Raw genomic sequence first — 55,573 nt, forward strand, 5'->3', positions numbered from 1 at the left:
GGCGCCGCCGCTCGGCCCCCGCTCCCGCCGCGGCCGAGCCCTGCCCGGCGACGGCGGCGGAGGAGAGGAACTCCGGGGTACGCTCCACCGCCTCGACGCGGGCGAGCAGGAAGAGCCGCACCGGAGCGAGCGACCAGCGTCTCGGGTCCCGGCCCTGCACGTCCGGCTGCCCCAGCAGCTCGCCGATCATCGCGTCGCTCCAGCCGCGCACGCGCAGCCCGGCCACGGTCACATAGGTCGTACGGTCCGTCACGCATCCCCCTGATATCGACTACGGAGAGTGATGGAATCAGTGAAGCGCACCCCACTGACAACGCCCCTCGCCGCCCGCCCCTTGTCGAGTCGCCCACCGCTGTGTCATACAGGTCCATCAGGTCCAGACCTTTCCCGGATCATCCGGCCGGACGGAGGCGTCCCGTGCAACGCCCGCTCGCCGCACGTCTGTTGACCCCGACGGCCGCCGTCAAAGCCGCCGTCGCCATCGCCTGCTTCCTCCTCGCCGCCTGCTCCGCGCCCCCCGCGAAGGACACCAGCCCCCCGACCGCCCCCACCGGCGTCACCGCCACCTCGGGCAGCGCCAGCACCGTCCACGTCATGTGGAGCGCCGCCACCGACGACCGCGCCGTCACCGGCTACGCCGTCTACCGCCAGGGCCGCGAGGTCAAGGAGCTCCCCGCCGAGACCCTCATGACCGACGTCACCGGCCTCGCCCCCGCCACCCCGCAGACCTTCACCGTCCGCGCCCGCGACGCCGCCGGGAACCTCTCCCCGGACAGCGCCGCCGTCACCGCCACCACCCTCGCCGCCACCGCCGAGGACCGCACGCCCCCCACCCGCCCCACCGCCCTGCGCGCCGCCCCCGCCGGGCCCGACGGCGCCACCCTGACCTGGCGGCCCGCCCGCGACGACACCCGCGTCACCGCCTACGACGTCTACCAGGCCGACGCCCGCGTCCACACCGTCCCCGGCACCGAGACCACCGCCCGGCTCACCGGGCTGCGCCCCGGCACCGCCTACGCGTTCACCGTCCGGGCCCGCGACGCCGCCGAGAACTCCTCCCCGGACAGCGCCCCCGCCGACCTCACCACCGCCCCCGCCCCCGGCGCCCCGCCCAACACCGCCCCCACCGCCGTCACCGCGAAGGCCACGAAGGGCGCCGTCACCCTCACCTGGACCCCGCCCGCCACCACCACGCCCGTCACCGAGCACCAGCTCTACCTGAACGGCCGATTCGCCACCACCATCGTCTGGGGCGCCCAGCCCCCGCCCGGCCCCGTCACGTACACCCTCGCCGTCCCCACCACCCCCGGCACCCGCTACACCGTCACCCTCCGCGCCCGGCTCCCCGACGGCACCTGGGGCGACTTCTCCGCGCCGCGCACGGTGGTGACCCCCTGAAGGCACGCACGCACACCGCGTCGGAACTACGCTGGGAAGCGTGGCCGAGATCGTCCTCACCAACACCGGGCTCGCCGCGTTCCTGGAGGCGAGCCCCGAGTTCCGGGGCCCTGGATCGCGCAGGGCCGCCGATGCCGTGCTGAGTCTGCTCGCGCTGCGCGGGGCGGACCGGGCCACGGGGCTGCCCGAGCCGACGCCGGGGATCGTGCGCCGGCTGCTCGTGGAGGACCTGCCCGCGTTCGTGTGCGCGGCGCCCGACGAGCTGGCCGCCTACCCGGCCGTGCTCCGGGCCCTCGCCCGCCGCTTCGACGGGTCGGGGCGCGCGGGCGTCGAGGGGGTGATCGGGGAGGCCGCCGATGACTTCGAACGGGCCATGGGCGACCCCGGGAACCTCACCTGGCCCCGCTGGTACGCCCAGCTCCTGCGGGCCGACGGCACCGACCCCGACGACCCCGCCGCCGTACGGGCCTGGCTCGCCCGGCTCGACGGGCCGCCGGTCCCCGACGGGGTGCGACGCGCCGACCTGATGGGGCGCACCGCCGTCGCCGACGTCCTGCTCGCCGAGGCGCTGACCCGGGCCTACGTACGCGACGCCGAACGCCCGCCGCCCGCGGGACCGCTGCTGACCGACCACGACGTGGCCCAGGGCATCGGCACCGTCGCCGCCGCGCTGCTCGACCGGTGGACCGCGGCCGGTCTCGCCGAGGGCCTCACCGGCGCCTACGCCCACCTCGCGCCGGGGCCCGACGCCTTCCCCCACCTCGTCCTCGCCGACACCCTGCTCGACGAACACCTCGACTACTACGGGGATCCCGCCGAGCCCCTGCCCCCGCCCGAGGAAGAGGGCGACCCGCCGGACCCGGAGGCCGACGCCGACCTGCTCGCCGCCGCCGTCGACGCGCTCGCCGAGGCGGGGCCGTACGGCGGCGAGGCCGCCCATCTGCTCTACACGCTCTACCAGCGCGGCTGCTCCGCCGAGTCCGTCGCCCGCCGCGCCGCCGAGTTCGAGGACTGGCCGGTCGACCCGGCCCTGGAGGACGCCCCCGTCCGCGTACCGCCGCCCGCCTCGCCTGCGTACACGACCCCGACGGCCGGCGAACTGGCCCGGCTGCTCGGCGCGCCCGGTATCAACGCCACCGACCGTGCCCGGCTCGACGGGCCCGCCCACGAGCTGGCCGCCGTCGTCGACCGGCTGGCCGCGACCGGGCTCGTCTTCCGCCGCGGCGACGCCTTCGGCCTCACCCCGGACGGATCTGCCGCGATCCGCTATCTGCTCGCCGTCCGCGGGGTCGCCGTGCCCGACGCCGCCGACACCCGGGCCTGGGACGCGCCCACGCTGGTGGCCGCCGCCGCGGGCTGGCCCCCGGCCGCCGCCGGGCGGGTGCTCGCGGACTGGCTGCGGGCCCTCGAAGCGGCCCCTGGCGACATCGACGAGCAGGCCTGGACGCAGCTGCTCGGCGCTCTCGGCCGGGTCAACGCGGGCACCTCCGACGCGGCCGCCACCCGGGCCCTGCTCGGCGTCCTCGACCTGTCCGCCGCCCCGGTCGGCGCGCTGCGCACGGCGCTCACCGACCCGGTCGTCGGCGCCCGCGCGGAGGCGGCCCTGAAGGCCCGGGGCGAGAGCGTGGACCCGACGGCGGTGCCGACGTCCGCCCGGGCCCTGGACCTCCTCGACCGGCTGCCCGGCAAGAAGGGGCCGCTGGAGTCACGCCGTACCGCCTTCGACACGGCGGCCGGCGGCTGGCCAGGCGGCTCGGCCGCGCTGGTCGCCGCGATGGCCGCGGCCGACCCGTACGAGACGACCCGGGTCCTCGGCCCGCTGGGCATCACCCCGCCGTGACCGGAAGGGCCCGGTATCACCCCGCCGTCAGGTACATCCCCGACGCCCCCGCGCCCGCCGTGTTGCGGCAGCTGTAGTCGCCGGTGGTACGGGCGTTGATGAGCGCCAGGCAGCGGCCGAGGGCCAGCTGCCCGTAGTAGTTGGGGTGCATGTCCTCCTGGAGTGGGCCCTGGGTCTCGTTCTGGTCGATCCAGCGGGCCCACTCGCTCGTCGTGGCCGAGGCCGGGACGGTGGAGCTGACCAGTCTGCTGGCCTTTGCGCACACCTCGCGGCCCTGGAGCATGTCGCGCAGGTCCATGAACTGCGCGCCCTTCGCCTTCGCCACCGCCTTGAGCCGGTTGGCGATCTGCGGGACGAGGGAGTCGCGGGCCCAGTCGGAGTCGGCGTTCCAGAAGGGGCAGCCGCCGGTGTTCGTGCGGGTCCAGCCGCTCTCGCCGTAACGGTTCTCCGTGGAGCGGGGGATGGGGGAGGGGTACGACTGGAGGACGATCCGGTAGTCGGCGGCGGCGTATCCGGCGCTGGTCATCACGGCCCTGATCTCGTCCACCGACTTGCCGACGGCCGCCATCGCCCCGTCGATCTTCGCGTCGACGGCGGCCTGCTGGTCGTCGTGGCAGTAGGAGTACCAGACGATGTAGTCGGTGGCGCAGGTGGTGATGACGTCGGCGAAGCCGAGGTCGTTGCCGCCGATCGACAGCGCGATCAGCTTCACGTCGCGGGTGGCGGCGACGGCCGCGAGCTGGTCGGCCTGCGGGGCCTCGCCCTTGTACGGGACTCCGCCGTTCGAGGCGCGGAAGACGTTACGGGTGGTGGCGCCCGAACAGGCCAGGTTGACCAGCTCGGTGGCGAGGCCGCCCGCGCTCTTCACCTCCGCCGAGTCCGAGCGGTGGCAGCCGTTGGCGTCCGAGGCGCCGTACACCCGGCTCGGGTCGTATCCGCTGCCGGTCCAGGCCCGGTCGGTGCCGAGGCGGCCGCCGCTGGTGGTCAGGCTGTTGCCCTGCCAGCGGCCGGCCTCGCCGGAGATGTAGCTGTCGCCCATGGAGACGACGGCGGTGGGCCCGGAGCCGGGCGCGGCCACGGCGGGGGAGGGGGCCAGCGAGGCGAGTCCGGCGGCGACGCACAGGGTGAGCAGTCCGCGCAGGGCGCGGTGGGGGGACGAAGGCATGGCTGTGCTCCTGCGGTATGCGGTGCGCAGTGAGTGGGGGACAGCCGCCGGCCGGTGGCATGGCGGAATCTCGCACGGCGCGACTTATTACCGCTAGGTAGCCGCACATCTCGGTTACGTCACGTGACTTGTGAAACGCCATGGATCGAAAGGATGAGCAAACGGGTGAACGCGCGAAAAGGGCTCCGCCCCCGCTGTCTCGTCAGCGGGGGCGGAGCCCGGGTCCTGCGTGCTGTTCGGCCGCTGTGCGGTCAGCCGACCAGCTGGTCGTACGCGGGGAGGGTCAGGAAGTCCGCGTAGTCGGCGTCCAGGGAGACATGCAGCAGGAGGTCGTGCGCCTGCTGCCACTTCCCGGCCGCGAACGCCTCGTCGCCGATCTCCGCGCGGATCGCGGCCAGTTCCTCGGCGGCGACCGCGCGGGCCAGCTCCGGGGTGGCCCGCTCGCCGTTCTCGAAGACGACCTCGGCGTTGATCCACTGCCAGATCTGCGAGCGGGAGATCTCGGCGGTCGCCGCGTCCTCCATCAGGTTGAAGATGGCGACGGCGCCCAGGCCGCGCAGCCAGGCCTCGATGTAGCGGATGCCGACCTGGACCGCGTTGCGCAGGCCCTCGTAGGTCGGGTGGGCGTCGAGGGAGGCGATGTCGATGAGCTCGGGGCCCTCGACGTGCACGTCCTCGCGCAGCCGGTCCTTCTGGTTCGGCTTCTCGCCGAGCACCGCGTCGAAGGAGGCCAGGGCGATCGGGACCAGGTCGGGGTGGGCGACCCAGGAGCCGTCGAAGCCGTCGCCGGCCTCGCGGTCCTTGTCGGCCTTGACCTTCTCGAAGGCGACCTTGTTGACCTCGGCGTCCCGGCGGGACGGGATGAAGGCCGCCATGCCGCCGATCGCGTGCGCGCCGCGCTTGTGGCAGGTGCGGACGAGGAGTTCGGTGTACGCGCGCATGAACGGGGCCGTCATCGTGACCAGGTTGCGGTCCGGCAGGACGAACTTGGCGCCGCCGTCACGGAAGTTCTTGACGATGGAGAACAGGTAGTCCCAGCGGCCCGCGTTCAACCCGGCGGCGTGGTCGCGGAGTTCGTAGAGGATCTCCTCCATCTCGTACGCGGCCGTGATCGTCTCGATGAGGACGGTGGCGCGGACGGTGCCCTGCGGGATGCCGACGTAGTCCTGGGAGAAGACGAAGATCTCGTTCCAGAGGCGGGCCTCCAGGTGCGACTCGGTCTTCGGCAGGTAGAAGTACGGGCCCTTGCCGAGGTCGATCAGGCGCTGGGCGTTGTGGAAGAAGTAGAGGCCGAAGTCGACCAGGGCGCCGGGCACCGGGCGTCCGTCGACGGTCAGGTGGCGCTCCTCCAGGTGCCAGCCGCGCGGGCGCATGACGACGGTGGCGAGCTCGTCGGCCGGCTTCAGGGCGTACGACTTGCCCGAGCGCGGGTCGGTGAAGTCGATGTTCCGGGTGTACGCGTCGACCAGGTTGACCTGGCCGAGGACCACGTTCTCCCAGGTCGGCGCCGAGGCGTCCTCGAAGTCCGCGAGCCAGACCTTCGCGCCCGAGTTGAGCGCGTTGATCGTCATCTTGCGGTCGGTCGGGCCGGTGATCTCGACCCGCCGGTCGTTCAGGGCCGCCGGGGCGGGCGCGACCTTCCAGGAGTCGTCGGCACGGACGGCCGCGGTCTCGGGAAGGAAGCCCAGCGTGGAGGTGCGGGCGATCTCGGCGCGGCGCTCGGCGCGGCGGGCGAGCAGCTCGTCGCGGCGCGGGGTGAACCGGCGGTGCAGCTCGGCCACGAAGGCGAGGGCCGCGTCGGTGAGCACCTCCTCCTGGCGCGGCAGGGGCTCGGCTTCGACGACGACCAGGGAGGACGGCGCTGGTGCGGACATGAACTGTCACTTCCTTCAGCGGACTTCACGGGCGGTGCCAGACGGCCGCCGGGCGTCGCGGTACGGCACGGAGTGCCGCAGGCGCCGAGGTACGGCCGCGAGCGCCGTCTCAAGGAGCAGGCGCTTCTGAACAGTGGATACTAGTTTCCTCATGGTGGAAGTTCAATGGTTTGTTGATGTCGAGATTCTTCGGGTCGACACAACGTGGCGCTCGGTGCCACCACCTTCACTCCAGGTGCACCAGGTCCGCCTCCGTGTCGATGTCATAGGGCTCGGCCACATCCGAACAGTCCACGAGCGTGATCGCATCCCGGTGCGCCTTCAGGTAGTCCCGCGCCCCCTGGTCCCCGACCGCGCCCGCCGCGATGCCCGCCCAGCGGCCGGCGCCGAACAGCACCGGATGGCCGCGCTTCCCGTCGTACGAGGCCGCCGCGAGGGTGTCCCGCGAGCGGTACGCGGCCCGGACCCGGGCCACCGCGGCGGCCCCGATCCCCGGCTGGTCCACCAGCGACACCAGCGCCGCGTCCACGCGCGGCCCCGCCGCCTCCAGGGAGGCCAGGCCGGTCCTCAGCGAGGAGCCCATGCCCTCGGCCCAGTCCGGGTTGTCCACCAGGACGCAGCCCGGCAGCACCGCGCGCTCCCGCACCTGATCGGCCGCCGCCCCGAGCACCACGTGCACCACCTCGCAGCCGCCCTCGCGCAGCACCCGCACCGCGTTCTCGACGAGCGGGCGGCCGCGGTGGGGGAGCAGCGCCTTGGGCCGGCCGCCGAGCCGCCGCCCGCCGCCGGCGGCCAGCAGGAGGCCCGCCACGAGAGGTACTTCCGTCTCACCAATCATGGGGACTGCATACCGCATCGCCCCCACCACGCCGCCGTCACACGGACGCCTGAATTACGTCCGCCCGCTGGCGCGCCGGGCGCACGGAGGAGTTAACTGGCCCGCGACCCGGGCGCCCGACCGTCGCGGGCGGGTCGGCACAGGGGCGTGCGCGAGGGGGAGTGCCATGTTGCGAAGCGTGGGGCAGAGGCGAGTGACCGGCGAGGGCGTGGATCCCAGGGTGGACGGGCTGAGGGCCGCCGTCTCCCGGCTCAGGCGCGAACTGGCCGCGCTGCGCACCGACTTCGCCGACCGCGGCATCGCCGAGGACGAGCTCGCCGCGCTGGACGCCATGGCGGCGGGCGGCGCCCCCGAGGTACGGCGGCTGCGCCGCTCGCTGCTGCTCGTCGCGGGCTCGGTCGGCTCCGTCAGCGCCCTCGCCGACGGCCTCGTGGCCCTGCGCCGGGCCGTGGACCTCTTCGGGCCGCCGGAGCCCCCGGCGCCGAGGAGTCCCTAGGCCGTGTCCGGAAAGTCCCGCCTGGCCCGCGACGCCTGGCACGCACGATCGCCGCGTTGCCGGAATGCCCAAGTAGCTCCGCTACGAGGGCACCCCGGCGCCTTGCGCTCGCACGCACCAGACGCCGCGGGCCCTGCCCTGCGGGCAGACGGCGCTACTTTCCGGACACGGCCTAGCGCCTGATCAGCCGCCGGGCCGTCGCCGTCGCCACCGCGGCGGTACGGGAGTCGACGCCCAGCTTGGCGAAGATGTGCACCAGATGCGACTTCACCGTCGCCTGGCTCAGGAACAGGGCCTTGCTGATCTGCTGGTTCGACAGGCCCTCGCCGACCAGCTGGAGCACCTCCAGCTCCCGCTTGGTCAGCGCCTCCGCCGGGGTCCGCATCCGGTCCATCAGCCGGTGCGCCACCGCGGGGGCCAGCGCCGACTGGCCGGCGGCGGCCGTCCGTACCGCCGCCGCGAGCTCCTCCGGCGGGGCGTCCTTCAGGAGGTAGCCGGAGGCGCCGGCCTCCACCGCCGCCAGGATGTCCGCGTCCGTGTCGTACGTGGTCAGGACCAGCACCCGGGGACCGCCCGGCACGGCCGTGATCGCGGCCGTCGCCTCCGAGCCGTGCATCCCGGCGCCGAACTGGAGGTCCATCAGGACCACGTCCACACCCCCGGCGGCGGCCAGCTCCACCGCCCGCTCGGCCGTCGCGGCCTCCGCGACCACGGCGAAGTCCGGCTCCGTGTCGAGGACGGCGCGGAGCCCGGCCCGTACCACCGGATGGTCGTCGGCGAGCAGCAGTCGGATGGTCATGCGTCGGCTCCAGCGGACGGAGGGGCGTCGGGCAGGGGGAGGGTCACGGCCACGGCGGTGCCCTGGCCGGGCGCCGACTCCACGGTGAAGGCGCCGCCCAGGGACTCGGCCCGGGAGCGCATCGCGGGCAGCCCGAAGCCGCCCTCGGAGGAGGGCCGCACCGCGCCGGGGTCGAAGCCCTTGCCGTCGTCGACGACGTCCAGGGCGACCGAGCCGCCCATGAACGACAGGGTGATCTCCGCCCGCGAGGCGGAGGCGTGCCGGACGGTGTTGGCGAGCGCCGACTGCGCGATCCGCAGCAGCGCCACCTCGTACGGGGTGGGCAGCTCGGCCGGAGTGCCGCTCACCGAGAAGCGCACCCGGGGTCCGTCCGGACCGGCCGTCCCGCACAGCCGCTCCAGGGCCCCGGCGAGCGAGCCGTGCTCCAGGTCGGGCGGGGTCAGGGCGCGCACGAAGCGCCGGGCCTCCGCGAGGTTGTCCTGCGCGGCCCGCCGGGCCTCCTCGATGTGCCCGGCGGCCGGGGAGCCCTCCGGCAGCGCCCTTTCGGCGGCCCGCAGCAGCAGCTGGATCGAGGAGAGCCCCTGCGCCAGGGTGTCGTGGATCTCCCGGGCGAGCCGCTCCCGCTCGGCGAGCGTCCCCGCGTGCCGCTCCGCCGCCGCGAGCTCGGCCCGGGTGGAGATCAGCTCCTCGATGAGCTGCCGCCGCCGCTCGCTCTCGCGGTACAGCGCCTGGTAGCCGAGCACGGTCGCCACGGCCACCGCGCCGCCGAGCAGCGGTCCGATGAACACCCCCGGGTTGAGCGGGGCGCCGTGCCGCACGTACGACAGGATCGCCGCGCCCGCCGTCAGCGCCACGGCCGGCAGCGACCAGCGCACCGGCAGCAGGTGCAGCTGGAGGAAGTACAGCGGGAAGGCCACCCACAGCCCGTCGGGCGTGGTCCACAGCAACAGCAGCCAGGCCGCGCACAGCGCCCCCAGCCACACCGCGGCGCCCCGCTGCGACTCGCGCACGGCCGGCACCAGCGAACCGGCCGCGTAGACCACACCGGTCAGCACGGCCGCCACGACCCCGGCACCCGACTCGGCGCGCAGCGCGGCGAGCACCAGCAGCCCGCCCATCAGCAGATGAAGACAGAGGCGCAGGGCGCGCAGGGCGGGGGTCAGCGAACGGGGATCCATGGTCCGTCCAGCGTATGCGCGAGCGAGGGCCGGTCCGGACAATCCGGACTCAACCGAAAGTTTGATTACGGAGCAATCCGTGGCGCGATGCCCCCGGGCACCCCCGCCGAGCAGGCTTGGCCCCATGTTCGTGGCATGGAGAGACCTGAGATTCGCCAAGGGGCGATTCACGTTGATGGGCACGGTGATCGTTCTGATCACCCTGCTGGTGGGACTGTTGTCGGGGCTGACGGCCGGCCTCGCGCGGGAGAACATCTCCGCGATCACCGGCCTGTCCGCGGACCGGCTGGCCTTCGCGGCCCCGCCCGCTGGGCAGTCGGTCTCCTTCACCAATTCGACCGTCACCGAGAGCCAGTGGCGGGACTGGGCCGGACGGCCGGGGGTCGAGAGTGCCGAGCCGCTCGGCATCCGTACGCTCAACGCCACCGCCGGTGACCGCACCGCCGCGCTCTCCGCCTTCGGTACGGAGCCGGGCGCCGGCATCGCGCCGGAGAGCGGGAAGCTGGGCCCCGGCAAGGCGGTGCTCTCGGAGTCGGCGGCCAAGGAGCTGGACGTCCGGGCGGGCGACCCGGTGCGCCTGGGCCCCGTGGAGGCCACGGTCGCCGCCGTCTCCGGCGACGCCTCGTACAGCCACACGCCCGTCGTGTGGACCTCCCTCGACGACTGGCAGAAGCTGGGCCACAGCGGCACCACGGCGGAGGAGCAGGCGACGGTGATCGCGCTCAGCGGCTCCGGCGTGGACTGGGCCGCCGGGGACGCGGCCGAGAAGACCTCCTCGAAGACGCCCGACGAGGCGCTCACCGCCATAGGGTCCTACCAGGCCGAGAACGGCTCGCTCCAGATGATGCGCGGCTTCCTGTTCGCGATCTCGGCGCTCGTCATAGGGGCCTTCTTCACCGTCTGGACCATCCAGCGCAGCGGTGACGTGGCCGTCCTGAAGGCGCTCGGCGCCTCCACCCCGTACCTCCTGAAGGACGCCCTCGGGCAGGCCGTGATCATGCTCGGCGCCGGCACCCTGATCGGCACCGGTCTCGCCTCCGGCATCGGCGCCCTGATCAGCGGCGGAGACGTGCCCTTCGTCCTCCAGCCGCTGACCGTCCTTGGCCCGGCCGCCGTGATCATCGTGCTCGGTGTGCTCGGCGCGGCGCTGTCCATCCGGCGGATCACCGCCGTCGACCCCCTGACCGCCCTCGGGAGCGCGCGGTGACCACGAACAACCTCGTCCTCGACGACGTGACCCTGACCTACCCCGACGGCGACGGACGGCTGACCGCCCTCGACGCGGTCTCCCTGGACGTCCCCGCGGGCACCCTGACGGCCGTCGTCGGCCCCTCGGGCTCCGGCAAGTCCAGCCTGCTCGCGGTCGCCGCGACCCTGGTGACCCCGGACAGCGGCCGGGTGGTGGTGGCAGGGGAGGACATCGGGCCGCTCGACCAGGCGGCCAAGGCCCGGCTGCGGCGCGAGCGGATCGGCATCGTCTTCCAGCAGCCCAACCTGCTGCCCTCCCTCAACACGCTGGAACAGCTGGAGGTGATGGCCCACCTGTCCGGGCGGAAGGACGGGGCGGTGCGCGAGCGGGCCATGACGCTCCTCGGCGCGGTCGGCCTCGCCGATCAGGCGCACAAGCGCCCGCACCAGCTCTCCGGCGGCCAGCGCCAGCGCGTGAACATCGCGCGGGCCCTGATGAACGAGCCCTCGGTCCTCCTGGTGGACGAGCCGACCAGCGCCCTGGACCACGAGCGGGGCGCGGCCGTCATGGAGCTCCTCGCCGGCCTCACCCGCGAGCGCGGCACCGCGACCGTCCTGGTCACCCACGACCGCACCCACCTGGGGCGCGCGGACCGCACGGTGACGGTGCGGGACGGGCGATTGACGGAGGACGCGTCGGTCTGACGGCCGCCCCATCCCCTCGCGCGTACGAGAAGGCGCCCGGATCCATGGACGGATCCGGGCGCCTTTTCCGTACGCGTACGGGGACGAGGGCTACGCCCCGGAGTTGCCCGCCGTGTTCGCCAGCGCCGCGGAGAGCTCCTCGGCGACCTGCTGGAGGATCGGGACGATCTTCTCGGTCGCCGCCTCCGTCACGCGGCCGGCCGGGCCGGAGATGGAGATCGCGGCGGCGGTGGGGGAGTCGGGGACGGAGACCGCCAGGCAGCGGACTCCTATCTCCTGCTCGTTGTCGTCCACCGCGTACCCCGTCTCCCGCACCGCGGCGAGCGCGTCGAGGAAGCCGTCGGGGGTGGTGATGGTCTTCTCGGTGGCGGCCGGCATGCCGGTACGGGCGAGCAGCGCGCGCACCTCGTCCGCCGGGGTGTACGCGAGCAGCGCCTTGCCGACGCCCGTGGAGTGCGGCAGCACCCGGCGCCCCACCTCGGTGAACATGCGCATCGAGTGCTTGGACGGCACCTGGGCGACGTACACGATCTCGTCGCCGTCGAGCAGCGCCATGTTCGCCGTCTCGCCGGTCTCCTCGACGAGCCGGGCCAGGTACGGCCGGGCCCAGGTGCCGAGCAGGCGGGAGGCGGACTCGCCGAGGCGGATCAGCCGGGGGCCGAGCGCGTACCGCCGGTTGGGCTGCTGGCGTACGTAGCCGCAGGCGACCAGGGTGCGCATGAGGCGGTGGATGGTGGGCAGCGGAAGCCCGCTGCTGGCGGAGAGCTCGCTCAGCCCGACCTCGCCGCCTGCGTCGGCCATCCGCTCCAGGAGGTCGAAGGCACGCTCAAGGGACTGGACGCCACCGCTCGCGGCGGGCTTGGCGGCGTCGGTGGTGCTGGCGCTGGACGTCGGCACGGCAACGGTCCTTTCGGGGCAGGCGGGCAAGGCAGCAGCCTACCGGGCGGGTGGCCGGGACACACGGCCCGGTTCCGGCGTCCGCGCCGGTCAGGGGGGTGTTTGTCCGGTGTCGGCGGTCGGCGGGGGGCCTGGTGGACGGCCCCGCATGTACGGAGCTACGTTCTACTGTACGAAATTTATATTCCACTCTGTGGAAACATCCAAGCGAGGTTCAAGAGTCGCCCATGCTGGAAGTGTGCCCTTGACGACATGTCGTCTCGCGTGAAGACTCCTTCAACAGTTCGTTGAATTTCTGCTTCGTGGAAGAAGTTCGTGGAAGAAGGGGTACGGGTGGACGTCAACCTGGTCCTGCGCTCGACGCGCGTCATCACTCCCGAGGGGACGCGCGCCGCCTCGATCGCCGTCGCCGGCGGGACGATCGCGGCCGTGCTGCCGTACGACGCCGAGGTACCGGCCGGTGCCCGGCTGGAGGACGTCGGCGACGACGTCGTCCTGCCCGGACTCGTCGACACCCACGTGCATGTGAACGACCCCGGCCGCACCGAGTGGGAGGGCTTCTGGAGCGCCACCCGGGCCGCCGCCGCCGGTGGCATCACCACCCTGATCGACATGCCGCTCAACTCCCTGCCGCCCACCACCACGGTCGAGAACCTGCGGGTCAAGCAGGAGGTCGCCCGCCCCAAGGCGCACATCGACACCGGCTTCTGGGGCGGCGCGCTGCCCGACAACGTCAAGGACCTGCGCCCCCTGCACGACGCCGGGGTCTTCGGCTTCAAGTGCTTCCTCTCGCCGTCCGGCGTCGACGAGTTCCCGCAGCTCGACCAGGACCAGCTGGCCGCCTCGCTCGCCGAGATAGCCGGCTTCGGCGGACTGATGATCGTCCACGCCGAGGACCCGCACGAGCTGGCGGCCGCCCCTCAGAAGAGCGGCGAGAAGTACGCCGACTTCCTCGCCTCCCGGCCGCGCGTCGCCGAGAACACCGCGATCGAGAACCTGATCAACCAGGCCCGTCGCCTCGGCGCCCGCGTCCACGTGCTGCACCTCTCCTCCTCCGACGCGCTGCCGCTGATCGCCGCCGCCAAGGCCGAGGGCGTACGCATCACCGTCGAGTCCTGCCCGCACTTCCTCACCCTCACGGCCGAGGAGGTCCCGGACGGCGCCACCGAGTTCAAGTGCTGCCCGCCCATCCGCGAGGAGGCCAACCAGGACCTGCTCTGGCAGGGCCTCGCCGACGGCACCATCGACTGCGTCGTCTCGGACCACTCGCCGTCCACCGCCGACCTCAAGACCCCCGACTTCGCCTCCGCCTGGGGCGGCATCTCCTCCCTCCAGCTCGGCCTGCCCGCCATCTGGACCGAGGCCCGCCGCCGCGGCCACGACCTCACCGACGTGGCCCGCTGGATGTCCGAGGCGCCGGCCCGGCTCGCGGGTCTCGGGCAGAAGGGCGCCATCGAGGCCGGCCGTGACGCCGACTTCGCGGTGGTCGACCCGGACGCCACCTTCACCGTCGACCCGGCGGAGCTCCAGCACCGCAACCGGGTCACCGCCTACGCGGGCCGCACCCTGTACGGCGTCGTCACCTCCACCTGGCTGCGCGGAGAGCGGATCGCCGACCGCGGCGTCCTCGCCGAGCCCTCCGGCCGCCTTCTCGAAAGGAACAACTGACGTGTCGTCCATACCCAGCTTCACCGGTGACGCGAGCCCCTACGGCGGCGGCGACCCGTACGCCGACTACCGCACGGCGGACTTCCCGTTCACCCAGTACGCGGACCTCGCCGACCGCCGCCTCGGCGCGGGCGTCGTCGCCGCCAACGACGAGTTCTTCGCCGAGCGCGAGAACCTGCTGAAGCCCGAGGCCGCCGAGTTCGACCCCGAGCACTTCGGCCACAAGGGCAAGATCATGGACGGCTGGGAGACCCGCCGCCGCCGTGGTGTCTCCGCCGCCGTGCCGCACCCCACCGAGGACGACCACGACTGGGCCCTCGTACGGCTCGGCGCCCCCGGCGTCATCCGCGGCCTCGTCGTCGACACCGCCCACTTCCGCGGCAACTACCCGCAGGCCGTCTCCGTCGAGGCCGCCTCGGTCGCCGGCTCGCCCTCGCCCGAGGAGCTGCTCGCCGACGACGTGAAGTGGACGACGCTCGTCCCGCGCACCGCCATCGGCGGCCACGCCGCCAACGGCTTCGCCGTCGACGTGGAGCAGCGCTTCACCCACCTGCGGGTCAACCAGCACCCCGACGGCGGCATCGCCCGCCTCCGTGTCCACGGCGAGGTCGCCCCCGACCCGAAGTGGCTCGGCGTGCTCGGCACCTTCGACCTCGCCGCCCTGGAGAACGGCGGCCAGGTCGAGGACGCCTCCGACCGCTTCTACTCCCCGGCCACCAACACCATCCAGCCCGGCCGCTCGCGCAAGATGGACGACGGCTGGGAGACCCGCCGCCGCCGCGACAAGGGCAACGACTGGATCCGCTACAGCCTCGCCGCCGAGTCCGAGATCCGCGCCGTCGAGATCGACACCGCGTACCTCAAGGGCAACAGCGCCGGCTGGGCCGCGCTCTCCGTGGCCGCCGAGGGCTCCGAGGAGTGGACCGAGATCCTGCCCAGGACCCGCCTCCAGCCCGACACCAACCACCGCTTCGTGCTCGACACGCCGGCCGTCGGCTCGCGGGTGCGGATCGACATCTTCCCCGACGGCGGCATCTCCCGCCTCCGTCTCTTCGGCTCCCTCACCGAGGCGGGCGCGGCACGGCTGACCGCCCGCCACCAGGAGCTGGGCGGCTGATGAGCCGGGCGGGGAGGACCTCCCGCCCGGACCCCTGAACTGGGCGGGTACGACACCCCGCCCGGCACACGAGGGCGCACCGGCCGACAGCACCGGTGCGCCCTCGCCCCTTCTCCCGCCCTCCGGCTTACGCCGCGTGCCCGCCGTCCACCGAGAACTCGGCGCCCGTCACGTACGCCGCGTCCGGACCGGCCAGGAACGCCACCATCGCGGCGACCTCCTCGGCGGTGCCGAAGCGGCCGAGGGCCGTCATCCCGGACTGCGCCCCGGCGTACGGGCCGTCGGCCGGGTTCATGTCCGTGTCCGTCGGGCCCGGGTGGACGATGTTCGCGGTGATGCCGCGCTCGCCCAGCTCCCGCGCCAGCGCCTTCGTCAGGCCGACGAGCGCCGCCTTGCTCGTCGCGTACAGCGTGCCGCCGGGGCCGGGGACCCGCTGGGTCATGCAGGTGCCGACGGTGACGATCCGCGCGCCCCGCTCCATCCGCGCGGCCGCCGCCTGCGAGGCCAGGAAGGCGGCGCGGACGTTCACCGCGAGCACCCGGTCCACCTCGGCCAGGGTCAGCGACTCCAGCGGGCCGAGCACCCCGACGCCGACGTTGTTGACCAGCACGTCGAGCCGCCCGAACGCGTCCGCCGCCCACTCCACCGCCCCCGCCGCATCGCCCGCGCTCCCCGCGTCGGCCCGCAGCGCCAGCGCCTTGCCGCCGGCCGCCTCGATCCGCGCGGCGACCTCGCGGGCCCGCTCCTCGGCCCGGACGTAGGTGAAGGCCACGTCCGCGCCCTCCCGGGCGAGCCGGACGGCCGTCGCCGCCCCCACGCCCCGGCTGCCACCGGTGACCAGAACCGCCTTGCCGCTCATGCCGGCCATGTCGAAACTCCCTCGCACTGTCCGTTGTCGTTGCGAGTTCAATCAAACGCGGGGCGGGGTCCCGGCGCTGGCGGGAAACGGACGGTGAGGCGAGCACCGATGAGTTCCGCCGGGCGGCACGGTCGATACCGGTGAGACACGATGGTCCGGAAGAGAAAGGGCACCTGTCATGGCCACCCTGAGCCTCACCCAGTTCCTCTCCCTCGACGGCGTCCACCAGGCCCCCGGCGGCCCGGAGGAGGACCCCAGCAGCGACTTCGACCTCGGCGGCTGGTCCGTCCCGTACGGCGACGAGGACTTCGGCCGCTTCATCGCCGAGGTCTTCGAGCGGCCCACCGCCTTCCTGCTGGGGCGGCGCACGTACGACATCTTCGCGGGCTACTGGCCCAAGCGCACCGACCCCTCCGACCCGGTCGCGCACAAGCTCAACACCCTCCCCAAGTACGTCGCCTCGCACACCCTGACCAGCGCCGACTGGCACGGCACCACCGTGCTCTCCGGCGACGTCGCCCAGGAGGTCGCCGACCTCAAGGGACGGCTCGACGGCGAGATCCAGCTGCACGGCAGCGCCGGCCTCGCGAAGACACTCATGGAGTACGACCTCATCGACACCCTCCACCTCGCCGTCTTCCCCGTCGTCCTCGGCAAGGGCCTGCGCCTCTTCGCTGACGGCGCCAGGCCCACCGCCTTCCGGCTCACCGCCGCGCGCACCACGGCCGCCGGGGTCGCCATCCAGACGTACGAGCTGGCCGGCCGTCCCGCGTACGGGAGCTACTGAGCGATTCGCCCCTGACAAGGTGTAGCCACCACGGGCCGGTTCCGCTACGGTGATCGCCTCCACGTGCGAGCCGTCGAAGTCTCCACCCCGTTCATCGAGTTGGAGCCGGCTCCATGTCCTCCGTCGCCGTACCCGTAGCCCTCGACGCGCCGCGCCGCGCCTGGCTCACCGACCTGCCCGTACTGCTCGTCGCGGTCGTCTGGGGCGCCAGCTACCTGGCGGCCAAGGGCATCACCACCACCCACACCGTCATCGCGGTGCTGGTCCTGCGCTTCGCGGTGGTGCTGCCCGTCCTCGTCGCGGCGGGGTGGCGCAGGCTGCGGGCCCTGAGCGCCGCCCAGTGGCGCGGCGCCGGGACCCTCGGTCTCATCCTCGCCGGGATCTTCCTCCTGGAGACGTACGGGGTCGTCCACACCTCCGCCACCAACGCGGGCCTGATCATCAGCCTCACGATGATCCTCACCCCGCTCGCCGAGGCCGCCGTCACCGGCACCAGGCCGCCCCGCGCCTTCCTCGCCGCCGCCGCGCTCTCCGTCGCGGGCGTGGTGCTCCTGACGCAGGGCGGCGGCTTCACCGCGCCCTCCCTCGGCGACCTGCTGATGCTGCTCGCGGCGCTCGCCCGTACCGTGCACGTCCTCGCGATGTCCCGGATCAAGGCCGTGCGCAGCGCCGACTCGCTCTCCCTCACCACCGTCCAGCTCGGCTCCGCCGTCGCCGTCTTCGGCCTCCTCGCGGCCCTGCCCGGCACCGGCGCCTCGCCCTGGTCCACGGCGCTCGGCTTCGGGCCCCGCGAGTGGGCCGGACTGCTCTTCCTCTCCGTCTTCTGCACGCTCTTCGCCTTCTTCGTACAGATGTGGGCCGTACGCCGCACCTCCCCGTCCCGGGTCAGCCTGCTGCTCGGCACCGAGCCGCTGTGGGCCGCCGCCGCGGGCATCGCCCTGGCCGGCGACCGCCCCGGCGTCCTCGGCCTCGCGGGCGCCGTCCTCGTCCTCGCCGGTACGACCTGGGGCCGCCGCGCCGCCGACGCGGACCCGCGCTAGCCGTCAGGACCTCTTCGGTACCCGGTCCGACACGATCATGATCACCAGGCCGAGGGCCGCGATCACGATGTTCGCGAACAGCTCCCGGCCCTCCAGGAACCACACGTGGTCCGTCAGGAACCGGGTCACCCCCATCAGCTTGAACCACCCGTCGGTGAGCTCGCGGAGCACCCCGCACACACCGAAGACCATGACCAGAAAACCCGTGACCTCAAGAAACCTCTTCATGCCCCGAGCTTGATCCACACGGGCTCCCGGCCGCGTCCGCCACCGGTATCCCGCCCGCCGCCCGCCGTACGACCGAAGTCGCCGCCCGTGCGACTTTGGTATCCGGCCCGCCGCTCCACCCCGCGCTCCCCGCCCCCGTCTGCGTACATTTCCGGTATGACACGCACGGCACGCCCGGAGCGGCTCACCTGGCTGCTCCCCTCCCACCTGGTCGCGGCCGCCGGGGCCGAGCGCACCGGTCCACGGGGCCGGCCGCGGCGCACCGTGCGGGACTGGATCGTCGACACCACGATCTTCCTGCTCGCCGCCTTCGTCGGGCTGCTCGCGGCCGAGACCAGCGCCACGTACAGCAGCGAGGCGGTCGCGCTCACCGACCAGATCGTCGGCGGCCTCGCCTGCTGCGCCGTCTGGCTGCGCCGCCGCTGGCCCGCCGGGCTCGCCGTCACCCTCTCCGTGGTCAGCGTCGTCGCGCCCACCGCGGGCGGCGCCGTCCTCGCGAGCCTGTTCAGCGTCGCCGTACGGCGCCCCTTCCGCGAGGTCGCCTGGATCGGCGCCCTCGCCACGGCCGCCTCCGTCGTCCAGGTCTTCGTCCGCCCCGACCCCACCGTCAACGTCGTCGTCGCCATCGGCCTCGGCGTCGTCCTGATCCTCCTCGTCACCGCCTGGGGCATGCTCGTCCGCTCCCGCCGCCAGCTCGTCGAGGCGCTGCGCGACCGGGCCGTACGCGCCGAGGCCGAGGCCGAGCTCCGCTTCGAGCAGGCCCAGCGGCTCGCCCGGGAGGCCATCGCCCGCGAGATGCACGACGTCCTCGCGCACCGGCTCACCCTGCTCAGCGTGCACGCCGGCGCCCTGGAGTTCCGGCCCGACGCCCCGCCCGAGCAGGTCGCCCGCGCCGCCGGGGTCATCCGCGACAGCGCCCACGAGGCCCTCCAGGACCTGCGCGAGATCATCGGCGTCCTGCGCGCCCCCGGAGAGGAGGCCGCCGACCGGCCGCAGCCCACCCTCGCCACCCTCGACAGCCTGGTCGACGAGGTCCGCGAGGCCGGGATGCGGGTCGTCCTCGACACCACCGTCACCGATCCCGGCTCCGTCCCCGCCGCCACCGGGCGCACGGTCTACCGCATCGCCCAGGAGGCCCTCACCAACGCCCGCAAGCACGCCCCCGGCGCCGAGGTCACCCTCACCCTGCGCGGCCGCCCCGGCGAAGGACTGACCGTCGAGGTCCGCAACCCCGCCCCCACCGGGCCTGTACCGCCGGTCCCCGGCTCGGGACAGGGCCTCATCGGACTCACCGAACGGGCCACCCTCGCCGGTGGCCGGATGGAGCACGGCGCCACCCCCGACGGCGGGTTCGCCCTGCGCGCCTGGCTACCGTGGCCCGCATGACCATCCGTCTGCTCATCGTCGACGACGACCCCCTGGTCCGCGCGGGCCTCGCCCTGATGCTCGGCGGCGCCGAGGACATCGAGATCGTCGGCGAGGGCGCCGACGGAGCCGAGGTGCCCGCCCTCGTCGAACGGCACGCCCCCGACGTCGTCCTCATGGACATCCGGATGCCGCGCGTCGACGGCCTCACCGCCACCGAGCGGCTGCGCGCCACCAGCGGCGCCCCCGAGATCGTCGTCCTCACCACCTTCCACGCCGACGAGCAGGTGCTGCGCGCGCTGCGGGCCGGCGCCGCCGGGTTCGTCCTCAAGGACACCCCGCCCGCCGAGATCGTCGCCGCCGTCCGCCGGGTGGCCGCCGGCGAGCCCGTGCTCTCGCCGGCCGTCACCCGCCAGCTGATGAGCCATGTCGCCGGGCAGCCGGACGCACCGCCCCGCCGCGCCGGCGCCGCCGAGCGCCTGGCCCTGCTCGCCGAGCGCGAGCGCGAGGTCGCCGTCGCCGTCGGCCGGGGCAGCTCCAACGCCGAGATCGCCGCCACCCTCTACATGAGCGTCCCCACCGTCAAGACCCACGTCTCGCGCATTCTGGCCAAACTCGGCCTCAACAACCGTGTCCAGATCGCCCTGCTCGTCCACGACGCCGGACTGCTCGATCTTCACGAGGGTGAGGACGGTGCATAGGCTGGGCCGATGGCCGTCATCGATCTGGGGGAGTACGGCGCGGACTTCACCGCGAACCCGTACCCGTATTACGCCAAGCTCCGCGAACAGGGGCCCGTCCACGAGGTCCTGATGCCGGACGGCATGCCCGCCTGGCTCGTCGTCGGATACGAGGAGGCCCGCGCCGCCCTCGCCGACCAGCGCCTCTCCAAGTCCTTCTCCGCCTTCGGCATGGCGCTGCCCGAGGAGGAGATCGTCGGACCGAACCTGCTCATCGTCGACCCGCCGGACCACACCCGGCTGCGCAAGCTGGTCGCCGGAGAGTTCACCGGCCGCCGGGTCGAGGCGCTGCGCCCGCGCATCCAGCAGCTCACCGACGAGCTCCTCGACGCGATGGAGCCGGACGGCCGCGCCGACCTCGTCGACTCCTTCGCCTTCCCGCTGCCCATCACCGTCATCTGCGAGCTGCTCGGCGTCCCCGCCGCCGACCGCGACTCCTTCCGCGCCTGGTCCAACGAACTGGTCGCGCCGACCGGCGACATGACCGAACGGCAGGCCGTCGAGGGCTTCGGCGGCTACCTCGACGCGCTCATCGAGGACAAGCGGGCCGCGGGCCCCGCCGACGACCTGCTCTCCGCGCTCATCACCACCCGCGCCGAGGACGGCGACCGGCTCTCCCTGCCCGAACTCCGGGCCCTCGCCTACCTGCTGCTCATCGCGGGCCACGAGACCACCGTCAACCTGATCTCCAACACGGTCCGGGCCCTGCTCTCGCACCCCGACCAACTGGCGGCCCTGCGCGCCGACTTCGACCTGATCGACGGCACGATCGAGGAGGGGCTGCGCTACGACGGCCCGGTGGAGAGCGCCACCCTCCGCTTCGCCCCCGAGGCGCTCACCCTCGGCGGCGCCGAGATCCCCGCCGGCGCCATCGTCCTGGTCGCCCTCGCCTCCGCGGCCCGCGACCCGCGCCGCTTCCCGGAGCCGGACAGCTTCGACGTCCGGCGCGACCCGCGCGGCCACCTCGCCTTCGGCCACGGCATCCACTTCTGCCTGGGCGCCCCGCTCGCCCGCCTGGAGGGCAAGATAGCGATCCGGACACTTCTCGAACGCTTCCCGAGGCTCGCACTCGACCCCGAGACGGGTCCGCTGGAGTGGGTGGGCGGCTTCCTGATCCGCGGCACCCGCCGCCTGCCGGTCGTATGGTGACGCCCGTGGACTTCGACCTGGACATGGCCCGGAAGGTGCTGGACGCCCAGCCCTTCAGCCGGTTCCTCGGCGCCCGGATCACCGCCTTCGGTGACGGCGCGGCGACCCTGGAGCTCGACATCCGCGACGAGCTGCGGCAGCAGAACGGCTTCGTGCACGGCGGAGTCCTCTCGTACGCCGCCGACAACGCGCTCACCTTCGCGGCGGGCGCCGCCCTGGGCCCGGCCGTCCTGACAGCGGGCTTCTCCATCCAGTACGTCCGCCCGGCCCGCGGCACGCTCCTGCGCGCCCGCGCCTCGGTCGTCCACGCGGGCCGCCGCCAGGCGGTCGTCCGCTGCGACCTGCTCACCGTGGACGGGGACGGTGACGAGACCCTGTGCGCCGTGGCCCAGGGGACGGTCCTGGCGACGGAGGGCTGAGGCTGCGCGGGGTTTGCCGGGGTTTCCCCGGCCGCCCGCCCGGCGGAGATCCCCTACGGGAGCTCCGCCGGCCGTACCACCCGCCGCTCCCGCAGGGACAGCGCGCACGCCTCCGCGACGCGCAGCGCGGCCAGCGCCTCGCCGCCGTCGCAGGGGTTGTCCCGCTCGCCGCGCACCAGGCGTACGAACGCGTCGAGCTCCGCCTCGTACGCCGGGCCGAAGCGGTCCAGGAAGCCGCTCCACGGCTTCGCGGGCGGGCGTGGTGCCAGCGGCTCGACCGACTCGACCGGGGTCCGCTCGTCCCAGCCCACCGCGATCTGGTCCAGCTCGCCCGCCAGCTCCATCCGCACGTCGTACCCGGCCCCGTTGCAGCGGGTCCCGGTCACCGTCACCAGCGTGCCGTCGTCCAGGGTCAGCAGCGCCGCTGCGGTGTCCACGTCCCCGGCCTCCCGGAACATCGCGGGCCCCGCGTCCGACCCGGTCGCGTACACCTCCACGACCTCGCGGCCGGTCACCCAGCGCACGATGTCGAAGTCGTGCACCAGGCAGTCCCGGAACAGCCCGCCCGACTGCGGCAGATAGGCGGCGGGCGGCGGCGCCGGGTCGGAGGTGGCCGCCCGGACGGTGTGCAGCCGGCCGAGCCGCCCGTCCGCCACGGCCTCCCGGGCCGCCCGGTACCCGGCGTCGAACCGGCGCATGAAGCCCAGCTGGAGCTCGGTGCCGGCCTCCGCCACCGCCCGCAGCGCCGCCAGCGTCCCCGGCACGTCCAGGGCGATCGGCTTCTCGCAGAAGGCCGGAAGCCCGGCCGCGGCGGCGCGCCCGATCAGCTCCGCGTGCGCGGCGGTCGCCGACGCGATCACCACGGCGTCCAGCCCCTGCCCCAGCAGGGCGTCGACCGACGGGGCCGCCTCGGCCCCCAGCGCCCCCGCCACCCGGGCCGCCCGCACCGCGTCCGCGTCGGCCAGGACCAGCGCCTCGACCTCCGGATGCCGGGCGAGCACCCCCGCGTGGAAGGCCCCGATCCGTCCCGTGCCGATCAGTCCGATACGCATGGCCCCAAGGTGGTGCGGAACGGACGCCCTGTCAAGGAAATGTCAGGACAACAGGACGCCACGCCTTCCCGGGGCCGACCCCCGGGGCTACGCTCCCGGACGTGCTCCCCCAGCCGCCGCGTCCCCCGTCCCCGCCCGGCCTGTCCCCGCCCGGCCTGTCCGTGGACCGCGCCAGCCCGGTGCCGCTCTACTTCCAGCTCGCCCAGCAGCTCCAGGCGGCCGTCGAGAGCGGCGCGCTGCCCCCGGGCACCCTGCTCGGCAACGAGATCGACCTGGCCACCCGACTGGGCCTGTCCCGGCCCACCGTCCGCCAGGCCATCCAGTCGCTCGTCGACAAGGGCCTCCTGGTGCGCCGCAGGGGCGTGGGCACCCAGGTCGTGCACAGCAGCGTCCGCCGCCCCCTGGAGCTCAGCAGCCTCTACGACGACCTGGCGGCGTCCGGGCAGCGGCCCGCCACCCGCGTCCTGGCCGACCGGCTCGAACCTGCGGGCCCCGAGGCCGCCGCCGCCCTCGGCGTCGCGGAGGGCACCGAGGTCCGCTACCTGGAGCGGCTGCGCTCCGCCCGGGGCGAACCCCTCGCGCTCCTGCGCAACCACCTCCCCGGGGATCTGCTCGACGCGGACGGCGCCCGTATGGAGAGCGCCGGTCTCTACGGGCTGCTGCGCGCCGCCGGACTCACCCTGCACAGCGCCCGCCAGACCGTCGGCGCGCGCGCCGCGACCGCCGCCGAGGCGGAGCCGCTCGGGGAGCGCCCGGGCGCCCCGTTGCTGACGATGGAGCGCACCACGACCGACGCGACGGGCCGCGTGGTGGAGTTCGGTTCCCACCTCTACCGGGCCTCGCGTTACTCCTTCGAGTTCCAGTTGCTGGCCCGGGGGTAGGCCCCCTGAAGATCTCCGCGACCCCCATGACCGATACTGCAATGCACGCAGAAGGACACAAAGGAGGGCACGGCCTCGTGACCAGGGTTCCTAACGGAGGGGTACGCGCGGCAGTCGGCGCCGTGCTCGCGGTGGCGCTGACCGCCGCGCTCGCGGGATGCAGCAGCACCGGCGGCAAGCGCGCGGAGGACGCCCGCAAGGCGGCCGCGGCCCAGGGACGGGCAGCGGTGGACACCCCCCGCTGGACCTTCGCCATGGTCACCCACTCGGGCGACGGCGACACCTTCTGGGACATCGTCCAGAACGGTGCCAAGCAGGCCGCGGTCAAGGACAACATCAACTTCCTCTACGCCCACAGCGACGAGGCGCAGCAGCAGGCCCAGCTGATCGACTCGTATGTGGCCAAGGGCGTCGACGGCCTCATCGTCACGCTCGCCAAGCCGGACGCGATGAAGACCGCCGTGGAGAAGGCCGTGAAGGCCGGCATCCCGGTGATCACGGTGAACTCGGGCGCCGAGGCCTCCAAGGCCTTCGGCGCGCTCACCCACATCGGCCAGGACGAGACCGTCGCGGGCGAGGCGGTCGGCGACGAGCTGGACAAGCGCGGCCGCAAGAAGGCGCTGTGCATCCTGCACGAGCAGGGCAACGTCGGCCACGAGCAGCGCTGCGCCGGGGCGAAGAAGACCTTCGACGGCGATCTGGTGAACCTCTACGTCGACGGCACCAACATGCCCGACGTCCAGGCCTCCATCCTCGCCAAGCTGCAGTCCGACCCGTCCATCGACGCCGTCGTCACCCTCGGCGCGCCGTTCGCCGACGCGGCCGTCCAGGCGAAGAAGAGCGCGGGCAGCAAGGCCGAGATCGACACCTTCGACCTCAACGCCAAGGTGGCCGACGCGCTCGCGGCCGGCACCCTCGGCTTCGCCGTCGACCAGCAGCCCTACCTCCAGGGCTACGAGGCCGTCGACCTGCTCTGGCTCTACCGCTACAACGCCAACGTCCTCGGCGGCGGCAAGCCGGTCCTGACCGGCCCGCAGATCATCACCAAGGACCAGGCCGCCGCGCTCAAGGGCTACACGGAGCGGGGCACCCGATGAGCGCCGCCGCCCCGCCACCGGCGCCCGCCGACGGCCTGGACCACGTCGACGAGCGGCTCCTTCGCACCTCGCCGATGAAGAAGCTGCTGGCCCGCCCCGAGCTCGGCTCGGTCGTCGGCGCCATCGCCGTCTTCGTCTTCTTCTCGCTGGCCGCCGACAGCTTCCTGAAGGCCTCCAGCCTCGGCACCGTGCTCTACGCGGCCTCCACCATCGGCATCATGGCCGTGCCGGTCGCGCTGCTGATGATCGGCGGCGAGTTCGACCTCTCCGCCGGTGTGCTGGTCACCAGCTCGGCGCTGGTCTCCTCGATGTTCAGCTACCAGATGACCGCGAACGTCTGGGTCGGCGTCGGCGTCTCGCTGCTCGTCACCCTCGCCATCGGCGCGTTCAACGGTTTCATGCTGACCCGCACCAAACTGCCCAGCTTCATCATCACGCTCGGCACCTTCCTCATGCTGACCGGTCTGAACCTGGGCTTCACCAAGCTGATCAGCGGCACGGTCTCCACCAAGTCGATCGCCGACATGGAGGGCTTCCCCTCCGCCAAGAAGGTCTTCGCCTCCACCTGGACCGTCGGCGGCGTCGAGTTCAAGGTGACCATCCTGTGGTGGCTCGCCCTGGTGGCCGTCGCCACCTGGATCCTGCTGCGCACCCGCTTCGGCAACTGGATCTTCGCGGTCGGCGGTGGCTCCGACGCGGCCCGCGCGGTCGGCGTCCCGGTCTACAAGACCAAGATCGGCCTCTACATGGGCGTGGCGTTCTGCGCCTGGATCGCCGGCCAGCATCTGCTGTTCTCCTTCGACGTCGTCCAGTCGGGCGAGGGCGTCGGCAACGAGCTGATCTACATCATCGCGGCCGTCATCGGCGGCTGTCTGATCACCGGCGGCTACGGCTCCGCCATCGGCTCGGCGGTCGGCGCGTTCATCTTCGGCATGACCGGCAAGGGCATCGTGTACGCCGAGTGGAACCCCGACTGGTTCAAGTTCTTCCTGGGCGCCATGCTGCTGCTCGCGACCCTCCTGAACGCCTGGATCCGCAAGCGCGTGGAGGCCACGAAGTGACGACTCCTGCTCCGGCTCTCGTCGAGCTCGACGACGTCAGCAAGTACTACGGCAACATCCGCGCCCTCGAAGGCGTGTCCCTGGAGGTCCGCGCGGGCGAGATCTCCTGCGTCCTCGGCGACAACGGCGCCGGCAAGTCCACCCTCATCAAGATCGTCGCCGGTCTGCACCGGCACGACGGCGGCAGCTTCCGCATCGAGGGCGAGGAGGTCCGGCTCGCCAACCCGCGCGACGCCCTGGACCGGGGCATCGCCACCGTCTACCAGGACCTCGCCGTGGTCCCGCTGATGCCGGTCTGGCGCAACTTCTTCCTCGGCTCCGAGCCGACCAAGGGCAAGGGCCCCTTCAAGCGCCTCGACGTCGCCCTGATGCGCGAGACGACCCGGACCGAGCTGCTGCGCATGGGCATCGACCTGCGGGACGTGGACCAGCCCATCGGCACCCTCTCGGGCGGCGAGCGGCAGTGCGTGGCCATCGCCCGCGCGGTCCACTTCGGCGCCAAGGTCCTCGTCCTCGACGAGCCGACCGCCGCGCTGGGCGTCAAGCAGTCCGGGGTGGTCCTGAAGTATGTGGCCGCCGCACGTGACCAGGGCCTCGGCGTGGTCCTCATCACCCACAACCCGCACCACGCCTACCTCGTCGGCGACCGTTTCGTCCTGCTGAAGCGGGGTGTCATGGCGGGCAGCCACACCAAGGACTCCATCACCCTGGACGAGTTGACCCGGCAGATGGCCGGCGGCAGCGAGCTGGAGGACCTGCGCCACGAGCTGGAGCGGCCGACGGGACCGGCGGGATCTCCGGGGCAGTCCTCCGCTTCGTAACGCGTCCCACACATCCCGCCTGGCAGAATCGAGCCGATGAGTACCTACCGTGATCTCACGCACCGCGGCTCGGCTCGCGGCACGGTCCTGCGGACCGTCGGAACCCGGGAGCGGCGCTCGCACCTGACCGCGCCCCGGGTGCCGACCGTCGGCATCGACATCGGCGGTACGAAGGTGATGGCCGGCGTCGTCGACGCGGACGGCAACATCCTGGAGAAGATCAAGACCGAGACGCCCGACAAGTCGAAGAGCGCCAAGGTCGTCGAGGACACCATCACCGAACTCGTCCTGGACCTCTCCGACCGCCACGACGTGCACGCCGTCGGCATCGGCGCGGCCGGCTGGGTGGACGCGGACCGGGCCAGGGTGCTCTTCGCCCCCCACCTCGCCTGGCGCAACGAGCCGCTGCGCGACGCCCTCCAGGACCGTCTTGCCGTCCCCGTCATGGTGGACAACGACGCCAACACCGCCGCCTGGGCCGAATGGCGCTTCGGGGCGGGCCGCGGCGAGGACCACCTGGTCATGATCACGCTCGGCACCGGCATCGGCGGCGCCATCCTGGAGGACGGCCAGGTCAAGCGGGGCAAGTACGGGGTGGCCGGCGAGTTCGGCCATATGCAGGTCGTCCCCGGCGGGCACCGCTGCCCCTGCGGCAACCGCGGCTGCTGGGAGCAGTACAGCTCGGGCAACGCCCTGGTCCGCGAGGCGCGGGAGCTCGCCGCCGCCGACTCCCCGGTCGCGTACGAGATCATCGAGCGGGTCAAGGGCAACGTCCCCGACATCACCGGCCCCCTCATCACCGAGCTGGCCCGCGAGGGCGACGCCATGTGCGTCGAGCTCCTCCAGGACATCGGCCAGTGGCTCGGCGTCGGCATCGCCAACCTGGCCGCCGCCCTCGACCCCTCCTGCTTCGTCATCGGCGGCGGCGTCTCGGCCGCCGACGACCTGCTCATCGGCCCCGCCAGGGACGCCTTCCGCCGCCACCTCACCGGCCGCGGCTACCGCCCCGAGGCCCGGATCGCCCGCGCCCAGCTCGGCCCCGAGGCCGGCATGGTCGGCGCCGCCGACCTGGCCCGCCTCGTCGCCCGCCGCTTCCGCCGGGCCAACCGCCGCCGCGTCGAGCGCTACGAGCGCTACGGGCGCTACGCCCAGGTCCTGCGCGGGGTCCCCGCGACGGACCGGGACCCCCGCAACCCCCAGGACCCGCGTTCATGACCGTGCCCCACCCGACGGCCCCCCAGGACGGAAAACTGCCCGAGGACCGGCGCCACATGCTGCGCCGCCGCTGGCTCACCGCCATCACCATCGTGCTCCTCGTCGGCATCCCGGCCGGCTACCTCGTCATCTCCGCCGGCCAGAGCCGCGACAGCGGCCGCGACAAGGAGCGCGAGTCCTCCGCCGTCGGCCTCCAGGACAACTGGCCCTCCCAGATGAAGCGCCGGGTCTTCGAGATCCCCATCCCCAAGGGCGCCTGGAACGTCAGCTACCACGAGACCAGCAACTGGAAGACCAGCCGTCTCTACGTCCAGTTCACGACCACCGCCAACGGCCTCGACACCTACCTCGACGACAGCGGCACCAGCCGCTCCGCGCTGACCCCCGGCGCGAGCGTCGGCGACCACGACGCGGGCGTCGTCGGCTGGGCCTTCACCCCCACCCGCACCTGGACCGGCACGACCGTCACCCGCGAACAGCCCCGCCCCACGAGCGACATCACCGTCGACCTGACGGACCCGGCCTTCCCCCGCGTGTACGTGGTCTCGGCGACATCGCCCTGAGGGATCGCCCGCGCGGCGGCGAACGTTCTCCCCGCCGTGGGGAAGGCTCTTCCTCGCCAGTGTTCCCCGCGCGACGAAGGTCCGGTGCCCATGGATCCGGTGACCGATTCCCTCAACGAGATCCACCGGAGGTTCGCCGCCCTGCGGGACGGGCGGGTCGCCGACTACATTCCGCAGTTGGCGCTCGCCGATCCGGACGACTTCGGCATCGCGCTGGTCAGCATGAGCGGGCACACGTACCGGGCCGGGCGGACGGACAGCGCGTTCACCATCCAGTCGGTGTCCAAGCCCTTCGTGTACGCCCTCGCGCTGAGCGACCTCGGAGCGCGTGAGACGCTGCGTCATGTCGGGGTCGAGCCCAGCGGCAACGCGTTCAACGCCATCAGCCTGGAGCCCGGGACCGGGCGGCCGGCCAATCCGATGATCAACGCCGGTGCCATCGCCACGACCGCCCTCGTACGGGCCGACGGCCCGGCCGAGCGGTTCGCCCGCGTCCTCGACTGCCTGTCGGCGTTCGCCGGCCGGCCCCTCGACGTCGACGAGGAGGTCTACGCCAGCGAGGCCGCCACCGGGGACCACAACCGCGCCCTGGCCTATCTGATGCGCTCGGCCGGATCGCTGCGGACCGACCCGGCGGAGGCGGCCGACACGTACTTCCGGCAGTGCGCCGTCCGCGTCACGGCCGTCGACCTCGCCGTCATGGCCGCGACCCTGGCCAACGGCGGCCGCAACCCGGTCACCGGCGTCCGGGTCGTCGCCGAACCGGACGCCGTCCGCACCCTGGCCGTCATGGCCACCTGCGGCATGTACGACGCGGCCGGGCAGTGGCTCCTGGACGTCGGCCTGCCCGCCAAGAGCGGCGTCTCCGGCGGTCTGATCGCGGCCAGCCCGGCCCGCTTCGGCATCGCCGTCCACAGCCCCCCGCTCGACCCCTCCGGCAACCCGGTCCGGGCCGTGGCGGCGCTCGGGGAGATGTCGGAGCGCTTCGACCTGCACATCATGCACAACTCCGGCCTCCACGCGGCGACGGTCACCGGCGCCGAACGCGTGGAACGCGACGGCCGGACCATCGGCGTGGTCACCGCCCAGGGAAGCCTGGAGTTCACCGAGACCGAAGCGCTCCTGTACGCCCTCCAGGGCCTCACCCCGCCCACGCCCGGCCGGCTGGTCCTCGACCTGACGGCGGTCTCCACGGTGCTCCCGGGCCCGGCGACGGCCCTGGTCGCGGTCCTGGCCGACCTCGTCGAGCGGGGCCACCGCGTCGCCGTCGCGGCGCAGCTGGTCTTCGAGGAGGCGGGGGAGACGCGGCCGCGGACCTGGGAGGTGTTCGACAGCCGGGAGGACGCTCTGGAGTGGGTGGCGGGCGACGGGGACTGAGGGGCGCGGCGGGTCCCGCGCCTTACGTCAACAGCATTGACGTGTGCCGAGCGCGACGGCTTTCATGACGCCCATCCGGATCACGCACGCGTCAACAGGCCGTACCCATCGGGCAGTACGTCACAAGGAACAGGCACATGACCGACACCACCGAGCTCGCCTATCTCCCCGCCACCGAGGCCCTGCGCAGGTTCCGCGACCGCACCCTGTCGCCCGTCGAGCTGATGGGCGCCGTCATCGCCCGCGCCGAGGCCGCCGAGCCGACCGTCAACGCCCTGGCCGAGCGGACCTTCGACGAGGCGATGGCCGCCGCCCGCGCCGCCGAGGCGCGCTACGCGGGCAAGGGCGAGCCGCCCCGCCCGCTGGAGGGGCTGTCCGTCGCCACCAAGGAGGAGCAGCCCATAGCCGGCCGCCTGGCCACCGACGGCTCCCTCGCCTTCAAGGACGAGATCGCGGACGAGACCCACCCGGTCGTCGAGCGGGTCCTGGCCGCCGGCGGCATCGTCCACGCCCGTACCACCACGCCGGAGTTCAGCAGCGCCGCCGTCACCCAGTCGCGGCTGTGGGGCGTCACCCGCAACCCCTGGAACCCTGCCTACTCGCCGGGCGGCTCCTCCGGCGGCGCGGGCGCGGCCCTCGCGGCGGGCGAGACCACCCTCGCGACCGGCTCCGACATCGGCGGCTCCATCCGCATCCCCGCCTCCTCCACCGGCACCGTCGGCTACAAGCCCCCGTACGGGCGGGTCCCGGCCATGGCGCCGTTCAACCTCGACACCTACTGCCACGACGGCCCGATGGCCCGCACCGTCGCCGACTGCGCGCTGCTCCAGAACGTCATCGCGGGACCGCACCCGCTCGACGCGGTATCGCTGCGGCCGAAGCTGGTGCTGCCGGATCGCTTCGAGGGTGTCGCGGGGCTGCGGGTCGCGCTCTCCGTCGGCCTCGGCGACTGGCCGGTCGACCCCGAGGTCGAGGCCAACACCCGGGCCGTCGCCGAGGCGTTGCGCGCGGCCGGAGCGGTCGTCGAGGAGGTCGAGGTCCCGGTGACCCGGGCCCAGGTCCGCAAGGCCGCGATGATCCACTTCGGCTCGGTCTTCGGACCGTACGTGGCCTCCGTCGCCGCCGAACACGCCGACCTGCTCACCCCGTACGCGCTCGCCTTCGCCGAGGACACCGCCCGGTACGTCGCCGAGCCCGGCAGCTTCCTGGCGGGCCTGGTCGTCGAGAGCGAGGTGCAGGCCGCGCTGGGCACCCTGCTCGACCGCTACGACGTCCTGCTCTGCCCGACCCTCGCCATCCCGGCCTTCGACGCCGACGACGACTACACCGCGACCAAGGTCGTGGTCGGCGGCGTCACGCTCGACCACTACCTGGACGCGGCGCTGACCACGGTCTTCAACATCGCGAGCCGCTGCCCGGTGCTGAGCGTGCCGTCCGGCTTCGCCTCCAACGGGGTGCCGACCGGGGTCCAGGTCGTCGGACGCACCTACGACGACGTGACGGTGTTCCGTACCGCCGCCGCGATCGAGGCCGTCCGCCCGTGGAGCGGCATCCCGACGCTCTGAACCACCCTGGCCCCGCCCGGCGCGTGCGCTAGGTTCCGTCCATGACCGCACCCGCACCCGCCGACTGGCCGCCGCCCGCCCCGATACGCACCGCCCGGCTCGCGCTCCGCACGTCCGAGGCGCGGGACCGGGCGGCGTTCGTCGAGCTGTTCTCCTCGCCGGAGGTCGGCGCCCACACCGGCGGCACCCGCCCGCGCGAGGAGCTCGAACGCATGATGCCCGAGGTGCCCGGGCGGCACCCCGGCTGCTTCGTCGTCGAGCTCGACGGCGCGATGATCGGCCTGGTCACCCTCGGCCCGCCCACCGGCGACCACCCGGCCCCCGGCACCACCGAACTCGGCTACCTCTTCCTGCCCCACGCCTGGGGCCGGGGTTACGCGGCCGAGGCCTGCGCGGCGGCCCTCGACTGGTGCGCCGTCGCCCGCCCCGCCGAAACCGTCCAGCTCACCACGCAGGTGGCCAACACCCGCGCCCTGCGCCTCGCCCGGAAGCTGGGCTTCACCGAGGCGGAGCGCTTCGAGGCGTACGGCGCGGAGCAGTGGCTCGGTGTACGACGGGGGCCCGGCGGCGCTCCTATGGAGAAACCGTGACGGATCCGACCCGGCGACGTGGGCGCCGCGCAGGGATGAGAGGGTCGGGCGGGTGAGTGAGACACCTGAGACACCTGCGACGTCGCCGACGGCCCCGACCACGCCGACCCCCTCCGCGCCCACCCTCCAGTACCGCTCCGACGGTCCGGAGGACGCCCCCGTCCTCGTCCTGGGCCCCTCCCTCGGCACCACCTTCCACATGTGGGACCGCCAGATACCCGACCTCACCCGCGAATGGCGGGTCGTCCGCTTCGACCTGCCCGGGCACGGCGGCGCGCCCGTGCAGCCGGCCGGGTCGGTGGCCGAACTCGGGGACCGGGTGCTCGCCACCCTCGACGAGCTGGGCATCCAGCGCTTCGGGTACGCGGGCTGCGCGCTCGGCGGTGCCATCGGGCTCGACCTGGCGCTGCGGGCGCCGCACCGGGTGGCCTCGCTCGCCCTGGTCGCCACCTCGCCCCGCTTCGGCACCGCCGACGAGTTCCGCCAGCGCGGCGTGATCGTACGGACCAACGGTCTGGAGCCGATCGCCCGCACCGCGCCCGAGCAGTGGTTCACCCCGGCCTTCGCCGCCGCGCAGCCCGCCATCGTCGACTGGGCCGTGCAGATGGTCCGCACCACCGACCCCGGCTGTTACATCGCCGCCTGCGAGGCCCTCGCCGTCTTCGACGTCCGCGAGGCGCTGGGGCGGATCGGTGTCCCCGCCCTGGTGCTGGTCGGCGCCGACGACCAGGTCACCGGCCCGGCCGAGGCCCGTACGCTCGTCGCCGGGATCGCCGACGCGCCGCTCGCCGTCGTCCCCGGCGCCTCCCACCTCGCGCCCGTCGAACAGCCCGCCGCCGTCACGGAACTGCTCGTCGGTCACTTCGCCGGCCTCGCCCAGGACACCGGCGCCCTCGCCGCCCCGCCGCCGCGGCCGGTCCCCGCCGCCGTCGCGCCCGCCGGCGAGACCGGCCCCGCCGCACCGGCCGAGGACACGGAGGCGCCGCGCCCCGACCCGTACGAGCACGGGCTCAAGCTGCGCCGGGAGATCCTCGGCGACGCCCACGTGGACGAGGCCCTCGCCGACGACTTCGGCACCGACTTCCAGGGCCTGGTCACCCGCTTCGCCTGGGGCGAGGTCTGGAGCCGCGACGGCCTCGACCGGCGCACCCGCAGCGCCGTGACCCTCGCCGCACTGATCGCCGGCGGCCACCACGAGGCCCTCGCCGACCACACCCGCGCCGCCCTGCGCAACGGCCTCACCCCGGACGAGATCCGCGAGGTCCTCCTCCAGACCGCCGTCTACTGCGGCCTGCCCGCGGCCGAGAGCGCCCTGCGGGTCGTCGGCCGGGTCGTCAGGGAGGACACCACGCCGCGGGCGTGATCCACCTAATGTGGGTGCCGTGAAGCTGACGAAGAACACGCACGCCTGTGTCCGGCTGGAGAAGGACGGGCGCTCGCTCGTCATCGATCCCGGTGGGTTCACCGAGGAGGACGCCGCGCTCGGGGCGGACGTCCTGCTCGTCACCCATGAGCACCCCGACCACTTCGACGAGGGGCGGCTGCGGGCCGCCCTGGAGGCGAATCCGGCCGCCGAGCTGTGGACGCTGCGGAGTGTCGCCGAGCAGCTGGCGGCGGCGTTCCCCGGGCGGGTCCGGACCGTCGGGCACGGCGACACCTTCACCGCGGCCGGTTTCGACGTGCAGGTGCACGGTGAGCTGCACGCGGTGATCCACCCCGACATCCCGCGGATCACCAACGTCGGCTATCTGGTCGACGGCTCCGTCTTCCACCCCGGCGACGCCCTCACCGTCCCCGACCACCCGGTGGAGACCCTGCTGCTCCCGGTGATGGCCCCCTGGAGCAAGATCTCCGAGGTCATCGACTACGTGCGCGAGGTGAAGCCGCGCCGCGCCTACGACGTCCACGACGCCCTGCTCACCGACCTGGCCCGGCCCATCTACGACCGGCAGATCGGCGGCCTCGGCGGCACCGACCACGGACGGCTCGCCCCGGGCGCCTCCACCGAGCTGTGAGCCGGATCCGGGGGAGTGTCGGTGGGCGCGGCTAGGCTTGCGTCCATGCGCATCGCCACCTGGAACGTCAATTCGATCACGGCCCGACTGCCCCGGCTCCTGGCCTGGCTGGAGAGCACCGGCACCGACGTGCTGTGCATCCAGGAGACCAAGTGCACCGCCGAGCAGTTCCCCACCGAGGAGCTGCGCGCGCTGGGGTACGAGTCGGTGGTCAACGCCACCGGCCGGTGGAACGGGGTCGCCCTGGTCTCCCGGGTGGGCCTGGAGGACGTGGTCTCCGGGCTGCCCGGCGGCCCCGAGTACGAGGGCGCGCAGGAGCCGCGGGCGATCTCCGCGACCTGCGGCGGCGTCCGCGTCTGGTCGGTCTACGTGCCGAACGGGCGGGAGGTCGGCCACGACCACTACGCGTACAAGCTGCGCTGGCTGGAGGCGCTCAAGGACGCCGTCGCCGAGGACGCGGCGGGGGAGCGCCCCTTCGCGGTGCTCGGCGACTACAACATCGCCCCGACCGACGAGGACGTCTGGGACATCGCCGAGTTCGAGGGCCTGACCCATGTCACCGAGCCGGAGCGGGCCGCGCTCGCCGCGCTGCGCGAGACCGGCCTCGGCGACGTGGTGCCCCGCCCGCTGAAGTACGCCCACCCGTACACGTACTGGGACTACCGCCAGCTGCGCTTCCCGAAGAACAAGGGCATGCGCATCGACCTGGTCTACGGCAACAAGCCCTTCGCCGACGCCGTCAAGGACAGCTACGTCGACCGCGAGGAGCGCAAGGGCAAGGGGGCGTCCGACCACGCGCCGGTCGTCGTCGACCTCGACGTGTGACCCGGCCCCCGGGATGATCTCCGCGCGCCGGGTGGTGCCCCAGGAGGGTGCAATGCGACGCTGTTCGGATGAACATTCCTTTCCTGGACAACTGGCGCAAGAAGCATGATGCGGGGCGATCCCCTCTGGTCTCGGCCTTCGACCGTGACCCGGAGGGGGCCGCCGAGCTGCTCGCCGAGTGCGAGCTGCTGCGCGCCCGTGCCCAGGAGGCCGGAGTGGTGCTCGACGACACGCCCCGCTCCCTCGCGGCGCTCGACCAGCTCCCGCCGCGCTGGCGGGACGACCCCGAGGAGCTGCCCTGGATCGGCAACGACGCCGGGCTCTATCTGGGTACGGTCATCGTGCGCACGGTCCCGGCGGCGGGCTGGGGGCTGCGGCCCGACGGGCAGCCCGTCGTACGGCTGCCCTCCGGCCGGGAGGTCGACGCGGTGGCGGCCGGGCTCGACTGGGCCGCGTACGGGACCCCCGAGCTCTCCCAGGTCTACGCCGAGTCGGCGGAGTACTGACGGAAGCCGACGCGAGCCGACCCGAGCCGACGCAAGGCGGCCCGTTGACCCTTCCGCAGTAAATACGGCTTATCGTGCTTCTCCCGCTTTCATGCGTGTCGGCGGTGAAGTCCCTTTTCGAGCTGGATAGTTTGCGCTGACCTCGACACCAGCCGAGAGACACAGGGGCAGGGCAGCGTATGGCCGTCGGCGATGATCCGTTGATCGAACTGCGTGGCGTCAACAAGCACTACGGCACGCTGCACGTCCTCCAGGACATCGACCTCACCGTCGGCCGCGGCGAAGTCGTCGTCGTCATCGGCCCCTCCGGCTCCGGCAAGTCGACGCTCTGCCGGGCCATGAACCGCCTGGAGAGCGTGGAGTCGGGCGAGATCCTCATCGAGGGCCGGCCGCTGCCCGAGGAGGGCCGGGCGCTCGCCCGGCTGCGCGCCGAGGTGGGCATGGTCTTCCAGTCCTTCAACCTCTTCGCCCACAAGACCGTCCTCGCCAACGTCTCCCTCGCACAGATCAAGGTCCGCAAGCGCAAGCGGGACGAGGCGGACCGGCGCTCCCGCGCACTCCTCGAACGGGTCGGCCTCGCCGCGCACGCCGACAAGTTCCCCGCCCAGCTCTCCGGCGGCCAGCAGCAGCGGGTCGCCATCGCCCGCGCCCTCGCCATGGACCCCAAGGCGCTGCTCTTCGACGAGCCGACCTCCGCCCTCGACCCGGAGATGATCAACGAGGTCCTGGAGGTCATGCAGCAGCTGGCCCAGGAGGGCATGACGATGGTGGTCGTCACCCACGAGATGGGCTTCGCCCGCTCCGCCGCCAACCGCGTGGTCTTCATGGCCGACGGAAGGATCGTCGAGGACCGCGCGCCCGAGGACTTCTTCACCGCCCCGCGCAGCGAGCGCGCCAAGGACTTCCTGTCCAAGATCCTCAAGCACTGACCGGACCGGGAGCCATGCAGCGTACGAAACGAACCCTCGCCGCGCTCGCCCTGCTGCTCGCCGCCGCGCTCGGCGGCACGGCGGGCTGCGGCAGGGAGGGCAGCCCGCCGGTCAAGGGCCCCAAGCCGGGCCAACTCCCCGTCTACCAGGTCCAGTCGGGCTTCACCCTGCCCGACTCCCCGACCTGGAACCGGGCGAAGAAGCGCGGCCACCTCGTGGTCGGCGCCAAGGAGGACCAGCCCTACATGGGCGAGAAGGACCCCGCCACCGGCACCTACTCGGGCTTCGACATCGAGATCGCCCGCATGATGTCCGCCTCGCTCGGCTTCGACCCGGCCACCATCAGCTTCCGCACGATCGCCTCCGCCAACCGCGAGACCGCCCTGCAGAACGGCCAGATCGACTACTACGTCGGCACCTACACCATCAACGACAACCGCAAGAAGCTGGTCGGATTCGCCGGGCCCTACTACCTGGCCGGCCAGTCGCTGCTCGTGCGCACCGACGAGAACGACATCCACGGGCCGCAGGACCTCGACGGCAAGCGGGTCTGCTCGGCCGCCGGATCGACCCCGTACCAGCGCATCCAGAAGGACTACCCGAAAGCCGAACTCGTCGCGTACGACACCTATTCGGTCTGCGTCGACAACCTGCTCACCTACCAGGTCGACGCGGTCACCACGGACGACACCATCCTCATGGGCTACGCGGCCAAGGTCCCCGACGAACTCAAACTGGCCGGCAAACCCTTCTCGAAGGAGCCCTACGGCATCGGCGTGCCGCACGACGACAACGCGCTGCGCTTCGCCCTCGACGACGCCATCGAGGCCCACGAGAAGAACGGCGACTGGAAGAAGGCCTACGACGTGACCCTCGGTCTGTCCGGCGTGCCCGCCCCGACACCGCCCGCCATCGACCGCTACCCGGCCGGCTGAGGAAGGGGCACCGCCTCCCCATGGACGTCCTGACACAGAACTTCTCGCTCTACGGCGAGGGCTTCCTCGGCACCGTCGAACTCACCTTCTACGCCTCGATCCTGGCCCTCGTCCTCGGCTTCCTGATGGCCTCCTTCCGGGTCGCGCCCGTGGGCTCCTTCCGGGTCTTCGGCACCGTCTGGGTCACGGTGCTGCGCAACACCCCGCTCACCCTGCTGTTCTTCGCGGTCATGCTGGGGCTGCCCCGGTTCGGCGTCGTGCTGCCCTTCAAGCTGTTCGCGATCCTCGCCCTCGGCTGCTACACCTCGGCCTTCATCTGCGAGGTGCTGCGCTCCGGCATCAACACCGTGCCCCTCGGCCAGGGCGAGGCCGCCCGCAGTCTCGGCATGACCTTCGGGCAGACCCTCGGCGCCGTCGTCCTGCCGCAGGCCTTCCGCTCGGTCATCCCGCCGATCGGCTCCACCCTCATCGCCCTCGCCAAGAACTCCGCCATCGCCGGGGCGTTCAGCGTCACCGAACTCCTCGGCACCTACAAGACCCTGAGCGAGCTCGGCTACAACATCGTCTGGACCTTCGTCTGGATCGCCGTCGGCTACCTCATCATCACCCTCGCCATCAGCGCGCTCTTCCACTTCCTGGAGAAGCGCTGGGGAGTCGCCCGATGACCACCGCCACCGCCGCCGCCTCCACCGCGCTCTACGACATCCCGGGCCCCCGCACCCGCAGGCGCCATCTGCTCTACGGGGTGATCTCGACCGTCGTCATCCTGGGCCTCGCCGCCTGGATCCTCTATCTCCTCTTCGACATCGGCCAGTTCACCGCCACCAAGTGGGCGCCCTTCACGTACAAGGGCATCCAGGAGCTGCTGCTGCGCGGCCTCGGCAACACCCTCAAGGCCTTCGCGTACGCCTCGGTGCTCTCCCTCGTGCTGGGGGCGGTGCTCGCCACCGGGCGGCTCTCCGAGCACCAGGTCTTCCGCTGGACCTCCACCGTGCTCGTGGAGTTCTTCCGGGCCATGCCGGTCCTTGTGATGATCTTCTTCATCTTCGTGGCCCTCAAGGTCCAGCCGCTGCCCGCGCTGGTGGCCGGACTCGCCCTGTACAACGGCTCGGTGCTCGCCGAGGTCTTCCGCACCGGCATCCACGCGGTGGCCCGGGGGCAGGGGGAGGCGGCGTACGCGCTCGGCATGCGCAAGACCCAGGTGATGACGTACGTCCTGGCGCCGCAGGCGCTGCGGGCGATGCTGCCCGCCATCATCAGCCAGCTGGTGGTGGCCCTGAAGGACACCTCGCTCGGCTACCTCATCACCTACGAGGAGTTCCTGCACGCCGGCAAGCTGATCGCGTCCAACCTGGACTACGACCTGCCGTTCATCCCCGTCGTGATGGTGATCTCGCCCATCTACATCGGGATGTGCATGCTGCTCTCCTGGTTCGCCACCTGGGTGGCCAGGCGGGAGCGGCGCAGCCCGCGGACCAGGGCCGTGGACGTCGCCCCCGCCGAGCCGGTCACGGTGCTGCCGGGCCGGGAGTAGCCCGCCCCGCACGGGCCCTGCCCGCCCGGCAGCAGCCGGTGATCACTCCGCCCGCAGCGGGACCGACACGTAGGACGGGTCGGCCGTGGGGGAGGAGAAGGTCAGCTGCGCGCCGGTCGGGTTGTGCTCGATGTAGAGCGGGTCGACGGTGTCGACGACCAGGGCGAGCCGGTGCCCGGCGGGCACGTCGTACGCGGTGGAGAACAGGTCCAGGTCGACGGCGAAGGCCTTCCCCGGGGTCCGGTCGTGGAAGGTGTACGGGGCGTTGGTCACCAGCTTGCCGACGCCGAGCGGGCCCACGTCGTAGAGGTACGCGACGAAGGTGCCGCTCCCGGCGGTCGGGGTGACCGTGGTGTGCAGCGTCGCGGTGCCGCGCACCCGCTGCGCGGTGGCGTAGCGCTCGGACTGCCAGACGCCCGCGAAGGCGCGGGGGAGCAGGGGGATCGACGCGGTGGGCGGCGCCTGGAAGAACTGGTCGAGGAGGTTGGAGAGCATGACGATGCCGCCGTTGGCGCCGGAGTCGACGTTGGCCCAGACGTGCTCGGAGTCGGCGAGCGCGAACTTGCGCCGGTTCGCGTTGACCGACTTCCAGTCCGCGTACCCCTCGTAGCCGGCGTCGGAGCGCGGCTTGAGCTGGACGGGCCGCTCGCGGTCGATGCCGTTGTCGGCGCCCTTGAGGTAGTGGTCGAACCAGCGATGGGCGTTGGTCCAGGTGTCGTTGGGCAGCCCGAGCAGTCCGGTCGCCTCGGCGGTGGCGTGGTCGCCGGGGCGGAACTCCAGCCGCTTGGGGCCGCTGAACTTCTCGTAGAAGCTCGCGAACTGGTTGGGCGGGAAGATGGTGTCGCCCCAGGCGTTGCCCAGCATCAGGGCCGGGCGGTTGGTGTTGAGCGCGTCGAGGTAGGTGGTGGCGGAGCGCTCGCGGCCCCAGGCGATCATCTCGTCCTCCTTGTCCAGGTTGGACGAGAGGAAGTCGCTGAGGATCGACCGGAGTTCGGGGCCAGGGCGGCCGGTGAGGTAGCCGGCGCCGCCGAGCAGGGCGGCGGCCTGGAGGTGCTGGGTGCGCCCGCTGTAGATGGAGTCGATGAGGTCGGCCCAGCCGCTGAGCGCGGCGACGGCCTTGATCCGCTTGTCGTGCGCGGCGGCGAGCAGGCTGATCCCGGCGCCGTAGGAGACGCCGGCCATGCCGACCTTGTCCGGGTCCGCGGGGGTGTTGGCCAGCGCCCAGTCGACGACCAGGGAGGCGTCCGCGATGTCCTTGGGGCCCGCGGTCTCGATCTCGCCGCCGGACTGCCAGAAGCCGCGCGAGTTGTAACTCACCACGACATAGCCGGAGTCGGCCAGCTTCTGGGCCTGGGCGAGGTACTCGACCTGGGGCATGGCCCAGCTGGTGGGGAGCACGATCACCGGGTAGCGGGCCGAGGCGTCGGCTCCGGCCGGGGTGACGACGTTGGCCTTGAGGACGGTGCCGCCGTCCCCGGCGATGTCGACGAAGCGGAGGGAAGAGCCGGTCTCGGCGGCCTGGACGGCGGGGGCGAGCCCGAGGGCCGTCCCGGCGACGAGGGCGGCCGAGACGGCGAAGGCCAGGGCTGTGCGCACGGGTCACTCCTCACTGGTTCACTGAAGGGGGGGCAGTGAAAGTGACCCGACGGTAACCGTGGCGGCTTACTCAAGGTAACTGGTCGGTAAGTTACGCGAGGGTAACGATTGGTGGACTGTCCACGTCACCGCAGCGCGCTCTTGCCCTGCCACTCGGCCCACGAGAGGTTCCACTCGCCGTAGCCGTTGTTCAGCGCCTGCGTCCCCTTGGCGTCGGATCCGGTGATCTCGAACGGGTCGCCGACCTGCACCTGGTCGTACACGGCCTTCGCGTTCGCGTCGCTCATCCCGATGCAGCCGGAGCTCTTGTTCGCGTTGCCGAAGTACGCCGCGTTCCACGGGGCCGCGTGCGCGTACATCCCCGACCAGGTCAGCCGCATCGAGTAGTCGACCATCTTGTCGTACGCGTCCCCGAGCCCGACCGTCTCGGAGCGCATGTTGATCGTGCCCTCCTTGGACATCAGGACCGTCTTCCCGCGCCAGGAGGCCTTCTCGCCGCCCGGCGTGCCGGCCGACATCGGCATGTCCGCGACCTCCTGCCCGTCCCGCAGCAGCCGCAGCCGGTGGTTGTCCAGGTCGACCTTCACGACCTGGCTCCGGCCGATGGTGAACGTGGTCGTGTAGTCGCGCACGAACCAGCCCCCGGCGCCCGAGTCGACCCCGTTCAGCTCCGCGTCCAGGGTGACCTTCGTGCCTGACTTCCAGTACTCCTTCGGGCGCCAGTCGACCCGGTCCTTGCCCGACCAGTCCTGCATCCAGCCCCAGGAGCCGACGGTGCCGTTCGAGGTGGTGACCTTCAGGCGCCGTTCCACCTCGGCCTTGTTCTTCACCGGGTGGTCGAAGACGATCGACAGCGGCTGGCCGATGCCGACCGTGGTGTTCTTCCCGGGCGCCAGGCTCAGCTTGTTCACCTTGTCGGCCGCGGCCGTGCCGAACGACGCCGTCGCGCTGCCCCCGTCGGCGACCTGGGCCGCCACGGAGTACGTCGTCCCCGGCGCGGCCGGCCGGTCCGACGTCCAGCTCGCCCCGTCGGCGGCGACCTCGCCGGTCAGCTTCCCGCCCTGGGAGTCGGTCACGGTCACCTGCGTCAGCCGCTGCCCCTCGGCCGCCCGCACCACGACAGGCTTGCCTGGGGCCGCCTGGGTACCGGTCAGATTCACCGACACGCGCACCGGTGGCGTCTCCCGCGCCGCCTCTCCCGCCCCGCCCTTGCCGCCGGACCCACCGGAACAGGCCCCGAGCGTGAGGGCCAGGGCGGTGGTGGCGAGCAGGGCGGGGACGGGTATGCGGCGCACGGGGACTACCTCCGGTGAAGATCTCTTACGGGGGGAGAGAGTCCTGGATACCGGGAGTGGTTCCGAAAATATGGACTATTTCCGGGATGTCGGATGTGAGATGGGCGATACGGGGCGGGGCGAGGGGCGTCAGCGCTGGGGGAGCGGGTGGCCGGTCGCGTCGGCCGGGATCCCCTTGGCTCCGGTGAGATCGGCCCCGTCGAAACGGGTGGAATACCGCACCGTCCCGGTCAGATCGGCACCGCTCAGGTTGGCGCGCGACAGATCCGCTTCGAGCAGCCAGGCGTCCCGGAGGTCGGCGCCCTTCAGGTCGACGCCGGAGAGGTTCGCCCGGTTGAGGAACGCGCCTCGCAGCGAGGCGCATCCGATCCGATCCGGTTCCGTACCCGTGGCGGCCGGGCCCCGTGCGGGCCCCTGGGCGTGCAGGACGAGCGTCTCCCGGTCGCAGAAGCGGACCTTGCGCAGGTCGAGCGCCTCAAGCGCGGCTCCGGCCAGGTCGGCGCCCGCGAGGTTGACGCCGTCCACCGACCTGGAGCAGGGGGCGATGCCCACGCAGAACGTCGCCTCTCGCAGATCGGCCCGTTCGAAGTTCGTCCCACTGAGTCTCGCGCGCGCGAGATAGGCCTTCTGGAGGCTCGCGCGCGCGAGGGCGGCGCCCGCGAGGTCCGCGTCGTCGAAGGAGGCGCCGGTGAGGTTCGCGCCGATCAGGTCGGCGTCGCCCAGCTTCGCGCGGTCGAAGAGGGCTTCGGAGAGGTCCGCGTCGGCCAGCCGGGCGCCCGTCAGCCTCGCTCCGTCGAAGCGCGCACCGGCCAGATCCGCCCCGGCCAGGTCCACGCCGCTCAGGTCGGACCCGGTCGGCACCGCGTTCCGCAGGTGGACGGACCGGTCCTGGTACGCGTACGTCGGCTTCCAGTTCGGCAAAGCCGTCCCGCTCAGGTCGACCATCAGGCCGCCGTCCCGGTCGGGCCTGCGGCGGACGAGCACGTTCGGGGCGGCGCTGACGTCCGGGGGAGGGGCGGGCGCGGTGGCCGGCAGGGGCGCGTGGCGCCGTACGTACGCGGACAGGACGGAGGCGACCGCGGGCTGGTCCGCCGCGGAGTCCTTCATGATGCGTTCCAGCGCGTAGATCCCGCCGAGCCGGACGTCCGTCGAACCCGATCCGAGGTTGTCGATCGCGGCGTTGAAGCGGGTCGTGATCTGGCCCTCCTCGGAGATCCGCAGCTCCTTGCCCGTCTGGCCCACCTGGAGCCAGGTGAACAGCAGCGCGGCCACCGCCGCCAGGCCCGGCAGGCTCAGCAGGAGCAGGGTCAGCCGGGGCGAGGCGGCCTCGGGCCGGGACGCCTCCGTCCGGCGGCGGGCCGCCGCCCGGCGAAGGCGGCCGAAGCGGCGGGTCCTGGTCATCCCGCCATTGGCCCACGGCGGAAGGATCCGGCGAGGGCCGCCACACCGCGGCTCCCCCCTATCGGGGGACGGGCGCACGCCACGCGCCGTAGCGGGCGGAGCGCGATGTCCCGTCCACGCCCCGGCGCCGCGTCCGCCTGTCATGATGGACGCGGCATCACCCTGAAGGCGATGGAGGCGGTGGGGAAAACGAGCGGCGCACCCGACGTCTTCGACCCGAGGCTCTACGCCGACGGCATCCCGCACGACCGGTTCCGAGTCCTCCGCGACCACCACCCCGTCGCCTGGCAGGACGAGTACGAGGTGCTCGGCTGGCCCGCCGGGCCGGGCTTCTGGGCGGTTACCCGGCACGCCGACGTCGTGCGCGTCCTCAAGGACCCCGCCGGTTATTCCTCGTACCTCGGCGCCACCCAGATCCGCGACCCCGACCCCGCCGACCTGCCGTTCATCCAGCGCATGATGCTCAATCAGGACCCGCCCCACCACGGGCGGTTGAGGCGGCTGGTCAGCCGGGCCTTCACGCCCGGCAGGACCGAGCGCTTCGCCGACACTGCCCGGCGGCGGGCCCGCGCGCTGCTGCGCGAGGCGCGGGAGGCGGGCGACGGCTTCGATCTCGTACGGGACGTCACCGACGACTACGCGCTGCTCAACCTCACCGACCTGCTCGGCATGTCGCCGGGCGACCGCGATCTGCTGCACGCCTGGACCGAGCGGGTCATCGCCTACCAGGACCCGGACGAGCCACCCGTCCTGGACGCCGACGGGCGACCGGTCAACCCCCGCTCACCGGCCATGCTCGCCGAGATGTTCGACTACGCGCAGGCGCTCGCCGACTACAAGCGCGACCACCCCGCCGACGACATCATGACCGTGCTCGCGCACTCCGAACTCCAGGACGCCGAGCTGGAGATGTTCTTCTTCCTCCTCACCGTCGCGGGCAACGACACCGTCCGCAGCGCCGCCCCCGGCGGGCTGCTGGCCCTCGCCGGAGACCCCGACGAGCGGCGCAGGCTGTGGGACGGGGCGGTGGACGTCGACACGGCCGTCGGTGAACTCCTGCGCGTCCACCCGCCCGTGCTGCACATCCGGCGCACCGCCGCCCGCGACACCGAGCTGGCCGGGGTGCCGATCGCCGCCGGGGACAAGGTCGTCGTCTTCCACGCCTCCGCCAACTTCGACGAGCGCGCCTTCGCCGACCCGTACCGCCTCGACCTCTCCCGTACGCCCAATCCGCAGGTCTCCTTCGGCGACGGCCCGCACGTGTGCCTCGGCGCCCACTTCGCCCGGCTCCAACTCCGGCTGCTGCACGAGGAGATGCGGGAGGCCTGTGTGGACCTGGAGACCGCAGGGCCGCCCCGCCGCCTGGTCTCCCACTTCATCAACGGGATCAAGTCGATGCCGGTGCGGGTCGGCTGGCGGGGATAGGGGTCAGCGCCCGCCGGGTCACGTCGGCGACGAGCTCGACGACATCGGGGCCGTACGCCTGCGAGTTGACCACCTTGAGGAGCAGGACGAAGCTGCCGCCCCGGTGGGTGCGGGCGAGGCGTTCGTGGTGCCGGGCCAGGTAGCGGGTGGCCGCCTGGTTGGTGATCGCCCGCTGGCCGCAGAAGAGGAAGACCGGGCGCCCGCCCTCGCCCGCGGTGACCCGGGCGAGCAGGACGTACTCGGACACCCCCGGCTCCATCCGGTAGCGGTCCTCCCCGATCCGTATCGCACCCCGCTCCTCCACCGGCTCCCGCTCCACGCTCATGGTCAGACCCGGCAGGAGCGAGGACAGATGCGCGGCCATCCGGCGATTCGAGCCCGGACCGCCGACGCAGAACTCCGTGCGGTCGCCGAAGCCGAGCTGGGCCAGATCGTGCTGGACGATCTGCGCGTGCGCCCCGCAGTCCTTGATCAGCGCGGCGAGTTCGAGCAGCGCGGAGACGTCGAAGCGGTGCACGGCGCCGTCGTTGCCCGCCTCCCGGTTGACGACGAGCAGGCACTCCGAGTGGTGGGGGAGGCCGAAGAAGGCCTGCTTGCGGCGGAGCCGTCGTCGCCAGAGATAGGTGCGGGTGAGCCAGCCGAGGGAGCCGCTGACCCCGGTGGCCAGCACGCCCAGGACGACATTGCGCAGGTCTTCGTTCATGGGCGCGCATGCTAGCGGGGGAACATGCGCCCGTTCGAGAGGTCGTCCTGACGGGAGCCATGGGCAGAAGTTACGCTGCGCGGACGGGCGTTGACTGGAGGTACGGATGCAGTCTCGGACGCGGCGTTCCGCCGCACGGAACCTGTCGGCTCTCACCGTCGTCGCGACGGTGCTCTCGGTGGGTGCGGCCGCCCCACCGACGGCGGCGGCACCGGCGCAGGCGCCGCCCGCCAAGGTGCCCGTCGCCAGCGGCTGGGGCGGGGCCGTGGCCAGCGTCGACGCGGACGCCTCCGCCGCCGGAATCGAGGTGCTCCGCAAGGGCGGCAACGCGGTGGACGCCGCCGTCGCCGTCGCCGCGGCGCTCGGCGTGACCGAGCCGTACTCGGCCGGCATCGGCGGAGGCGGCTACTTCGTCTACTACGACGCCAAGTCCCGTACGGTGCACACCGTCGACGGGCGCGAGACCGCGCCCCGCTCCGCCGACGCGAACCTCTTCGTGGAGAACGGCAAGCCCATCCCCTTCGAGGAGGGCCAGACCAGCGGCCGCGGCGTCGGCACCCCTGGCACCCCCGCCACCTGGGACACCGTGCTCGACGCCTGGGGCAGCAAGCCGCTGGGCAGGCTCCTCGAACCGGCTGAGCGGCTCGCCCGCGACGGCTTCACCGTGGACGCGACCTTCCGCGCGCAGACCGCCGCCAACGAGGCCCGCTTCCGCGACTTCCCCGCCACCTCCGAACTCTTCCTGCCCGGCGGGCAGTTGCCCGTGGTCGGCGCGACCTTCAAGAACCCCGACCTGGCGCGGACCTACGCGAAGCTGGGCCGCGAGGGTGTCGGCGCGCTCTACCGGGGCCCGCTCGCCCGCGACATCGTGAACACCGTCCAGCACCCGCCGGTCCGCCCGGACGCCACCCGCGTGGTGCGCTCCGGCGACCTGACGGAAGAGGACCTGGCCGGGTACGACACGATTCTGCGCAAGCCCACGAAGGTGTCCTACCGGGGGCTCGACGTCTACTCCATGGCGCCTTCCTCCTCCGGCGGCACCACCGTCGGCGAGGCGCTCAACATCCTGGAGGGCACCGACCTCGCCCGCGCCTCCCAGGCCCGCTATCTGCACCGCTACATCGAGGCCAGCCGGATCGCCTTCGCCGACCGGGGCCGCTGGGTCGGCGACCCGGCCTTCGAGGACGTCCCGGTGCGCGGGCTGCTCTCCCAGCGGTACGCCGACTCCCGGGCCTGCCTGATCCGCGACGACGCCGTCCTGACCAGCCCGCTCGCGCCCGGCGACCCGCGTCATCCGGCGCCCTGCGCGAGCGGCGGGACGGCGGCGCCGACCACGTACGAAGGGGAGAACACCACCCATCTGACGGTCGCCGACAAGTGGGGCAACGTCGTCGCCTACACCCTCACCATCGAGTCGACGGGCGGCAGCGGCATCACCGTCCCGGGCCGCGGCTTCCTGCTCAACAACGAGCTGACCGACTTCTCCTTCGCCGCGGCGAACCCGGCCGTCCACGACCCCAACCTGCCGGGCCCCGGCAAGCGCCCGCGCTCCTCCATCTCGCCGACGATCGTGCTCGACAAGACCGGCCGGCCGGTGCTCGCGCTCGGCTCGCCGGGCGGCGCGACCATCGTCACCACCGTGCTTCAGACCCTCACCGGGGTCGTGGACCGGGGCCTGCCGCTGGTCGACGCCATCGCCGCGCCCCGGGCGAGCCAGCGCAACCAAGCCACCACGGAACTCGAACCGGCCCTGTGGAACAGCCCGCTCCGCGCCGAGCTCGAAGCGATCGGCCACGGCTTCCGGCAGAACCCGGAGATCGGCGCCGCGACCGGCGTCCAGCGCCTGCCGGACGGACGCTGGCTGGCCGCCGCCGAGACCGTCCGCAGGGGCGGCGGCTCGGCGATGGTGGTCCGGCCGGCTCCCTGAACGCCTACAGCGCGGTCAGGATGCGCGGCCCCTCGTCCGTGATCGCCACGGTGTGCTCGGCGTGGGCCGCGCGGGAGCCGTCGAGGGTGCGGATGGTCCAGCCGTCCCGTGCCGTGTAGTGGTCGTCGCGGCCGCCGCCGATGAGCATCGGCTCGATCGCGATCACCATCCCGTGCCGCAGCGGCATGCCCCGGCCCGGGCGTCCCTCGTTGGGGACGCCCGGGTCCTCGTGCATCGTGCGGCCCACGCCGTGACCGCCGAGCCCGTCGGGGATGCCGTATCCGGCGCGGCGGCAGACCCGGCCGATCGCGTGCGCGATGTCGCCGATCCGGTTGCCCACCGTCGCCGCGGCGATCCCCGCCTCCAGCGCCTCGTACGCCGTGTCGACGAGCCGGGTGTCCTCGGGCCGGGCCCGGCCGACCGTGAAGCTCACGGCCGCGTCGCCGACCCAGCCGCCGAGGATCGCGCCGCAGTCCACGCTGACCAGGTCGCCGTCGGCGAGCCGGGCGTCGCCCGGGACGCCGTGCACGATCGCGTCGTTCACCGAGAGGCAGACCACCGCCGGGAACGGCACCGGGGCCCACTCCGGGTGGTAGTCCAGGAACGGCGATCCCGCCCCCGCCCCGGCCAGCACCTCGCGCGCCACCCGGTCCAGATCGTCCAGCGCGACGCCGGGCGCCGCCTTCTCCCGTACGGCCGCGAGGGCCTGGGCCACCACCCGGCCCGCCTCGCGCATCGCCAGCAGGGTCGTATCCGTCTTGATCTCCACCATGCCAATTACTATACCGGTATTAGAATGGGTGACATGGTACGCACCCCTCTCACCCCGGAAGAGCGCGAGCGCGGCGAACGCCTCGGCACGCTGCTGCGCGAGGCCCGTGGCGGGCGCTCGATGGCCGAGATCGCCGCGGCGGCCGGCCTCTCCGCCGAGACCCTCCGCAAGATCGAGACCGGCCGGGCCCCGACCCCCGCCTTCTTCACCGTCGCCGCCCTCGCCGGAGTCCTCGGCCTGTCGATGGACGAGCTCGTCAGGCGCTGCGCGTTGGTGGCCGTGTAGAGCCCGAGTGGACCGGCCGCGACGGAGGGGGGAGGCTGGAGACAAGCGCGTCCGGGTGTACCGAGGACGTACCGAACGGAGCCTCCGCCCGGTCGGGAAAGGCCGGCGTCATGCGCATGCTGCTGAAGGTTGAGATGGACACCCCGGCCTCCAACGAGGCCATCAAGGCGGGCACCCTCCAGAAGACGATGGAGGCCACGCTGGAGAAGCTCCGCCCCGAAGCCGCCTACTTCACCGTCGAGGACGGCTGCCGGACGGCGTACCTCTTCTTCGACCTGGCCGAGCCGGCCGACCTGCCGGTGATCTCGGAGCCCTTCTTCATCGGGCTCAACGCCAAGGTCCACTACTCGCCGGTCATGAACCCGGAGGACCTGCGCAAGGGGCTCGCCGCGATGTCGTTCGGCGGCTGACCGGGCCGACCCGGCCGACCCGGCTGACCGGCCATCGGCCTAGCAGCGGATGCGTGGCGGGATGGCGCGGGCCACCTTGGACGCGTGAACCGTCGTCAGAGGCTCCTCCCCGCCGGGCGCGTCCGCCTGGTCCACGCCGCCGCGTGCGCCGCCGCCTGCGCCGCGCTGCTGCTCGCCGCCACCGGCTGTGGCGCGAAGCCCGGGGCGCCCGAGGCCGCCGCGCCGCCCGCCGGCACCGCGCCCGAGCACTTCAGGCACCCCGGAGTCCTCGTCGGCGGTGCCCAGCTGGCGGCCGTCCGCGCCCATGTCGCCGCCGGAAGGGAGCCCTGGAAGTCCGCGTACGAGAAGATGCGCGCCAGCAGGTACGCCGCGCCCGACTACACCCCGCACCCCGCGAAGGTCGTCGCCTGCGCCTCCAACGCGGGCACCGACGCCTGCGTCGCCGAACGCGAGGACGCCATCGCCGCGTACACCCAGGCCCTGATGTGGTCCGTCACCGGCGAGCGGTCGCACGCCGACAAGGCCGTCGAGATCATGGACGCCTGGTCGGGGACGGTCAAGCAGCACACCCGCGACGACGCCGACCTCCAGACCGCCTGGTCGGGCTCCTCCTGGGCGCGCGCCGCCGAGATCGTGCACGCCGGATATCCCGCCTGGAAGCAGCCGGAGGTGCAGCGCTTCAAGTGGATGCTGCGCAAGGCCTATCTGCCGGAGGTCACCGCCCAGGTCCCCGACTACAACGGCAACTGGGAGCTCGCCATGACCGACGCCGCCATCGGGATGGCGGTGTTCCTGGAGGACCGTACGGTCTTCCAGGACGCGGTACGGCGCTACCGCGCCCGCGTCCCCGCCTACTTCTACCTGGCCTCCGACGGGGCGCTGCCCAAGCGTCCGCCCGGCGGGACCATCGACACGGCCGACGAGCTGGCCACGTACTGGTTCGGGCAGCGCACCTACCGCGACGGCCTCGGCCAGGAGACCTGCCGCAACTTCATGCACATCGGCTACTCCCTCGCCGCCACCGCCCACATCGCCGAGACCGCCTGGCACCAGGGCCTCGACCTCTACCGCGAGGAGGCCGACCGGCTCGCCGCCGCCCTGGAGTTCCACGCCCGCTACCAGCTCGGCGAGGCCGCCCCGCGCTGGCTGTGCGGCGGCCGGATCACGCGCACGATGGGCCCCGACGTCGAGGTCGCCCTCAACCACCTCCAGGGGCGGATGCACCTCGCGCTGCCGCAGACCTCGAAGCTGGCGCGGAGCCAGCGGCCCGGCGGCACCGACGACCTCTTCGTGGCCTGGGAGACCCTCACCCACGCCGCCAACCCGACCCCTGCGTAGGCTCCCTGGCATGACGCCCGACACGATCCCCGACGAGCTGCGCCACGGCCGCTACGTCAGCCTCACCACCTTCCGGAAGAACGGCACCGGGGTCGCCACCCCCGTCTGGTACGCGGTGGACGGCGACGCGCTCTACGCCTGGACCCGCACCGACTCCTGGAAGGTCAAGCGGCTGCGCCGCGACCCCCGGGTCGTGGCCGCCGTCTGCGACATGCGCGGGAACGTGGCCGAGGGGGCCGTCCGGGTGGAAGGCACCGCCCGGCTGGTGACGGGGGAGGAGCTGCGGCGGGTGCGGCGGCTGCTGTCCCGGAAGTACACCTGGCAGTTCTGGGTGATCGACTGGCCCGCGACCCTCGCCCGGCTCGGCAAGCGCCCGCACACCGGGATCGTCGTGAGCTTCCCGGGCTCCTGACCGAAAACTCTGCGTAGCCGTCCCGTAACACGACTGCGGTCCAATGCCGGTGGACCGAAAGGCAGTGGAATGACGGTGCATCAACTTCCGGTGGAGCTCGTCGCGTTCACCGGCTGGCTGAGCGAGCTCGCCGGCCGGCTCCGGCCCGGCGGTGGCTGGTACGGGGTCTTCGCCGCCCGCGACCCCGACGGGCTGCGCGCCTGCTTCGACGGTACGGAACTCCCGCCCTGGGACGTCGTCGAGTCCCTGCTCCAGGACCTCGGGGAACCGCCCGGCGCGCCCCGGGCGGTCCGCGGCCGGGCCCTGCACCAGGCCGCGGCGGCCGCCCGCGACCGCGCCCCGGGGGCCGCGTCCACTCTGGCCGACCGCCTCCACTCGATGGAGCGCGAGGCCCACGCCGCCGCAGCCCGGGTCCACCGGCTCGCCGACATGCCGGGACCCGAACTGGCGTGGGCCCGGGACGACCTGCGCCGGGCGCGGGCGCGGGTCGTGGAGCTGGCGGGGCGGCTTGAGCGGGTGGAGGCTCGGGGGGCGGCGGGGCCCGTGCCTGGGCTGGGGCCTGGGCCTGGGGCCGCGCCCGCGCCGAGGCTGGCGCCCCCGCCCGCGCCCGCGCCAGGGCCCGCGCCGACGTCGGCCCCGCCCCCGCCCCAGTCCACGCGCCGCCCCCGGGGCGCCCGCTACGCGTGGCTGGACTCCGCCGACGGCGGCCAGGCGGCGGCCGTCCCCGAGCTGCCCGTCGGCGGCGCGCCCCCGCGCGGGGCCCGGTTCGGCGGCGCGCCGGGCGCGCCCGCGCCGGCGCCCGTGCCGGCCGCCGACCCCGGGCAGGCGGAGCGCGCCGCGGGCAACGCCGTCTACGCGCTGCGGCGGCTGCGTGCACAGGGGCGTGGTGGCGACGCGCACGGGCTGCTGTGCGAGGCCCTCGCCGGGCCGCCCGGCTGGCTGCCCGCCCTGGCGGCCGAACTGCACCGCGCCGGGCTGGCCGCCGACTGGGCCACCCTGCTGTGGGAGGCCGCGTCACTGCCCCCGGCCCGGCTGGCCGCCGTCGCGGGCGCCCTCGCCGACGCGGGCCGCCCGCACGACTGCGACCAGCTGCTCCGCCAGGGCGTGGCCCGCCCCGTGGCGGAACTGGCGGGCGCCTGCGCGGTCCTGTCCGCCGAGGGCCATCACGCCGAGGCGCAGGCCCTGCTCGCCGCGTTCCTCCGGGCCCGTACCCCGGCGGACGCCGCCCGCCTGGCCGCCCTCGACCCGGCCGCCCTGACCCCCCGTCTGCTCGCCGCCGCCCGTGCCGTCTCCCCGTCGCGCGAGCGCGATCTGCTGCACGCGCTGCGGGTCGCGGGCCTGGCCTGAGGCGGCTGCGAAAAACCGTTCGATCGTGCTCCGGCCGTAACGGAAGATGCTGGTCATGACCTCGCACGACACCCTCGCCCGCATCGACGCCGACCTCGCCGCCGGCCGCGTCCCCATGGCGCGCCAGCGCCTGCGCGGCCTCATCGGCTCGTTCCCGGACGACCTGGCGCTGCGGCGCCGGCTCGGTGAGGTGTACCGGCTGTACGGCGAGCCCGCCGAGGCCGGCCGGTGGACGTACCTGGAGGAGGACCGGGACCCGGCGGAGACCGCCGCCTTCGAAGCGCGCTACCACGCCCCGCACCGCAGGATGCGGGCCCTCGCCTGGCGCGGCCCCGAGGCGGCGGCCGGATCCGCCTTCGCGCGGGCGCGGCTGGCCGAGGTGCGGGAGGAGTGCTCCGGGGCGCTGGGGCGGCCGGTCGACTGGGACATGCTGTGGGCGGACGTCGAGCCCGACGCCGAGGAGGGCGGGAAGGGCGTGCTGGCCGGCGCCGGCTGTCTCCTCGTGGTGCTCGCCATGCTCGGGATCTGGGTGTACGGGCTCGTCGCGCTCTTCCGCTGACGCGCGGGAGCCTCGGGAGTCTCGGGAGCCGTAGGAGTCTCGGGAGCCTCGGGAGTTTCGTACAAGGGCGCGATCGTCCGGAAACGGACGTGTCGGTAGGTGTCCGACGTGGACCACTCGGGTATGAAACATGATCGACTCCGCCGGTTCACGGCAGTGGTCTTGCTCCGGGCTGTGACGGGGCTTACGTTCTCCTCCTACGCACCGCGTCTACGTGCGTAGAGGCTCTCTGACGCCGTGCCGAAGGAGCAGCTCATGACCGATGTCGTACGCGCCGCGCTCGTCCAGGCGACCTGGACCGGCGACACCGAATCCATGATCGCCAAGCATGAGGAACACGCCCGTGAGGCGGCCCGGCAGGGGGCGAAGGTCATCGGGTTCCAGGAGGTGTTCAACGCCCCGTACTTCTGCCAGGTGCAGGAGCCCGAGCACTACCGCTGGGCCGAGCCCGTGCCCGACGGGCCGACCGTCAGCAGGATGCGGGAGCTCGCCCGGGAGACCGGGATGGTGATCGTCGTCCCGGTCTTCGAAGTAGAGGGCGCCGGTTTCTACTACAACACCGCCGCCGTCATCGACGCCGACGGCAGCTACCTCGGCAAGTACCGCAAGCACCACATCCCGCAGGTCAGGGGCTTCTGGGAGAAGTACTACTTCCGTCCCGGGAACGCCGGCTGGCCCGTCTTCGACACCGCCGTCGGCAAGGTCGGCGTCTACATCTGCTACGACCGCCACTTCCCGGAGGGCTGGCGCCAACTCGGCCTCAACGGCGCCCAGTTGGTCTACAACCCCTCCGCCACCTCGCGCGGCCTCTCCGCCTACCTCTGGCAGCTCGAACAGCCCGCCGCCGCCGTCGCCAACGAGTACTTCGTCGCCGCCATCAACCGGGTCGGCCAGGAGGAGTACGGCGACAACGACTTCTACGGCACCAGCTACTTCGTCGACCCCCGCGGGCGGTTCGTCGGGGAGGTCGCCTCCGACAAGGCCGAGGAACTCGTCGTCCGCGACCTCGACTTCGGCCTCATCGAAGAGGTCCGCCAGCAGTGGGCCTTCTACCGGGACCGCCGCCCCGACGCCTACGACGGGCTGGTGCGCCCGTGAGCAGCCTCTACGCCCGCCACCGCGCCGTCATCCCCGACTGGGTCGCCCTCTACTACCGCGACCCCGTCGAGCTCACCCACGGCGAGGGCCGCCACGTCTGGGACGCCGAAGGCAACCGCTACCTCGACTTCTTCGGCGGCATCCTCACCACGATGACCGCCCACGCCCTCCCCGAGGTCACCAAGGCCGTCGCCGAACAGGCCGGGCGGATCATCCATTCCTCCACCCTCTACCTCAACCGCCCCATGGTGGAGCTCGCCGAGCGGATCGCCACCCTCTCCGGCATCCCCGACGCCCGCGTCTTCTTCACCACCTCCGGCACCGAGGCCAACGACACCGCCCTGCTCCTCGCCACCGCGTACCGCCGTTCGAACCAGATCCTGGCGATGCGCAACAGCTACCACGGGCGCTCCTTCTCCACCGTCGGCATCACCGGCAACCGCTCCTGGTCGCCCACCGGCCTCTCCCCGCTCCAGACCCTGTACGTGCACGGGGGCGTGCGCAACCGCGGCCCCTACGCCCAGTACACCGACGAGCGCTTCACCGAGGCCTGCGTCGCCGACCTCGAAGACCTCCTCGGCCACACCCGGGACGTCGCCGCCCTGATCGCCGAACCCGTCCAGGGCGTCGGCGGCTTCACCTCCCCGCCCGACGGCCTCTACGCCGCGTTCCGCCGCGTCCTGGACCGGCACGGCATCCTCTGGATCGCCGACGAGGTGCAGACAGGCTGGGGCCGCACCGGCGACCACTTCTGGGGCTGGCAGGCGCACGGCCAGGCCGGGCCGCCCGACATCCTCACCTTCGCCAAGGGCATCGGCAACGGCATGTCCATCGGCGGGGTCGTCGCCCGCGCCGAGATCATGAACTGCCTGGACGCCAACTCCATCTCCACCTTCGGCGGCTCGCCCGTCACCATGGCCGCGGGCCTCGCCAACCTCACGTACCTCCTCGAACACGACCTCCAGGGCAACGCCCGCCGCGTCGGGGGGCTCCTCATCGAACGGCTGCGGGCCGCCGCCGCGGGAGTGGAGCACGTACGGGAGGTGCGCGGCCGCGGCCTGATGATCGGCATCGAACTCACCGAGCCGGGCACCGACCGTGCCGCCCCCGACGCGGCCACCGCCGTCCTGGAGGCCACCCGCGCCGGAGGCCTGCTCATCGGCAAGGGCGGCGGCCACAACACCAGCGCCCTACGCGTCGCACCCCCACTCTCGCTCACCGTCGCCGAGGCCGAGGAGGGCGCCGCCATCCTCGAACAGGCCCTCAGATCCCTCTAGGGCCCCCGCGACCACCAGACCGCACCCGACCCGTCCAGTTCGCAGGGGAGAAGTCCGTGAGCACCCGCACTCTCATCCGGGGCGGTCTGGTGATCACCGCCGCCGACGAGCTCCACGCCGACGTGCTGATCGAGGACGGCCGGATCGCCGCCCTCGCCGCCCACGGCTCCGACGTCGCCGCCGGCTGGACCGCCGCGCGGACCATCGACGCCACCGACCGCTACGTGATCCCCGGCGGCGTCGACGCCCACACCCACATGGAGCTCCCCTTCGGCGGCACCTCCGCCTCCGACACCTTCGAGACCGGCACCCGGGCCGCCGCCTGGGGCGGCACCACCACCATCGTCGACTTCGCCGTCCAGACCGTCGGCCACTCCCTGCGCGAGGGCCTCGACACCTGGTACGCCAAGGCCGACGGCGTCTGCGCGATCGACTACGCCTTCCACATGATCCTCTCCGACGTGGACGAGCACTCCCTGAAGGAGATGGACAAGCTGGTCCAGGAGGGCATCACGTCCTTCAAGTTGTTCATGGCGTATCCGGGGGTCTTCTACTCGGACGACGGACAGATCCTGCGGGCCATGCAGCGCGCCTCCGGCAACGGCGGGCTGATCATGATGCACGCCGAGAACGGGATCGCCATCGACGTCCTCGTCGAACAGGCCCTGGCCCGCGGCGAGACCGACCCCCGCTATCACGGGGAGGTCCGCAAGGCGCTCCTCGAAGCCGAGGCGACCCATCGGGCGATCCAGCTCGCGCGGGTCGCGGGCAGCCCCCTGTACGTCGTCCACGTGTCGGCCGAGGAGGCGGTGGCCGAGCTGGCGGCGGCCCGCGACAAGGGGCTGCCGGTCTTCGGCGAGACCTGCCCGCAGTATCTGTTCCTGTCCACCGACAACCTCGCCGAGCCCGGCTTCGAGGGCGCCAAGTACGTCTGCTCGACGCCCCTGCGCCCCAAGGAGCACCAGGAGGCGCTCTGGCGGGGGCTGCGGACCAACGACCTCCAGGTGGTGTC

The 55,573-nt window shown here is 73.0% G+C and carries 56 protein-coding genes (2 of these 56 only partly in view); 41 read left to right on the forward strand and 15 right to left on the reverse strand.

The window, feature by feature from the left end:
- Positions 1-253, reverse strand: the beginning of a protein-coding gene (locus tag ABTZ54_RS27405) for a hypothetical protein (protein ID WP_351668046.1). Its footprint begins 326 nt before the window's first position; the window shows 253 of its 579 coding nt (coding positions 1-253); it begins with the start codon at positions 251-253; its stop codon lies off the left edge, out of view.
- 164 nt (positions 254-417) lie between these two features.
- Between ABTZ54_RS27405 and ABTZ54_RS27410 the strand changes: the two genes are divergently transcribed.
- Positions 418-1,398, forward strand: coding sequence for a fibronectin type III domain-containing protein (locus ABTZ54_RS27410; RefSeq protein ID WP_351668048.1), 981 nt, complete (start codon positions 418-420; stop codon positions 1,396-1,398).
- A gap of 40 nt (positions 1,399-1,438) precedes the next feature.
- Positions 1,439-3,238 carry a hypothetical protein gene (locus ABTZ54_RS27415; RefSeq protein WP_351668050.1) on the forward strand — a complete coding sequence of 600 codons (1,800 nt, stop codon included), beginning with the start codon at positions 1,439-1,441 and terminating at the stop codon, positions 3,236-3,238.
- Positions 3,239-3,254: 16 nt separating this feature from the next.
- Here ABTZ54_RS27415 and ABTZ54_RS27420 read toward each other — a convergent pair whose 3' ends face one another.
- The 3 genes from ABTZ54_RS27420 to ABTZ54_RS27430 all read right to left on the reverse strand — a co-directional run bounded on the left by ABTZ54_RS27420 (position 3,255) and on the right by ABTZ54_RS27430 (position 7,115).
- The gene (locus ABTZ54_RS27420) at positions 3,255-4,403 is read right to left on the reverse strand and encodes a GDSL-type esterase/lipase family protein (RefSeq protein ID WP_351668052.1); all 1,149 of its coding nucleotides are present in this window, start codon (positions 4,401-4,403) and stop codon (positions 3,255-3,257) included.
- A 251-nt stretch (positions 4,404-4,654) separates the two neighbouring features.
- Entirely contained in the window at positions 4,655-6,277 is a 1,623-nt protein-coding gene (aceB, locus tag ABTZ54_RS27425; protein ID WP_351668054.1) for a malate synthase A, read from the reverse strand.
- 226 nt (positions 6,278-6,503) lie between these two features.
- Positions 6,504-7,115: a nucleotidyltransferase family protein gene (locus tag ABTZ54_RS27430; protein WP_351668056.1), complete on the reverse strand. Its 612-nt coding sequence runs from the start codon at positions 7,113-7,115 to the stop codon at positions 6,504-6,506.
- A 166-nt stretch (positions 7,116-7,281) separates the two neighbouring features.
- Between ABTZ54_RS27430 and ABTZ54_RS27435 the strand changes: the two genes are divergently transcribed.
- Positions 7,282-7,611 (forward strand): DUF5955 family protein, encoded by a 330-nt coding sequence (locus ABTZ54_RS27435; RefSeq protein WP_351668058.1) that lies wholly within the window; start codon positions 7,282-7,284, stop codon positions 7,609-7,611.
- Positions 7,612-7,783: 172 nt separating this feature from the next.
- On the opposite strand, the gene ABTZ54_RS27440 is transcribed toward ABTZ54_RS27435, so the two are convergent.
- Positions 7,784-8,410, reverse strand: coding sequence for a response regulator (locus ABTZ54_RS27440; RefSeq protein ID WP_351668060.1), 627 nt, complete (start codon positions 8,408-8,410; stop codon positions 7,784-7,786).
- Positions 8,407-9,588 carry a sensor histidine kinase gene (locus ABTZ54_RS27445; RefSeq protein ID WP_351668062.1) on the reverse strand — a complete coding sequence of 394 codons (1,182 nt, stop codon included), beginning with the start codon at positions 9,586-9,588 and terminating at the stop codon, positions 8,407-8,409. The genes ABTZ54_RS27440 and ABTZ54_RS27445 overlap by 4 nt, the downstream gene beginning before the upstream one ends.
- Before the next feature lie 124 nt (positions 9,589-9,712).
- Between ABTZ54_RS27445 and ABTZ54_RS27450 the strand changes: the two genes are divergently transcribed.
- The gene (locus tag ABTZ54_RS27450) at positions 9,713-10,795 is read left to right on the forward strand and encodes an ABC transporter permease (RefSeq protein WP_351668064.1); all 1,083 of its coding nucleotides are present in this window, start codon (positions 9,713-9,715) and stop codon (positions 10,793-10,795) included.
- Positions 10,792-11,481, forward strand: a complete 690-nt coding sequence (locus ABTZ54_RS27455) for an ABC transporter ATP-binding protein (RefSeq protein WP_351668066.1) — start codon at positions 10,792-10,794, stop codon at positions 11,479-11,481. Before ABTZ54_RS27450 ends, ABTZ54_RS27455 begins: the two co-directional genes overlap by 4 nt.
- Before the next feature lie 90 nt (positions 11,482-11,571).
- Here ABTZ54_RS27455 and ABTZ54_RS27460 read toward each other — a convergent pair whose 3' ends face one another.
- A complete protein-coding gene (locus tag ABTZ54_RS27460; protein WP_351668068.1) occupies positions 11,572-12,378 on the reverse strand; it encodes an IclR family transcriptional regulator in 807 nt (268 codons plus the stop codon).
- Between the two features lie 333 nt (positions 12,379-12,711).
- Here ABTZ54_RS27460 and allB point away from each other — a divergent pair, with 333 nt between their 5' ends.
- Entirely contained in the window at positions 12,712-14,046 is a 1,335-nt protein-coding gene (gene allB / locus ABTZ54_RS27465) for an allantoinase AllB (RefSeq protein WP_351668070.1), read from the forward strand.
- A 1-nt stretch (position 14,047) separates the two neighbouring features.
- Positions 14,048-15,163, forward strand: coding sequence for an allantoicase (gene alc, locus ABTZ54_RS27470; RefSeq protein ID WP_351668072.1), 1,116 nt, complete (start codon positions 14,048-14,050; stop codon positions 15,161-15,163).
- Between the two features lie 127 nt (positions 15,164-15,290).
- Here alc and ABTZ54_RS27475 read toward each other — a convergent pair whose 3' ends face one another.
- On the reverse strand, positions 15,291-16,031 hold the full coding sequence (locus ABTZ54_RS27475; RefSeq protein WP_351668074.1) for an SDR family NAD(P)-dependent oxidoreductase: 741 nt from the start codon (positions 16,029-16,031) through the stop codon (positions 15,291-15,293).
- 169 nt (positions 16,032-16,200) lie between these two features.
- On the opposite strand from ABTZ54_RS27475, the gene ABTZ54_RS27480 reads away from it, so the two are divergent.
- Together ABTZ54_RS27480 and ABTZ54_RS27485 are read left to right on the forward strand one after the other, a co-directional pair.
- Entirely contained in the window at positions 16,201-16,809 is a 609-nt protein-coding gene (locus ABTZ54_RS27480; RefSeq protein WP_351668076.1) for a dihydrofolate reductase family protein, read from the forward strand.
- A 113-nt stretch (positions 16,810-16,922) separates the two neighbouring features.
- Complete coding sequence (locus tag ABTZ54_RS27485; protein ID WP_351668078.1) at positions 16,923-17,849, forward strand: DMT family transporter; 927 nt, start codon at positions 16,923-16,925, stop codon at positions 17,847-17,849.
- Positions 17,850-17,852: 3 nt separating this feature from the next.
- Here the strand turns inward: ABTZ54_RS27485 and ABTZ54_RS27490 are convergent, their stop codons facing one another.
- Positions 17,853-18,077, reverse strand: coding sequence for a hypothetical protein (locus ABTZ54_RS27490; RefSeq protein ID WP_351668080.1), 225 nt, complete (start codon positions 18,075-18,077; stop codon positions 17,853-17,855).
- Positions 18,078-18,233: 156 nt separating this feature from the next.
- Between ABTZ54_RS27490 and ABTZ54_RS27495 the strand changes: the two genes are divergently transcribed.
- Genes ABTZ54_RS27495 through ABTZ54_RS27510 form a run of 4 tightly spaced genes read left to right on the forward strand, consistent with a single transcriptional unit; the run spans position 18,234 to position 21,750 of the window.
- A complete protein-coding gene (locus tag ABTZ54_RS27495; RefSeq protein ID WP_351668082.1) occupies positions 18,234-19,463 on the forward strand; it encodes a sensor histidine kinase in 1,230 nt (409 codons plus the stop codon).
- On the forward strand, positions 19,460-20,143 hold the full coding sequence (locus ABTZ54_RS27500) for a response regulator (protein ID WP_351668084.1): 684 nt from the start codon (positions 19,460-19,462) through the stop codon (positions 20,141-20,143). Before ABTZ54_RS27495 ends, ABTZ54_RS27500 begins: the two co-directional genes overlap by 4 nt.
- Before the next feature lie 9 nt (positions 20,144-20,152).
- Positions 20,153-21,331, forward strand: coding sequence for a cytochrome P450 family protein (locus tag ABTZ54_RS27505; RefSeq protein ID WP_351668086.1), 1,179 nt, complete (start codon positions 20,153-20,155; stop codon positions 21,329-21,331).
- A complete protein-coding gene (locus ABTZ54_RS27510) occupies positions 21,325-21,750 on the forward strand; it encodes a PaaI family thioesterase (RefSeq protein ID WP_351668088.1) in 426 nt (141 codons plus the stop codon). Before ABTZ54_RS27505 ends, ABTZ54_RS27510 begins: the two co-directional genes overlap by 7 nt.
- A 53-nt stretch (positions 21,751-21,803) precedes the next feature.
- On the opposite strand, the gene ABTZ54_RS27515 is transcribed toward ABTZ54_RS27510, so the two are convergent.
- A complete protein-coding gene (locus tag ABTZ54_RS27515; RefSeq protein ID WP_351668090.1) occupies positions 21,804-22,802 on the reverse strand; it encodes a Gfo/Idh/MocA family protein in 999 nt (332 codons plus the stop codon).
- Positions 22,803-22,903: 101 nt separating this feature from the next.
- Between ABTZ54_RS27515 and ABTZ54_RS27520 the strand changes: the two genes are divergently transcribed.
- The 17 genes from ABTZ54_RS27520 (at position 22,904) to ABTZ54_RS27600 (ending at position 38,716) form a co-directional block, all read left to right on the forward strand.
- Positions 22,904-23,683, forward strand: coding sequence for a GntR family transcriptional regulator (locus ABTZ54_RS27520; protein ID WP_351668092.1), 780 nt, complete (start codon positions 22,904-22,906; stop codon positions 23,681-23,683).
- 41 nt (positions 23,684-23,724) lie between these two features.
- Positions 23,725-24,780, forward strand: coding sequence for a sugar ABC transporter substrate-binding protein (locus ABTZ54_RS27525; RefSeq protein WP_502997321.1), 1,056 nt, complete (start codon positions 23,725-23,727; stop codon positions 24,778-24,780).
- Positions 24,777-25,841, forward strand: coding sequence for an ABC transporter permease (locus ABTZ54_RS27530; protein ID WP_351668096.1), 1,065 nt, complete (start codon positions 24,777-24,779; stop codon positions 25,839-25,841). Before ABTZ54_RS27525 ends, ABTZ54_RS27530 begins: the two co-directional genes overlap by 4 nt.
- Positions 25,838-26,662: an ATP-binding cassette domain-containing protein gene (locus tag ABTZ54_RS27535; RefSeq protein WP_351668098.1), complete on the forward strand. Its 825-nt coding sequence runs from the start codon at positions 25,838-25,840 to the stop codon at positions 26,660-26,662. Before ABTZ54_RS27530 ends, ABTZ54_RS27535 begins: the two co-directional genes overlap by 4 nt.
- Positions 26,663-26,698: 36 nt before the next feature.
- On the forward strand, positions 26,699-27,877 hold the full coding sequence (locus tag ABTZ54_RS27540) for an ROK family glucokinase (protein WP_351668100.1): 1,179 nt from the start codon (positions 26,699-26,701) through the stop codon (positions 27,875-27,877).
- A complete protein-coding gene (locus ABTZ54_RS27545) occupies positions 27,874-28,440 on the forward strand; it encodes a hypothetical protein (RefSeq protein WP_351668102.1) in 567 nt (188 codons plus the stop codon). The genes ABTZ54_RS27540 and ABTZ54_RS27545 overlap by 4 nt, the downstream gene beginning before the upstream one ends.
- A gap of 90 nt (positions 28,441-28,530) precedes the next feature.
- The gene (gene glsA, locus ABTZ54_RS27550; RefSeq protein WP_351668104.1) at positions 28,531-29,817 is read left to right on the forward strand and encodes a glutaminase A; all 1,287 of its coding nucleotides are present in this window, start codon (positions 28,531-28,533) and stop codon (positions 29,815-29,817) included.
- 137 nt (positions 29,818-29,954) lie between these two features.
- The gene (locus tag ABTZ54_RS27555; protein ID WP_351668106.1) at positions 29,955-31,382 is read left to right on the forward strand and encodes an amidase; all 1,428 of its coding nucleotides are present in this window, start codon (positions 29,955-29,957) and stop codon (positions 31,380-31,382) included.
- Positions 31,383-31,423: 41 nt separating this feature from the next.
- Complete coding sequence (locus ABTZ54_RS27560; protein ID WP_351668108.1) at positions 31,424-31,972, forward strand: GNAT family N-acetyltransferase; 549 nt, start codon at positions 31,424-31,426, stop codon at positions 31,970-31,972.
- Between the two features lie 52 nt (positions 31,973-32,024).
- Positions 32,025-33,335, forward strand: a complete 1,311-nt coding sequence (gene pcaDC, locus ABTZ54_RS27565; protein WP_351668110.1) for a bifunctional 3-oxoadipate enol-lactonase/4-carboxymuconolactone decarboxylase PcaDC — start codon at positions 32,025-32,027, stop codon at positions 33,333-33,335.
- Between the two features lie 19 nt (positions 33,336-33,354).
- A complete protein-coding gene (locus ABTZ54_RS27570; protein ID WP_351668112.1) occupies positions 33,355-33,987 on the forward strand; it encodes an MBL fold metallo-hydrolase in 633 nt (210 codons plus the stop codon).
- 45 nt (positions 33,988-34,032) lie between these two features.
- Positions 34,033-34,812 carry an exodeoxyribonuclease III gene (locus ABTZ54_RS27575; RefSeq protein WP_351668114.1) on the forward strand — a complete coding sequence of 260 codons (780 nt, stop codon included), beginning with the start codon at positions 34,033-34,035 and terminating at the stop codon, positions 34,810-34,812.
- Positions 34,813-34,880: 68 nt separating this feature from the next.
- Entirely contained in the window at positions 34,881-35,318 is a 438-nt protein-coding gene (locus ABTZ54_RS27580; RefSeq protein WP_351668116.1) for a DUF6278 family protein, read from the forward strand.
- 179 nt (positions 35,319-35,497) lie between these two features.
- Positions 35,498-36,247, forward strand: coding sequence for an amino acid ABC transporter ATP-binding protein (locus ABTZ54_RS27585; RefSeq protein WP_351668118.1), 750 nt, complete (start codon positions 35,498-35,500; stop codon positions 36,245-36,247).
- 14 nt (positions 36,248-36,261) lie between these two features.
- Positions 36,262-37,182, forward strand: coding sequence for a glutamate ABC transporter substrate-binding protein (locus ABTZ54_RS27590; RefSeq protein ID WP_351668120.1), 921 nt, complete (start codon positions 36,262-36,264; stop codon positions 37,180-37,182).
- Positions 37,183-37,202: 20 nt separating this feature from the next.
- A complete protein-coding gene (locus tag ABTZ54_RS27595; protein ID WP_351668122.1) occupies positions 37,203-37,847 on the forward strand; it encodes an amino acid ABC transporter permease in 645 nt (214 codons plus the stop codon).
- The gene (locus ABTZ54_RS27600) at positions 37,844-38,716 is read left to right on the forward strand and encodes an amino acid ABC transporter permease (protein ID WP_351668124.1); all 873 of its coding nucleotides are present in this window, start codon (positions 37,844-37,846) and stop codon (positions 38,714-38,716) included. Before ABTZ54_RS27595 ends, ABTZ54_RS27600 begins: the two co-directional genes overlap by 4 nt.
- Positions 38,717-38,758: 42 nt before the next feature.
- Here ABTZ54_RS27600 and ABTZ54_RS27605 read toward each other — a convergent pair whose 3' ends face one another.
- The 3 genes from ABTZ54_RS27605 to ABTZ54_RS27615 all read right to left on the reverse strand — a co-directional run bounded on the left by ABTZ54_RS27605 (position 38,759) and on the right by ABTZ54_RS27615 (position 43,008).
- Complete coding sequence (locus ABTZ54_RS27605; RefSeq protein WP_351668126.1) at positions 38,759-40,312, reverse strand: alpha/beta fold hydrolase; 1,554 nt, start codon at positions 40,310-40,312, stop codon at positions 38,759-38,761.
- 125 nt (positions 40,313-40,437) lie between these two features.
- A complete protein-coding gene (locus tag ABTZ54_RS27610; RefSeq protein WP_502997322.1) occupies positions 40,438-41,607 on the reverse strand; it encodes a L,D-transpeptidase in 1,170 nt (389 codons plus the stop codon).
- A 129-nt stretch (positions 41,608-41,736) separates the two neighbouring features.
- Positions 41,737-43,008: a pentapeptide repeat-containing protein gene (locus ABTZ54_RS27615; protein WP_351668128.1), complete on the reverse strand. Its 1,272-nt coding sequence runs from the start codon at positions 43,006-43,008 to the stop codon at positions 41,737-41,739.
- A gap of 171 nt (positions 43,009-43,179) precedes the next feature.
- Between ABTZ54_RS27615 and ABTZ54_RS27620 the strand changes: the two genes are divergently transcribed.
- Positions 43,180-44,433, forward strand: coding sequence for a cytochrome P450 (locus ABTZ54_RS27620; RefSeq protein WP_351668167.1), 1,254 nt, complete (start codon positions 43,180-43,182; stop codon positions 44,431-44,433).
- Here ABTZ54_RS27620 and ABTZ54_RS27625 read toward each other — a convergent pair.
- Positions 44,396-45,136 (reverse strand): hypothetical protein, encoded by a 741-nt coding sequence (locus ABTZ54_RS27625; protein ID WP_351668130.1) that lies wholly within the window; start codon positions 45,134-45,136, stop codon positions 44,396-44,398. The two genes, ABTZ54_RS27620 and ABTZ54_RS27625, sit on opposite strands and share 38 nt — an antisense overlap.
- A 106-nt stretch (positions 45,137-45,242) precedes the next feature.
- Here ABTZ54_RS27625 and ggt point away from each other — a divergent pair, with 106 nt between their 5' ends.
- A complete protein-coding gene (gene ggt, locus ABTZ54_RS27630) occupies positions 45,243-47,063 on the forward strand; it encodes a gamma-glutamyltransferase (RefSeq protein ID WP_351668132.1) in 1,821 nt (606 codons plus the stop codon).
- 4 nt (positions 47,064-47,067) lie between these two features.
- On the opposite strand, the gene map is transcribed toward ggt, so the two are convergent.
- Positions 47,068-47,835, reverse strand: coding sequence for a type I methionyl aminopeptidase (gene map / locus ABTZ54_RS27635; RefSeq protein ID WP_351668134.1), 768 nt, complete (start codon positions 47,833-47,835; stop codon positions 47,068-47,070).
- Between the two features lie 33 nt (positions 47,836-47,868).
- Between map and ABTZ54_RS27640 the strand changes: the two genes are divergently transcribed.
- From ABTZ54_RS27640 to hydA, 9 genes are all read left to right on the forward strand, one after another.
- Positions 47,869-48,120, forward strand: a complete 252-nt coding sequence (locus tag ABTZ54_RS27640; protein ID WP_351668136.1) for a helix-turn-helix domain-containing protein — start codon at positions 47,869-47,871, stop codon at positions 48,118-48,120.
- A 110-nt stretch (positions 48,121-48,230) separates the two neighbouring features.
- Positions 48,231-48,530 carry a hypothetical protein gene (locus ABTZ54_RS27645; protein ID WP_351668138.1) on the forward strand — a complete coding sequence of 100 codons (300 nt, stop codon included), beginning with the start codon at positions 48,231-48,233 and terminating at the stop codon, positions 48,528-48,530.
- A gap of 126 nt (positions 48,531-48,656) precedes the next feature.
- The gene (locus tag ABTZ54_RS27650) at positions 48,657-49,868 is read left to right on the forward strand and encodes an alginate lyase family protein (protein ID WP_502997323.1); all 1,212 of its coding nucleotides are present in this window, start codon (positions 48,657-48,659) and stop codon (positions 49,866-49,868) included.
- 10 nt (positions 49,869-49,878) lie between these two features.
- A complete protein-coding gene (locus tag ABTZ54_RS27655; protein ID WP_351668141.1) occupies positions 49,879-50,280 on the forward strand; it encodes a PPOX class F420-dependent oxidoreductase in 402 nt (133 codons plus the stop codon).
- 69 nt (positions 50,281-50,349) lie between these two features.
- Entirely contained in the window at positions 50,350-51,627 is a 1,278-nt protein-coding gene (locus ABTZ54_RS27660) for a UL36 very large tegument protein (RefSeq protein WP_351668142.1), read from the forward strand.
- A gap of 55 nt (positions 51,628-51,682) precedes the next feature.
- Positions 51,683-52,186: a DUF6584 family protein gene (locus ABTZ54_RS27665; RefSeq protein WP_351668144.1), complete on the forward strand. Its 504-nt coding sequence runs from the start codon at positions 51,683-51,685 to the stop codon at positions 52,184-52,186.
- Positions 52,187-52,441: 255 nt separating this feature from the next.
- Complete coding sequence (locus tag ABTZ54_RS27670) at positions 52,442-53,284, forward strand: nitrilase-related carbon-nitrogen hydrolase (protein ID WP_351668146.1); 843 nt, start codon at positions 52,442-52,444, stop codon at positions 53,282-53,284.
- The gene (locus tag ABTZ54_RS27675) at positions 53,281-54,561 is read left to right on the forward strand and encodes an aspartate aminotransferase family protein (RefSeq protein ID WP_351668148.1); all 1,281 of its coding nucleotides are present in this window, start codon (positions 53,281-53,283) and stop codon (positions 54,559-54,561) included. The genes ABTZ54_RS27670 and ABTZ54_RS27675 overlap by 4 nt, the downstream gene beginning before the upstream one ends.
- 56 nt (positions 54,562-54,617) lie before the next feature.
- Positions 54,618-55,573 carry the 5' portion of a dihydropyrimidinase gene (gene hydA, locus ABTZ54_RS27680; RefSeq protein WP_351668150.1) on the forward strand. Its footprint extends 448 nt past the window's final position, so only the first 956 of its 1,404 coding nucleotides appear in the window; it begins with the start codon at positions 54,618-54,620; the stop codon falls past the right edge of the window.

Source organism: Streptomyces sp. NPDC094032 (assembly GCF_040303965.1).
Lineage (GTDB): Bacteria > Actinomycetota > Actinomycetes > Streptomycetales > Streptomycetaceae > Streptomyces.

What these genes read in the sequence shown, in the direction of transcription:
- ABTZ54_RS27435 (WP_351668058.1), top strand. Translation starts at nt 7,282, where the DNA reads ATGTTGCGAAGCGTGGGGCAGAGGCGAGTGACCGGCGAGGGCGTGGAT.
- ABTZ54_RS27445 (WP_351668062.1), bottom strand. Translation starts at nt 9,588, where the DNA reads ATGGATCCCCGTTCGCTGACCCCCGCCCTGCGCGCCCTGCGCCTCTGT.
- ABTZ54_RS27580 (WP_351668116.1), top strand. Translation starts at nt 34,881, where the DNA reads ATGAACATTCCTTTCCTGGACAACTGGCGCAAGAAGCATGATGCGGGG.
- ABTZ54_RS27560 (WP_351668108.1), top strand. Translation starts at nt 31,424, where the DNA reads ATGACCGCACCCGCACCCGCCGACTGGCCGCCGCCCGCCCCGATACGC.
- ABTZ54_RS27495 (WP_351668082.1), top strand. Translation starts at nt 18,234, where the DNA reads ATGACACGCACGGCACGCCCGGAGCGGCTCACCTGGCTGCTCCCCTCC.
- ABTZ54_RS27615 (WP_351668128.1), bottom strand. Translation starts at nt 43,008, where the DNA reads ATGACCAGGACCCGCCGCTTCGGCCGCCTTCGCCGGGCGGCGGCCCGC.
- ABTZ54_RS27525 (WP_502997321.1), top strand. Translation starts at nt 23,725, where the DNA reads ATGCACGCAGAAGGACACAAAGGAGGGCACGGCCTCGTGACCAGGGTT.
- ABTZ54_RS27585 (WP_351668118.1), top strand. Translation starts at nt 35,498, where the DNA reads ATGGCCGTCGGCGATGATCCGTTGATCGAACTGCGTGGCGTCAACAAG.
- ABTZ54_RS27595 (WP_351668122.1), top strand. Translation starts at nt 37,203, where the DNA reads ATGGACGTCCTGACACAGAACTTCTCGCTCTACGGCGAGGGCTTCCTC.
- ABTZ54_RS27530 (WP_351668096.1), top strand. Translation starts at nt 24,777, where the DNA reads ATGAGCGCCGCCGCCCCGCCACCGGCGCCCGCCGACGGCCTGGACCAC.
- ABTZ54_RS27655 (WP_351668141.1), top strand. Translation starts at nt 49,879, where the DNA reads ATGACGCCCGACACGATCCCCGACGAGCTGCGCCACGGCCGCTACGTC.
- ABTZ54_RS27670 (WP_351668146.1), top strand. Translation starts at nt 52,442, where the DNA reads ATGACCGATGTCGTACGCGCCGCGCTCGTCCAGGCGACCTGGACCGGC.
- aceB (WP_351668054.1), bottom strand. Translation starts at nt 6,277, where the DNA reads ATGTCCGCACCAGCGCCGTCCTCCCTGGTCGTCGTCGAAGCCGAGCCC.
- ABTZ54_RS27510 (WP_351668088.1), top strand. Translation starts at nt 21,325, where the DNA reads ATGGTGACGCCCGTGGACTTCGACCTGGACATGGCCCGGAAGGTGCTG.
- ABTZ54_RS27485 (WP_351668078.1), top strand. Translation starts at nt 16,923, where the DNA reads ATGTCCTCCGTCGCCGTACCCGTAGCCCTCGACGCGCCGCGCCGCGCC.
- ABTZ54_RS27625 (WP_351668130.1), bottom strand. Translation starts at nt 45,136, where the DNA reads ATGAACGAAGACCTGCGCAATGTCGTCCTGGGCGTGCTGGCCACCGGG.
- ABTZ54_RS27640 (WP_351668136.1), top strand. Translation starts at nt 47,869, where the DNA reads ATGGTACGCACCCCTCTCACCCCGGAAGAGCGCGAGCGCGGCGAACGC.
- ABTZ54_RS27645 (WP_351668138.1), top strand. Translation starts at nt 48,231, where the DNA reads ATGCGCATGCTGCTGAAGGTTGAGATGGACACCCCGGCCTCCAACGAG.
- ABTZ54_RS27540 (WP_351668100.1), top strand. Translation starts at nt 26,699, where the DNA reads ATGAGTACCTACCGTGATCTCACGCACCGCGGCTCGGCTCGCGGCACG.
- glsA (WP_351668104.1), top strand. Translation starts at nt 28,531, where the DNA reads ATGGATCCGGTGACCGATTCCCTCAACGAGATCCACCGGAGGTTCGCC.
- ABTZ54_RS27490 (WP_351668080.1), bottom strand. Translation starts at nt 18,077, where the DNA reads ATGAAGAGGTTTCTTGAGGTCACGGGTTTTCTGGTCATGGTCTTCGGT.
- ABTZ54_RS27475 (WP_351668074.1), bottom strand. Translation starts at nt 16,031, where the DNA reads ATGGCCGGCATGAGCGGCAAGGCGGTTCTGGTCACCGGTGGCAGCCGG.
- ABTZ54_RS27505 (WP_351668086.1), top strand. Translation starts at nt 20,153, where the DNA reads ATGGCCGTCATCGATCTGGGGGAGTACGGCGCGGACTTCACCGCGAAC.
- ABTZ54_RS27590 (WP_351668120.1), top strand. Translation starts at nt 36,262, where the DNA reads ATGCAGCGTACGAAACGAACCCTCGCCGCGCTCGCCCTGCTGCTCGCC.
- ABTZ54_RS27620 (WP_351668167.1), top strand. Translation starts at nt 43,180, where the DNA reads ATGGAGGCGGTGGGGAAAACGAGCGGCGCACCCGACGTCTTCGACCCG.
- ABTZ54_RS27430 (WP_351668056.1), bottom strand. Translation starts at nt 7,115, where the DNA reads ATGATTGGTGAGACGGAAGTACCTCTCGTGGCGGGCCTCCTGCTGGCC.
- ggt (WP_351668132.1), top strand. Translation starts at nt 45,243, where the DNA reads ATGCAGTCTCGGACGCGGCGTTCCGCCGCACGGAACCTGTCGGCTCTC.
- ABTZ54_RS27480 (WP_351668076.1), top strand. Translation starts at nt 16,201, where the DNA reads ATGGCCACCCTGAGCCTCACCCAGTTCCTCTCCCTCGACGGCGTCCAC.
- ABTZ54_RS27515 (WP_351668090.1), bottom strand. Translation starts at nt 22,802, where the DNA reads ATGCGTATCGGACTGATCGGCACGGGACGGATCGGGGCCTTCCACGCG.
- ABTZ54_RS27450 (WP_351668064.1), top strand. Translation starts at nt 9,713, where the DNA reads ATGTTCGTGGCATGGAGAGACCTGAGATTCGCCAAGGGGCGATTCACG.
- ABTZ54_RS27665 (WP_351668144.1), top strand. Translation starts at nt 51,683, where the DNA reads ATGACCTCGCACGACACCCTCGCCCGCATCGACGCCGACCTCGCCGCC.
- ABTZ54_RS27555 (WP_351668106.1), top strand. Translation starts at nt 29,955, where the DNA reads ATGACCGACACCACCGAGCTCGCCTATCTCCCCGCCACCGAGGCCCTG.
- ABTZ54_RS27575 (WP_351668114.1), top strand. Translation starts at nt 34,033, where the DNA reads ATGCGCATCGCCACCTGGAACGTCAATTCGATCACGGCCCGACTGCCC.
- ABTZ54_RS27545 (WP_351668102.1), top strand. Translation starts at nt 27,874, where the DNA reads ATGACCGTGCCCCACCCGACGGCCCCCCAGGACGGAAAACTGCCCGAG.
- ABTZ54_RS27440 (WP_351668060.1), bottom strand. Translation starts at nt 8,410, where the DNA reads ATGACCATCCGACTGCTGCTCGCCGACGACCATCCGGTGGTACGGGCC.
- ABTZ54_RS27660 (WP_351668142.1), top strand. Translation starts at nt 50,350, where the DNA reads ATGACGGTGCATCAACTTCCGGTGGAGCTCGTCGCGTTCACCGGCTGG.
- map (WP_351668134.1), bottom strand. Translation starts at nt 47,835, where the DNA reads ATGGTGGAGATCAAGACGGATACGACCCTGCTGGCGATGCGCGAGGCG.
- ABTZ54_RS27500 (WP_351668084.1), top strand. Translation starts at nt 19,460, where the DNA reads ATGACCATCCGTCTGCTCATCGTCGACGACGACCCCCTGGTCCGCGCG.
- ABTZ54_RS27600 (WP_351668124.1), top strand. Translation starts at nt 37,844, where the DNA reads ATGACCACCGCCACCGCCGCCGCCTCCACCGCGCTCTACGACATCCCG.
- ABTZ54_RS27420 (WP_351668052.1), bottom strand. Translation starts at nt 4,403, where the DNA reads ATGCCTTCGTCCCCCCACCGCGCCCTGCGCGGACTGCTCACCCTGTGC.